Annotated in this window: 52 protein-coding genes and 3 pseudogenes (2 of these 55 only partly in view); 20 read left to right on the top strand and 35 right to left on the bottom strand. The window is 64.1% G+C overall.

Annotation, left to right across the window (positions count from 1 at the left end):
- The 10 genes from CSC76_RS04165 to CSC76_RS04120 all read right to left on the bottom strand — a co-directional run.
- Positions 1-977, bottom strand: partial view of a VWA domain-containing protein gene (locus tag CSC76_RS04165; protein WP_162108778.1) — the 5' portion only. It extends 787 nt beyond the left edge of the window; the window shows 977 of its 1764 coding nt (coding positions 1-977); it begins with the start codon at positions 975-977; its stop codon lies off the left edge, out of view.
- Positions 974-1975 carry a vWA domain-containing protein gene (locus CSC76_RS04160; protein WP_425500833.1) on the bottom strand — a complete coding sequence of 334 codons (1002 nt, stop codon included), beginning with the start codon at positions 1973-1975 and terminating at the stop codon, positions 974-976. Before CSC76_RS04160 ends, CSC76_RS04165 begins: the two co-directional genes overlap by 4 nt.
- Positions 1976-1992: 17 nt before the next feature.
- Positions 1993-2445, bottom strand: coding sequence for a DUF4381 domain-containing protein (locus tag CSC76_RS04155; RefSeq protein WP_162108776.1), 453 nt, complete (start codon positions 2443-2445; stop codon positions 1993-1995).
- Between the two features lie 2 nt (positions 2446-2447).
- Positions 2448-3344, bottom strand: coding sequence for a DUF58 domain-containing protein (locus tag CSC76_RS04150; protein ID WP_162108775.1), 897 nt, complete (start codon positions 3342-3344; stop codon positions 2448-2450).
- 30 nt (positions 3345-3374) lie between these two features.
- Positions 3375-4391: an AAA family ATPase gene (locus CSC76_RS04145; protein WP_162108774.1), complete on the bottom strand. Its 1017-nt coding sequence runs from the start codon at positions 4389-4391 to the stop codon at positions 3375-3377.
- A 153-nt stretch (positions 4392-4544) separates the two neighbouring features.
- Positions 4545-6488, bottom strand: coding sequence for a type IV pilus secretin PilQ (locus CSC76_RS04140; protein ID WP_162108773.1), 1944 nt, complete (start codon positions 6486-6488; stop codon positions 4545-4547).
- A gap of 14 nt (positions 6489-6502) precedes the next feature.
- Positions 6503-7030: a pilus assembly protein PilP gene (locus CSC76_RS04135; RefSeq protein ID WP_162108772.1), complete on the bottom strand. Its 528-nt coding sequence runs from the start codon at positions 7028-7030 to the stop codon at positions 6503-6505.
- Positions 7027-7713, bottom strand: a complete 687-nt coding sequence (locus CSC76_RS04130) for a type IV pilus inner membrane component PilO (protein WP_162108771.1) — start codon at positions 7711-7713, stop codon at positions 7027-7029. The genes CSC76_RS04135 and CSC76_RS04130 overlap by 4 nt, the downstream gene beginning before the upstream one ends.
- On the bottom strand, positions 7710-8474 hold the full coding sequence (locus CSC76_RS04125; RefSeq protein ID WP_162108770.1) for a PilN domain-containing protein: 765 nt from the start codon (positions 8472-8474) through the stop codon (positions 7710-7712). The genes CSC76_RS04130 and CSC76_RS04125 overlap by 4 nt, the downstream gene beginning before the upstream one ends.
- Positions 8474-9532 carry a pilus assembly protein PilM gene (locus CSC76_RS04120; protein WP_162108769.1) on the bottom strand — a complete coding sequence of 353 codons (1059 nt, stop codon included), beginning with the start codon at positions 9530-9532 and terminating at the stop codon, positions 8474-8476. The genes CSC76_RS04125 and CSC76_RS04120 overlap by 1 nt, the downstream gene beginning before the upstream one ends.
- Before the next feature lie 216 nt (positions 9533-9748).
- Between CSC76_RS04120 and CSC76_RS04115 the strand changes: the two genes are divergently transcribed.
- Together CSC76_RS04115 and CSC76_RS04110 are read left to right on the top strand one after the other, a co-directional pair.
- Entirely contained in the window at positions 9749-12172 is a 2424-nt protein-coding gene (locus CSC76_RS04115) for a penicillin-binding protein 1A (RefSeq protein ID WP_162108768.1), read from the top strand.
- 99 nt (positions 12173-12271) lie between these two features.
- Positions 12272-12925, top strand: coding sequence for a hypothetical protein (locus tag CSC76_RS04110; RefSeq protein WP_162108767.1), 654 nt, complete (start codon positions 12272-12274; stop codon positions 12923-12925).
- A 9-nt stretch (positions 12926-12934) separates the two neighbouring features.
- Here the strand turns inward: CSC76_RS04110 and CSC76_RS04105 are convergent, their stop codons facing one another.
- The gene (locus tag CSC76_RS04105; RefSeq protein WP_162108766.1) at positions 12935-13339 is read right to left on the bottom strand and encodes an Lrp/AsnC family transcriptional regulator; all 405 of its coding nucleotides are present in this window, start codon (positions 13337-13339) and stop codon (positions 12935-12937) included.
- Between the two features lie 105 nt (positions 13340-13444).
- Here CSC76_RS04105 and CSC76_RS04100 point away from each other — a divergent pair, with 105 nt between their 5' ends.
- Positions 13445-13945, top strand: coding sequence for a cysteine hydrolase family protein (locus CSC76_RS04100; protein ID WP_162108765.1), 501 nt, complete (start codon positions 13445-13447; stop codon positions 13943-13945).
- 59 nt (positions 13946-14004) lie between these two features.
- Here the strand turns inward: CSC76_RS04100 and CSC76_RS04095 are convergent, their stop codons facing one another.
- The 5 genes and pseudogenes from CSC76_RS04095 to CSC76_RS04075 form a co-directional block, all read right to left on the bottom strand.
- Entirely contained in the window at positions 14005-15294 is a 1290-nt protein-coding gene (locus CSC76_RS04095; RefSeq protein WP_162108764.1) for a citrate synthase, read from the bottom strand.
- 259 nt (positions 15295-15553) lie between these two features.
- A complete protein-coding gene (locus CSC76_RS04090) occupies positions 15554-15796 on the bottom strand; it encodes a type B 50S ribosomal protein L31 (RefSeq protein ID WP_162108763.1) in 243 nt (80 codons plus the stop codon).
- Positions 15797-15870: 74 nt separating this feature from the next.
- Positions 15871-16809: a nucleoside hydrolase gene (locus CSC76_RS04085; RefSeq protein WP_162108762.1), complete on the bottom strand. Its 939-nt coding sequence runs from the start codon at positions 16807-16809 to the stop codon at positions 15871-15873.
- 68 nt (positions 16810-16877) lie between these two features.
- Positions 16878-18068: pseudogene (locus CSC76_RS04080) on the bottom strand (ATP-dependent DNA helicase RecG); the annotation flags it as partial.
- 65 nt (positions 18069-18133) lie between these two features.
- A complete protein-coding gene (locus CSC76_RS04075) occupies positions 18134-18364 on the bottom strand; it encodes a helix-turn-helix domain-containing protein (protein ID WP_056877930.1) in 231 nt (76 codons plus the stop codon).
- Positions 18365-18448: 84 nt separating this feature from the next.
- On the opposite strand from CSC76_RS04075, the gene CSC76_RS04070 reads away from it, so the two are divergent.
- Genes CSC76_RS04070 through CSC76_RS04065 form a run of 3 tightly spaced genes read left to right on the top strand, consistent with a single transcriptional unit; the run spans position 18449 to position 19827 of the window.
- Positions 18449-18775: a hypothetical protein gene (locus CSC76_RS04070; RefSeq protein WP_162108761.1), complete on the top strand. Its 327-nt coding sequence runs from the start codon at positions 18449-18451 to the stop codon at positions 18773-18775.
- Complete coding sequence (locus CSC76_RS19320; protein WP_338014929.1) at positions 18708-19094, top strand: BPSL0761 family protein; 387 nt, start codon at positions 18708-18710, stop codon at positions 19092-19094. The genes CSC76_RS04070 and CSC76_RS19320 overlap by 68 nt, the downstream gene beginning before the upstream one ends.
- Positions 19095-19104: 10 nt before the next feature.
- Positions 19105-19827, top strand: coding sequence for an SseB family protein (locus CSC76_RS04065; RefSeq protein WP_238394868.1), 723 nt, complete (start codon positions 19105-19107; stop codon positions 19825-19827).
- Positions 19828-19885: 58 nt separating this feature from the next.
- Here the strand turns inward: CSC76_RS04065 and CSC76_RS04060 are convergent, their stop codons facing one another.
- From CSC76_RS04060 to CSC76_RS04035, 6 genes are all read right to left on the bottom strand, one after another.
- Positions 19886-20464 (bottom strand): hypothetical protein, encoded by a 579-nt coding sequence (locus CSC76_RS04060; protein WP_162108759.1) that lies wholly within the window; start codon positions 20462-20464, stop codon positions 19886-19888.
- Between the two features lie 218 nt (positions 20465-20682).
- Positions 20683-21042: a DUF4145 domain-containing protein gene (locus tag CSC76_RS04055; protein ID WP_162108758.1), complete on the bottom strand. Its 360-nt coding sequence runs from the start codon at positions 21040-21042 to the stop codon at positions 20683-20685.
- A 614-nt stretch (positions 21043-21656) separates the two neighbouring features.
- On the bottom strand, positions 21657-22235 hold the full coding sequence (locus CSC76_RS04050; protein ID WP_162108757.1) for a cytochrome b: 579 nt from the start codon (positions 22233-22235) through the stop codon (positions 21657-21659).
- Positions 22232-22807, bottom strand: a complete 576-nt coding sequence (locus tag CSC76_RS04045) for a manganese efflux pump MntP (RefSeq protein WP_162108756.1) — start codon at positions 22805-22807, stop codon at positions 22232-22234. The genes CSC76_RS04050 and CSC76_RS04045 overlap by 4 nt, the downstream gene beginning before the upstream one ends.
- 329 nt (positions 22808-23136) lie before the next feature.
- A complete protein-coding gene (locus CSC76_RS04040; RefSeq protein ID WP_162108755.1) occupies positions 23137-23952 on the bottom strand; it encodes a hypothetical protein in 816 nt (271 codons plus the stop codon).
- A gap of 317 nt (positions 23953-24269) precedes the next feature.
- Positions 24270-26057 (bottom strand): reverse transcriptase family protein, encoded by a 1788-nt coding sequence (locus CSC76_RS04035; RefSeq protein ID WP_162108754.1) that lies wholly within the window; start codon positions 26055-26057, stop codon positions 24270-24272.
- Between the two features lie 238 nt (positions 26058-26295).
- Here CSC76_RS04035 and CSC76_RS04030 point away from each other — a divergent pair, with 238 nt between their 5' ends.
- On the top strand, positions 26296-26922 hold the full coding sequence (locus tag CSC76_RS04030; RefSeq protein WP_056881651.1) for a DsbA family protein: 627 nt from the start codon (positions 26296-26298) through the stop codon (positions 26920-26922).
- Between the two features lie 105 nt (positions 26923-27027).
- Here the strand turns inward: CSC76_RS04030 and CSC76_RS04025 are convergent, their stop codons facing one another.
- Both CSC76_RS04025 and CSC76_RS04020 read right to left on the bottom strand, forming a co-directional pair.
- The gene (locus CSC76_RS04025; protein WP_162108753.1) at positions 27028-29520 is read right to left on the bottom strand and encodes a heavy metal translocating P-type ATPase; all 2493 of its coding nucleotides are present in this window, start codon (positions 29518-29520) and stop codon (positions 27028-27030) included.
- A gap of 137 nt (positions 29521-29657) precedes the next feature.
- On the bottom strand, positions 29658-30020 hold the full coding sequence (locus CSC76_RS04020) for a hypothetical protein (RefSeq protein ID WP_056881653.1): 363 nt from the start codon (positions 30018-30020) through the stop codon (positions 29658-29660).
- A gap of 152 nt (positions 30021-30172) precedes the next feature.
- On the opposite strand from CSC76_RS04020, the gene CSC76_RS04015 reads away from it, so the two are divergent.
- The 13 genes from CSC76_RS04015 (at position 30173) to CSC76_RS03955 (ending at position 45018) form a co-directional block, all read left to right on the top strand.
- On the top strand, positions 30173-30577 hold the full coding sequence (locus CSC76_RS04015) for a hypothetical protein (RefSeq protein ID WP_056881654.1): 405 nt from the start codon (positions 30173-30175) through the stop codon (positions 30575-30577).
- A 54-nt stretch (positions 30578-30631) separates the two neighbouring features.
- Positions 30632-31900 carry a TolC family protein gene (locus CSC76_RS04010; protein WP_162108752.1) on the top strand — a complete coding sequence of 423 codons (1269 nt, stop codon included), beginning with the start codon at positions 30632-30634 and terminating at the stop codon, positions 31898-31900.
- A 10-nt stretch (positions 31901-31910) separates the two neighbouring features.
- Positions 31911-32948, top strand: a complete 1038-nt coding sequence (locus CSC76_RS04005) for an efflux RND transporter periplasmic adaptor subunit (protein ID WP_162108751.1) — start codon at positions 31911-31913, stop codon at positions 32946-32948.
- Positions 32949-32959: 11 nt separating this feature from the next.
- On the top strand, positions 32960-36148 hold the full coding sequence (locus tag CSC76_RS04000) for an efflux RND transporter permease subunit (protein WP_162108750.1): 3189 nt from the start codon (positions 32960-32962) through the stop codon (positions 36146-36148).
- Positions 36149-36229: 81 nt separating this feature from the next.
- Positions 36230-37126, top strand: a complete 897-nt coding sequence (locus tag CSC76_RS03995; RefSeq protein ID WP_056881658.1) for a cation diffusion facilitator family transporter — start codon at positions 36230-36232, stop codon at positions 37124-37126.
- Entirely contained in the window at positions 37119-38837 is a 1719-nt protein-coding gene (locus tag CSC76_RS03990) for a phosphoethanolamine transferase (RefSeq protein WP_162108749.1), read from the top strand. The genes CSC76_RS03995 and CSC76_RS03990 overlap by 8 nt, the downstream gene beginning before the upstream one ends.
- 108 nt (positions 38838-38945) lie before the next feature.
- The gene (locus CSC76_RS03985) at positions 38946-39317 is read left to right on the top strand and encodes a diacylglycerol kinase (RefSeq protein WP_056881660.1); all 372 of its coding nucleotides are present in this window, start codon (positions 38946-38948) and stop codon (positions 39315-39317) included.
- A 22-nt stretch (positions 39318-39339) separates the two neighbouring features.
- Positions 39340-40080 carry a hypothetical protein gene (locus tag CSC76_RS03980; RefSeq protein ID WP_162108748.1) on the top strand — a complete coding sequence of 247 codons (741 nt, stop codon included), beginning with the start codon at positions 39340-39342 and terminating at the stop codon, positions 40078-40080.
- Positions 40081-40143: 63 nt separating this feature from the next.
- On the top strand, positions 40144-41847 hold the full coding sequence (locus CSC76_RS03975) for an ArnT family glycosyltransferase (RefSeq protein ID WP_081420486.1): 1704 nt from the start codon (positions 40144-40146) through the stop codon (positions 41845-41847).
- A gap of 63 nt (positions 41848-41910) precedes the next feature.
- The gene (locus CSC76_RS03970; protein ID WP_054663587.1) at positions 41911-43065 is read left to right on the top strand and encodes an IS30 family transposase; all 1155 of its coding nucleotides are present in this window, start codon (positions 41911-41913) and stop codon (positions 43063-43065) included.
- A 75-nt stretch (positions 43066-43140) separates the two neighbouring features.
- Positions 43141-43875, top strand: a complete 735-nt coding sequence (locus CSC76_RS03965) for a glycosyltransferase family 2 protein (protein ID WP_056881663.1) — start codon at positions 43141-43143, stop codon at positions 43873-43875.
- Entirely contained in the window at positions 43872-44255 is a 384-nt protein-coding gene (locus CSC76_RS03960) for a lipid-A-disaccharide synthase N-terminal domain-containing protein (protein WP_056881664.1), read from the top strand. Before CSC76_RS03965 ends, CSC76_RS03960 begins: the two co-directional genes overlap by 4 nt.
- A gap of 127 nt (positions 44256-44382) precedes the next feature.
- Positions 44383-45018, top strand: a complete 636-nt coding sequence (locus tag CSC76_RS03955; protein WP_162108746.1) for a phosphatase PAP2 family protein — start codon at positions 44383-44385, stop codon at positions 45016-45018.
- 108 nt (positions 45019-45126) lie between these two features.
- Here CSC76_RS03955 and CSC76_RS03950 read toward each other — a convergent pair whose 3' ends face one another.
- The 11 genes and pseudogenes from CSC76_RS03950 to CSC76_RS03905 form a co-directional block, all read right to left on the bottom strand.
- Positions 45127-46089, bottom strand: a complete 963-nt coding sequence (locus CSC76_RS03950) for an arsenic resistance protein (RefSeq protein ID WP_056881665.1) — start codon at positions 46087-46089, stop codon at positions 45127-45129.
- Positions 46086-46544: pseudogene (locus CSC76_RS19385) on the bottom strand (FTR1 family protein); the annotation flags it as partial. The pseudogene CSC76_RS19385 and the gene CSC76_RS03950, both read right to left, overlap by 4 nt.
- Before the next feature lie 39 nt (positions 46545-46583).
- Positions 46584-47645, bottom strand: a pseudogene (locus tag CSC76_RS19380) (FTR1 family protein); the annotation flags it as partial.
- Positions 47646-48080: 435 nt separating this feature from the next.
- Entirely contained in the window at positions 48081-48446 is a 366-nt protein-coding gene (locus tag CSC76_RS03940) for an ArsR/SmtB family transcription factor (protein WP_056881667.1), read from the bottom strand.
- 164 nt (positions 48447-48610) lie between these two features.
- Positions 48611-49363 carry a hypothetical protein gene (locus tag CSC76_RS03935; RefSeq protein ID WP_155944764.1) on the bottom strand — a complete coding sequence of 251 codons (753 nt, stop codon included), beginning with the start codon at positions 49361-49363 and terminating at the stop codon, positions 48611-48613.
- A gap of 34 nt (positions 49364-49397) precedes the next feature.
- Positions 49398-50723 (bottom strand): MFS transporter, encoded by a 1326-nt coding sequence (locus CSC76_RS03930; protein ID WP_056881669.1) that lies wholly within the window; start codon positions 50721-50723, stop codon positions 49398-49400.
- Positions 50724-50762: 39 nt separating this feature from the next.
- A complete protein-coding gene (locus tag CSC76_RS03925; protein ID WP_081420488.1) occupies positions 50763-51626 on the bottom strand; it encodes a methyltransferase, TIGR04325 family in 864 nt (287 codons plus the stop codon).
- A gap of 66 nt (positions 51627-51692) precedes the next feature.
- On the bottom strand, positions 51693-51953 hold the full coding sequence (locus CSC76_RS03920) for a hypothetical protein (RefSeq protein WP_056881671.1): 261 nt from the start codon (positions 51951-51953) through the stop codon (positions 51693-51695).
- A 120-nt stretch (positions 51954-52073) separates the two neighbouring features.
- Positions 52074-52718 carry a hypothetical protein gene (locus CSC76_RS03915; RefSeq protein WP_056881672.1) on the bottom strand — a complete coding sequence of 215 codons (645 nt, stop codon included), beginning with the start codon at positions 52716-52718 and terminating at the stop codon, positions 52074-52076.
- A gap of 24 nt (positions 52719-52742) precedes the next feature.
- Positions 52743-53444, bottom strand: a complete 702-nt coding sequence (locus tag CSC76_RS03910) for a HupE/UreJ family protein (protein ID WP_056881673.1) — start codon at positions 53442-53444, stop codon at positions 52743-52745.
- A 106-nt stretch (positions 53445-53550) separates the two neighbouring features.
- Positions 53551-56224: the 3' portion of an efflux RND transporter permease subunit gene (locus CSC76_RS03905; protein ID WP_056881674.1), read on the bottom strand. Its footprint extends 515 nt past the window's final position; only the last 2674 of its 3189 coding nucleotides appear in the window; its start codon lies beyond the right edge, outside the window — the gene reads right to left on this strand; the stop codon is at positions 53551-53553.

Below are 56224 nucleotides of genomic sequence, written 5' to 3'. Positions count from 1 at the left end.
ACCAGCACTAGCGCCGCACCGCGACGGAACCACAGCAATGCGAGCGTCATCAGCGGGATCAGCAGCCAGTAGCCTTCATCGCGCCATGCCTTGCCGCCGCCGTGTGTGGTCGACGTGCCCACCGTCTCCAGCGCGGGCGATGCGACGCCGAGCGCAGCGAGATCGGCGTTGTCGGCTGTGGCAGGCGCATAACGACCGCCGCCGGCCGTGGCCAACGCGCGCAGCGATGACGCGTCCAGCGCCGCATGGCCTATCGTGCCGTCGCTACCGCGATAGGCCGCGCCGGTCGAGGTGCCGATCCCGAGCACGGACACGGCGTAGCCTTTCGCGCGCGCATCCGAGGCCGCCCTGGATGCGTCGCCGTTCGCGCGATCGGTGAACACGAGGATGTCCCCGTTGCGGAAATCCGCCTGCGACAGCAGGCGCGCCGCCCAGGCGATGCCGCGATCGGCCCGCTGGCCATCCACGGGCATGATCTCCGGCGACAACTCGTCGAGATACAGGCGGATGTTGCCCGCATCGTCGGTCAGCGGCGCGACCGTGAACGCATCGTCCGCATACACCACCAGTGCCACCGGACTGCCCGCGCGCGCATCGAGCAGGCGCGCCAGCTTCGCCCGCACCTGCAACAGGCGCGAGGGCGGCAGGTCCGGCGTGGTAATCCGGCTGGACAGATCCAGCACGACCACCAGCGGCCGCTGGGCCTGCCATAGTGGCTGATCGGCCTGTCGCCAGCTGGGGCCCGCCAATGCCAGGACGGCCAGCACGTACGCCAGGATGGCCGCGACCAGGCCGGTGCGGGCCCGCGCGCCGCCACGCACCAGCAGGTGCGGCAGCAGGTGCGCGTCCACATGGTCTCGCCAGGCATTGTCGCGGCGGCGGCGCACGCGCCACCACGCACCCAGCAACGGCAAGGCCAGCAGCGCCCACAACCATTCGGGCCGCAGGAAATGGAAGGCCGGCCAGAAAGCGCTCATGCGCGCCTCCGTGGCAGCAGGAATGCCAGCAGCGCAACCGCCCATGCGGCGACCAATGGCCAGGCGTAACGCTCCACGCGGGGACGCACGGCCTTGCCGGGCTGCTCGACCGGCTCCAGGCGGTCCAGTTCGGCATAGATGCCGGCGAGTTCGTTCGTGTCGCGCGCGCGGTAGAAGCGTCCCCCGGTCTGTGCGGCGACATCGCGCAGGGTCGCTTCGTCGATATCCTCCGGCGAGCTGGCTGGCATCGGCAGGGGAATGCCGAACAGCCTCACTCCGCCATCGCTGCCGAAGGCGATGGTGTGGATGCGCACCCGTTCCTCCTTGGCCAGTTCCGCCGCCTTCTGCGGCGTCAGCACGCCCGCGGAGTTCACCCCATCGGTCAACAGGATAAGGACACGCTGGCCTTCCTGCTGGGTGCGCAGTCGGCGCACCGCCAGTGCAATGGCGTCGCCGATCGCGGTCTCGCGTCCGGCCAGCCCGGCCACCGCATCGCGCAACTGCTCGCGCACCGTCTGCAGGTCGCGCGTCAGCGGGGTCATCGCGTAGGCGCGCTGGCCGAACCCCAGCAGGCCGACACGGTCGCCTTCGCGGCGATCGAGGAAGTCGGCCAGCACGGCCTTCGCCGCCGTCAGCCGGTCCACGACCGCGCCACCCAGTTCCATGTCGGGCTCGGTCATGCTGCCGGACAGGTCGACGGCCAGCATCAGGTCGCGCCCGCTCGCCGGCGGCGTGACGGCGTCGCCGAACTGCTGTGGCCGGGCCACGGCGGCGCACAGCAGGAACCACCCCAGCCAGGCCAGTGCCAAGCCCCGCCCCGCCAGACCACGCCCACCTTGCGCGGCGATCGCCTGCACGGCACGCCCGTAGGGCACTCTCAACGCATCGGACTGCGCGCGACGCGGGGGCCAGGCCCATCGCACCAACCACGGCAACGGGAACGCCAGCCACGCCCACGGCCAGGCGAAGCCGGCGTAGCCGTCCTGCAGCCAATGCAATGCAGGCAGCGACAGGCTCATCGCGTTGCCGCCATCAGCTCGAGGAAACGCGCGCGCGCCACGGCGAGCGCCGCTTCCAGTTCGGACGCATCCACGGTACGTCGATAGCCGCCATCCAGCAGCAGCCGCCCAGGCCCTTCGCTGAAGGCGCGCCCCTGCTCACCGTCGAGGAAACGAAGCCAGGCCTCGCCTTCCAGCCGGTCGGCCCCGGGCGACACGCGGCGCGCGGCACGCCGCAACAGGTCCGACGCGGCGGCCACCTGTTCCGCCGGCGCCCGCCCCTGCGGCACGGTATCGAACCACCGCTGCCACCGTTGAAGGCGGCGACGGCGATGCCAGCGCCAGGCAGCGATGCCCAGCAGCATCAGCACGACGACGCCCGCGAGCAGCCACCATCCTGGTGCCGGCGGCCACCACGAAGGCGCCGGCGGCACATGCACGTCGCGCAACACCAGCGTGTCAGGCGCCATGCTCAGGCCACCTGCGATTGCGCGCGGCCCAGCGCGACCAGCCAGTCATCGCTGGCGGCCTCGGTGGACAGCGTGCGCACCTGTACACCGCGCGACGGCAGGCGGTCCAGCGCGCGTTCCAGTGGCGCGTGGAATTCGCCCTGCCACGCCTCGCGTTGCGCCGCACTGGCGAGGTCGAGTTCGATGCGCCGGTCGCCTGCCGCGAAGGGCAGCTGCCGCGACGGCGGATCGGTTTCCAGCGGGTCCGTCAGCAGCAGCACCACCACGTCATGATGGGCCGCCAGCGCGGTCCAGCGGGTATCCGGGATGCCTGCCACGCTGTGCGGCTCGGCCAGCACCAGCAGGCGCGAACCCGGGCGCAGCAGGCGCGCGGCATGATCGAGCGCGAATGCGAGACCGAGATCGTCCACGGGGGGGTTCGCGTACCAGCGCACCAGCGCATCCAGTACGCGCAGCGCGCCGCGGGTCCCCGATGCCGGCGGGATCGGCGCTTCCGTGGCGCTGCCGCGCAGGATCGCCAGCCGGTCGCCATCGCGCACGGCCTGCCATGCGGCCACCGCACCGGCACGTGCGGCCTGCACCGACTTGAAGCGCACGCGGGTGCCGAAGTACAGCAGCGGCGACGTGTCGGCGACGATCAGCGTCAGCCGCTCGCGTTCGGCCTGGAACAGCTTGGTATGCGTACGTCCGCTGCGGGCGGTCAGGCGCCAGTCGATGTGGCGCACGTCGTCGCCGGCGACGTATTCGCGCGATTCGGCGTATTCCATGCCGCGCCCGCGCAGAGACGATGCCGAAGGTCCGGTGACGGAATGCCGGCCGCGGCGCGCGGGCGGGCGCCGCTGTGCGCTCGCGCGCAACGCGATCAGTTCCTGCAGCGTGGGACGGACGCCGTCGCTCATGCGCGTAGGGTCAGGATGTGGGCTGGCTACTCAAGGCAGGGGCACCACGTCCAGAAGCGCCTTCACCAGGCGGTCGCCGTCCCAGCCTTCTGCCGTGGCTTCGTAGCTCGGCAGCACGCGGTGGCGGAGCACGTCCGGCGCGATGGCGCGGATGTCGTCCGGGGTGACGTAGTCGCGGCCCGCCAGCCACGCGCGCGCGCGCGCGCAGCGCTCCAGCGCGATGGACCCACGTGGACTGGCGCCCCAGGCGATCCGCCGCGCGTGGGTGGCGTCGTAACGCGCCGCGTCGCGCGAGGCGAGCACCAGTTCGATCAGGTAACGCTCCAGCGCCGGGGCCAGGTGCAGGTCCAGCACCTGCGCGCGGGCGCGGAAGACATCCTCCAGCGGCATGCGTTCGACCGCCATTGCGGGGGGTTGCATCTGCTCGCGCGCACGGTCACGCGCCAGTCGCAGGATGTCGGCTTCCGCGGCCGCCTCCGGATAGCCGATCTTCACGTGCATGAGGAAGCGGTCGAGCTGCGCCTCCGGCAACGGAAATGTGCCCTCCTGTTCGATGGGATTCTGCGTGGCCATCACCAGGAACAACGCCGGCAGCGGATACGTGTGCCGGCCCACGGTCACCTGGCGCTCGCCCATCGCTTCGAGCAGCGCCGACTGCACCTTGGCCGGCGCGCGGTTGATCTCGTCGGCCAACAGCAAAGGGTGGAAGATGGGCCCGGCCTGGAACTCGAACCGTCCTTCCTGCGGTCGCCATACCTCAGTGCCCGTGAGATCGGCCGGCAACAGATCCGGCGTGAACTGCACGCGCGCGAAGTCGGCCTGCAGCCGTGAGGCCAAGGCGCGGATGGCGGTGGTCTTGGCCAGGCCGGGCGCTCCTTCGACCAGCAGGTGGCCATCCGCCAGCAGGGCGATCAGCAGGCGTTCGACCAGCGCGGCCTGGCCGACGATGGTCTGCGACAGGTCGTCGCGCAGGCGCGTGAACGCCTCGTGCAGGCGGGCCTGCGCGTCGCCGGATGGCGCGGGGTTGCCGGTGGGGATGGAATCCATGGATGCAGCCGGAATCGACGGGAAGGTGGATTCTGACCTACCTCGGCAGGGAAGGTTCACACCTTGTAGCCGCGTGCATGCCGGATTCAGCTTCGCATGGCGCAAAGAAAAAGGGCCCCGGGGGGCCCTTTTTCGACAACAGTCACGCGTGCCTCAGCGGCGTTCGGCCACACGCAGCACTTTCGGGGTGACGAAGATCAGCAGCTCGGCCTTCTCCTTGCTGCGACCCTTCTTCTTGAACAGGTTGCCCAAGAAGGGGATGTCGCCCAGGAACGGCACCTTGGCCACGCTGGCGCGGTCGCTGAACTCGTACACGCCGCCGATCACCACGGTCTGGCCGTCTTCGATCAGCACGGCGGTGTTGATCTCGCGACGGGCGAGTTCCGGCACCTGACCGAACTGGCCCAGGCTGATGAAGCGCAACACTTCGTCTTTCTTCACGTTGAGGTTCAGGAAGACGCGGTTGTCGTCGGTGATGGTCGGGATGACCTTCAGTTCGAGCAACGCCTCCTTGAACTGCACCGTCGGCACCGCGGCATTGCCGCCGCCACCGGAACCGGTGATGGTCAGGTAACCCACTTCGCGACCCTGCTTGATGACGGCTTCACGCTGGTTCGTGGTCACCAGGCGCGGATTGGAGATCACCTCGCCACGGCCTTCTTCCTGAAGGGCGGAGAGCTCCAGATCCAGATTGAAGTTGCGACCGAGCAAGGTGTAGGCAATGCTGGCAGCGGGATTCGTGGTGAAGGTGCCCGCCGGCAGGTTAAGGTTCAAACCGTCGGTCGCGGTGTCGCCTTCCACGTCCCGCACGAACACGCCGTCGTTGATGATGCTGGTATTGCCGCCCAGCGAGCCACCAATGGCCTGCGTGCGATCACCCTGCCGACGCCCCTGGAGGCCGAACTTCGCACCCAGGTCGCGGGCGAACGAATCGGTGGCAATGACGATGCGCCCTTCGATCAGCACCTGATCGACGGGACGGTCGATCACTGCGATCAGCTCGCGCATCTGCGCGATCTTTTTCGGGATGTCACTGATCATCAGCGTGTTGGTGCGCTCGTCGGCCACCAGGCGACCACGCTGCGACAGGAAGCCGTTCTCGTTCTGGTTGTTGCCCGTGCCACCGCCGCCGCCGCTGTTGCCGCCGCCCTTGGCCTCGGTCAGTGCCTTGAAGATGGCGCTCGCGGAGTGGTAGTTGATCTGCACGTAGTCGGTGACCAAGTCCTCGCGGTTCTCGATCGCGATGCGTGCATCCTCCTTGTCCTGCTCGAACTTGGCGAGTTCGGGCTGAGGCGCGACCCAGATCACCGCGCCATCGCGGCGCTTGTCGAGACCCTTGGCGCGCAGGACGATGTCCAGCGCCTGATCCCACGGCACGTTGACCAGGCGCAGGGTGACGTTGCCCTGCACCGTGTCGGACGCGACGATGTTGAGGTTGGATTCCTCGGCGATCAGCTGCAGTACGGTGCGAACGGGCACGTCTTGGAAGTTGAACGTGACCGGCCGGCCGCTGTAGCGGCGGGCCTCGGGGGCGATCTTCTGCGCGGCGGCCACCACGGCCGACGAGCTGGTGCCCGCCGTGGCGCTCGCGCCGCCCCCGGCCCTCTGGCCGGCACGGGGCACGGTCTCCACGACGTATTCGTTGCCCGACTGGTAAGCCAGGGATTCGAAGTCGCCACGCGTGCTGAGCACCAGCTGCGTGCCGCCGGCCCGAGACTGCGCTTCGACGCGCTGTACGGGCGTGGCGAAGTCGACCACATTCAGCGGCCGCTGCAGGGATGCCGGCAACGTGGCGTTGCCCACATCCACGACGACGGTGTCGCCCTGGTTGCGGAGGTCGGGCGTGGCGCCCTGGCCGTCGAACCGGACGATCAGTCGGCCGGCACCGTCCTCACCGCGACGGAAGTCGATGTTGGAGACCGACACTCCCTGGGCCGCCGTGGCAGCGACCGGAGCGGCGGAGGCCTGCTGGCCCGGGGACGTGGCGCCAGCGGCGCTGGCAGCCGCCAGCAGGCCGATGGCCAATCCCAGAGAGCAGACCCGGAGGGTGGCCAGGCGCCGGGACGGCCGCAGGCGGTAGGCGTTCGAAGCGGTCATCGTGTATCCCCCAATCATTGATCTTCAAGCGCGATCGACGCCGGCCGTTCCAGCCAGCCACCCGCGCCATCCGGCACTAGTTCGACAAGTTCCAAGCCATCTTCGCGGACCGAGGTGACCCGGCCATCGCTCTGCCCCAGGTAGTTCCCCGGACGTACCCGGTAGGTGACCTTGTCGGGCCCCATCACCAGTGCCACCAGCCCCGGGCCCTTGCCGATCGTGCCGACCATGTCCAGGCTGTCCAGCGGGTACTGTTCAAGCGTCTCCTTGCGCCGGTCCGGGTCGGGGCGCAGGCCACCACCCTCGGCGTTGTTCCAGGCATCGCTGAACGGGTCGCGCAGCGTCTGCGCGGCGTACTCGAAGGTCTCGAACTGCTGCATCACGGGCAGCGGGTCCAGCGGTGGCGCGGGGCGTGCCCTCACGTCCGCGACCCAGCTTTCCAGGTTGGGAGCGTCGCCCGGCGTGCTGGTGATGCCGCGGGCGCAGCCGCCCGCCATCACCAGCGCGCACAGGATCAGCCAACGGGCGTCACTGCGGATCATGGTGCTCCCCCTGCGGCGGGTGCCGGCGTCGCCTGACCGTTGGAGGCCGCAGCGGCGGCTTCCTGGTCGGCGACTTCCTTTTCATCCAGATAGCGATAGGTCTTCACCGTGCCCGACAGCTCCAGCGCGCCGCGATTCACGCCGCCCTTGCCTTCCTTCGGCTTCAGCGAGATGTCGTGCATGGTCAGGATGACCACGCGCGGCAGCGAGGCCACGCCGCTGACGAAGGCGCCGAACTGGTGGTAGTTGCCCACCATGCGCAGCTGGATCGGCTTCTCGGCGTAGAACTCCTTCAGCGTCTCCGGCTCGGGCTGGAACAGCTCGTTGGCCAGGCCGCTGGACAGCGCGGTCTGCGAGATGTCGATGATCAGGTCCGGCATCTCGGTCTTGCTGGGCAGCTGGCGCAGCATCTGCTGCAGCACCTGCTCCATCTGCGCCAGCTGCTGCTTCAGCGGTTCGAGGTTCGCGGCCTTGGCCTGCTCCTTCTCGAAGTCCTGGCGCAGGCGCACCTCTTCCCCTTCGAGCGATTCCAGCGTCTCCGCCTTCCCCTTGATGAAAAGGAAGTAGGCGAACGCCAGGATGAACAGCGCGAGGATCACCGAGAAGCCGATCTTCGCGTTCTGCGGCCACGCGCCGATGTTGTTGATGTCCAGGTTCTTGAGCGACGTCTTTTTCTGGCTCATGAGGCGCTCCCGGTGGCCGGGGGAGTGTTAGCGGGCGCCGCGGCGGGTGGCGGTGTCGACGGGGCGGGTGTCGACGGCGTTGCAGGCGCGGGCGTGGCGGGTGCAGCCGGCTGTCCCTCCAGCGGCGCCGCGGGCGCGGTACCGGCGGGGGCGGTGCCGGCGGCGGCCGTTTCCGCTTCCTGCTCGGCGGTCGGGTTCGCCAGGCGGACCGTCAGCTTAAACACGTAGGGCAGCGCGCGGCTGGCACCGGTGTTGGTGAGCGTCTTCACCTCTTCCGGCTTGGACTCGATGATCGACAGCTCGGGCTTGGTCATCCAGCCGGAGGTTTCCAGGTTGCGCATGTAGCTACTGACGCGCGCGTTGGACTGGGCCCGGCCCTCGAGGGTCAGGACTTCGCCCTCCTGCTTGATGTTGCCCAGCATCACCCCGTCAGGGATGGTGCGCACCAGCGAATCGAACAGGTGCACCATCTGCGAGCGGTTGGCCTGCAGCTTCTCGATCACGTCCTTGCGCGCCAGCAGGCGGCGCTTCTGTTCATCGAGGCGCTCGATTTCCTTGTTCTGCGCCTGAACCTTGGCGATCTCGGCCTTGAGGAACTCGTTGCGCTCGGTCTGGCCGGCCACCTGGCGGTCGTAGTGGAACCACAGCAGGAACGACAGCAACAGGCCGGCGACGGCGGCGGCGGCCAGCATGACGTAGAACTCGCGCTGCCGCTGGACGCGACGCTCCGCGCGCCACGGGAGTAGGTTGATTCTTGCCATCAGTCGAAGCTCCTCAAAGCCAGGCCGGTGGCGATCATCAGCGCGGGAGCGTCCTGAGCCAGCGCATGCGCCTGCACGCGCGGGCCCAGGGTCATCTGCGCGAGCGGGTTGGCGACGACGGTGGGCACGCCCAATTGCTCCTCCACCATCTCCGGCAGGCCGGGCAACGCCGCGCAACCGCCCGCCAAGACGATCTGGTCGACGCGGTTGAACTCGCTGCCGGCGTAGAAGAACTGCAGCAGGCGGCTGATCTGCTGGACGGTGGCTTCCTTGAACGGCTCCAGCACTTCGACTTCATAGCTTTCGGGCAGCCCGCCCTGGCGCTTGGCCAGGCCCGCTTCCTCGTAGGTCAGGCCGTACCGGCGCATCACCTCGTCGGTCAGCTGCTTGCCACCGAACACCTGTTCGCGGCTGTAGAGGCTGCGCCCGCGGCGCAGTACGTTCAGCGTGGTCATCGTCGCGCCGATGTCGACCAGCGCCACCACGCCGTCCTGCGGCACCGGCAGGTCGCTGGCCATCAGGGCGAAGGCGTTTTCCACCGCGAAGGCTTCCACGTCCATGACGCGCGCGGTCAGGCCGCCCAGTTCGAGGGCGGACTGGCGCAGTTCGACGTTCTCCGAACGCGACGCCGCCAGCAGCACCTGCACCATCTCCGGGTTGTTGGGCATGGGGCCCAGCACCTCGAAGTCGATGTTTACTTCCTCGATGGGATACGGAATGTAGTTGACGGCTTCCAGTTCGACCTGCGCTTCCAGGTCGTTCTCGTCCAGGTCGGCCGGCATGGGGATGATCTTGGTGATCACCGCGGACCCGGCCACGGCCGCTGCCGCGTACTTGGCCTTGGTGCCTGCGCGGTTCACCGCGCGGCGGATGGCCTCGCCGACGGCCTCGACCTCGACGATGTTCTTCTCGACCACGGCATTGGGCGGCAGCGGCTCGACGGCGTAGTGCTCAACCCTGAAACGGTTGCCCACGCGCGACAGCTGCAGCAGCTTTACCGCAGTCGAACTGATGTCGACGCCGATCAGCGGCGACTGGCTTTTTGGGATTAGCCCCACGGTCTTTCCCCTTCCGACGGGCACAGGGCGCACGACGCGCGCCCACATTAATAACCAAGTTTTTACGCTTGGCAACCGACGTTGACGTGGCTGTGCGGCTTGTCACGTTTCACGAGGGTTGTTCCCCAAGTCCCTGTTCCCCTTGGAATCGCCCGTGGCGATCCCGGCGGTCATCTATACTCTGCCGTTACGAATTCTGCAATCGGAAAGCACTGGATGTCCCGTTTCCGTCGTCTTCTCCGTTGGACCCTCATCACGTTCCTGATACTTGCCCTGGCCGGCGCCGTCGGCCTGGGGGTGCTGTACTACACGGTCTCGTCCAAGGTCCCGGACGTCCAGGCCCTGCGGAACGTTGAGCTGCAGGAACCCCTCTATATCTATGCCAGCGACGGCCGGCTGATGGGCCTGTACGGGGAGATCCGGCGTTATCCGGTGCAGATCGACCAGGTTCCGGCCCAGGTCAAGCAGGCCTTCATCGCCGCCGAGGACAGCAAGTTCTACGAGCACAAGGGCATCGACCCCACCGGCATCGCCCGGGCCGTGTGGCAGATCGTCAGCCGGAAGGAAGGCCGCGTGGCCGGCGGCAGCACGATCACCCAGCAGGTGGCCCGGCAATGGTTCCTTAGCTCGGAGTACAGCTACACCCGCAAGCTGGTGGAGATGATGCTGGCCGTCCGCATCGAGAAGATGCTGACCAAGGACGAGATCCTGGAGCTGTACCTCAACAAGAGCTTCTTCGGCAACCGCTCCTACGGCGTGGCCGCCGCGGCCGAGTACTACTACGGCAAGACCCTGGACCAGCTGACCCTGGCCGAGACCGCCACGCTGGTGAGCGCGCTGAAGTTTCCCTCCAGCGGCAACCCGATCAGCAACCCCGGCCGCAACCAGCAGCGCAGCGCCTATGTGGTGGAGCGGATGCGCGAGGACGGTTACGTCACCGCGGCCGAAGCCGCGCAGGCCAAGGCCGAGCCCATGCATGCCAAACCGCATGAGCGACCGGTGGAGGTGTACGCCCCGTACGTCGCCGAGATGGTGCGCCAGGACATGATCGCGCGCTTCGGACCGGAAGCGCTGACCAAGGGCTACCACGTCACCACCACGCTGGACGCCACCCTGCAGGCGGCCGCCAACGACGCCGTCCGCGACGGCCTGGGCCTTTACGACCACCGTCATGGCTGGAACGGCATCGAGCGGCACTTCGATGTCGCAGCCGACGCCGACGCCGCCGCCCTGGCCAGCCACCTGCGCGGGATTCCTGCGCAGAACGGCCTGATCCCCACGGTGGTGGCGCGCACCCACGACGATGGCAGCGCCACGGTGGTCACGGCCGACGGCCGCGAAATCACCCTGCCCCCGGCCGCCAGCAAGTGGACCGGGCGCACGCCGGCCAAGCTGGTCAAGCGCGGCGACCTGGCCCGCATCAAGGCAGGCAAGGAGCCCGGCAGCTTCCTGGTCGACCAGATCCCGCGCGCACAGGCCGCGCTGGGCTCGCTGGACGCCAACAACGGCGCCGTACGTGCGCTGGTGGGCGGCTACAGCTTCGCCGGCAACAAGTTCAACCGTGCCACCCAGGCGCGGCGCCAGCCCGGCTCCAGCTTCAAGCCGTTCCTGTACGCGGCCTCGTTCGAGAAGGGCTTCAACCCCGCCTCGATCGTGCTGGCCGCTCCGGTCGTATTCCGCGACCGCCGCGGCCACATGTGGCGGCCGCAGAACGACGGCGGCGGGTTCCGCGGCCCGATGCGGCTGCGCGAAGCCCTGGTGCAGTCGCGCAACCTGGTGTCCGTGCGGCTGCTGGATGGCATCGGCGTGCCGTTCGCGCGCACCTACATCAGCCAGTTCGGCTTCGACGAGGCCGAACTTCCGCCCAACCTGTCGATGTCGCTGGGCACAGCGTCGCTGACGCCGCTGTCGGTGGCGCGTGGCTACGCCGTGTTCGCCAATGGCGGATCACGGGTGACGCCCTGGTTCATCGACGAGGTGAAGGACCGCGAAGGCAACGTGGTGTTCAAGGAGAACCCGGCCGTCGCCTGCCGCGGCTGCGGCCAGGGGGCGCAGGGCGGGGGCGCACCGGCCAGCCAGGTGGTGGATGGCTTCAATTTCGGCCCGGCCGCGACCACGTCCGCCGCCAAGCCGGCCGAGGCCAAGCCCAAGGCCGAGGAAAAGCCCGCCGATCCGAACGCTGTCACCGCGCCGCGCGCGATCGACGAGCGTACGGCCTACCAGCTGGTGTCGATGATGCGCGACGTGGTCCAGCGCGGCACGGGCACCGCGGCCAAGGTGCTGGGCCGCGAGGACGTGGGCGGCAAGACCGGCTCGACCAACGACCACCGTGACGCCTGGTTCGGCGGCTTCGGGGCGCAGTACGCCACCGTGGTGTGGGTGGGGCGCGACAACTTCCAGTCGCTGGGCTACCGCGAATACGGCGGCAAGGCGGCCCTGCCCATCTGGATCGACTACATGCGGGTGGCCTTGAAGGACAAGCCGGTGGCGCTGAACGATCCACCGGACGGCATGGTGCAGGCCACACTCAACGGCGTCACCGAATGGGTGAAGGTCGAGGACATGGACCGCATCCAGGACTACGACCTGTATGGTCCGGAAGACGCGGTGCCGGATGAAGAGGCGTTCGACATCTTCTGACGCGGTGGCGTGAAGGCGCCCTGACGGCGCGCATGCGCCGTCATCGACAACGCGGGAGCATGGTGTACATTCGAGTCTGTTTCGACGCGGAGGCCTGTCATGCACCACGCCCGTCAGCACGCCGAAACCCGCACCCGCGAGCGCCGCCAGCGACTGGCGCACGAAGCCGCCCGGCTGATGGCCGAGGGCGGCATCCGCGACTACCACCAGGCCAAACTCAAGGCCGCCAGCCGGCTGGGCATCCACGACGATGCCTCCCTGCCCCGCAACCGCGAAATCGAGGACGCACTGCGCGAGTACCAGCGCCTGTTCGTCGGCGAGGCGCATGTGACGGGCCTGCGGCGGCGGCGCGAGGCCGCGTTGCGCGCGATGGAATTCCTGTCCGCGTTCGCGCCCCGGCTGGTCGGCCCGGTGCTTGAAGGCACCGCCGATGCCAACACGCCCGTGCACGTCCACCTGCACAGCGACGACCCGGATGCCGTCACCCGGTTCCTGGAAGAACACCGCATCCCCGCCGAGCCGCGCGAGCGCCGGCTGCGCATCGACCGGGAACGCGTGGCCGACCTGCCCGTGTGGGTGTTCAGCGCCGAGGAGCTCAGCTTCGACCTGACCGTGCTGCCGCACGACGCCTTGCGTCAGGCGCCGCTTTCCAGCGTGGACGAGAGGCCGATGAAGCGCGCGTCCGCCACCCGGTTGCGCCAGCTGCTTGCCGAAGAGGACATCGCCCGCTACGAGGATGCGGCGCGCCGCTGAAACGATGCGTCAGGGCTTCACGCGCCGCATCTCGCCGGCGACCTTGTAGCGGCCGTAGCGCAGCAACGCCTGGGTGAAGTCATCCAGGCCCGTGTCGCTCTCGCAGGCCAGCGTCACCTGGTAGCAGCCTTCGCCGGCGATCTTGCTGGCGCTCTCCACCTCGGCATGTGCCTGCAGGAACGCTTCGAATGCATCGAACTGCGGCGTATCCATGAACACCGTGATGAAGTAGCGCCGCAGATCGCCTCGCGCCACGGTGAAGCCACGGATCGTGCCGCCCTCCACCATCTGCTGCACGCGCGTGGCGACCGCCTGTCCCGTCAGGTGCACGCGCCGGCCGACGGCCTGCCACGTCATGCGGGCGTCGTGCGCCAGCGCCGCCAGGATGGCCCGATCCATCTTGTCGAGGGGCATGTCTTTCGATCCTCAATGAAAACGGCGCGGCTTCTTGTGAACTGCAATTACCACGCGCAGCACCCATCACTACGATGCCGCAACCCACCCCTTCCAAGGTAACGCATGACCGCCGCCCTGCTCATCATCGACGTCCAGAACGACTATTTCCCCGGCGGCGCGCTCCCGCTATGGAACGCCGAGGCCACGCTCGACGCCGTCGTCAACGCCATCGACCGCGCACGCGCGCGCGGCGAAGCCGTGGTCCTGGTCCAGCATGTGGCCGCGTCCACGGACAGCCCGCTGTTCCAGGCCGGCACAACCGGCGTCGGCACCCAGGCGCGCATCCTGGCCGCTGCCCCCGACGCGCCCGTCATCGTGAAGCAATCCGCGGACAGCTCCCATCAACCCCGCCTTTCCGGCGTGCTGGCCGACCTGGGCGTCACCCGCCTGCGCATCGCGGGGATGATGACGCAGAACTGCGTGGTCTTCACCGCATTGTCGCCGGCGGCGGACCGTTACGAGGTCAGCGTGCTGTCGGACTGCACGACCACCACGGACAGGACGATCCATGGTTTCGCCCTGCACGCCTTGACCACCCGTGTCGCCGTGCGACCGGACGCCTGACCCATGCCGCAAAGAAAAAGGCCCCATCCGGGGCCTTTTTCATCGTGTCGCCAACGGGCTCAGCGCTTGTCGGTGGGCACGTAGTCGCGCGGCGCGTAGCCGGTGTAGATCTGGCGCGGACGGCCGATCTTGGCTTCCGGATCGACCTGCTGCTCCAGCCAGTGCGACACCCAGCCGGCGGTGCGGCCGATGGCGAACATGACGGTGAACATCTCGGTGGGGATCTTCAGCGCCTTGTAGATGATGCCGCTGTAGAAGTCGACGTTCGGGTAGAGCTTGCGCTGGATGAAGTATTCGTCCTTCAGCGCGGCCTCTTCCAGCTTCATCGCCACTTCCAGCAGCGGGTCGTCCACGCCCAGCTCGCCGAGCACCTTGTGGGTCATCTCGCGGATGATCTTCGCGCGCGGGTCGAAGTTCTTGTAGACGCGGTGGCCGAAGCCCATCAGGCGGAAGCCGGACTCCTTGTCCTTGGCCTTGGCCACGGCGCTGTCCACCTTGTCCGGCGTACCGATTTCTTCCAGCATCTTCAGCACGGCTTCGTTGGCGCCACCATGGGCCGGCCCCCACAGGGCGGTGATGCCCGCGGCGACCGAAGCGTAGGGGTTGGCGCCGGTCGAACCGACCAGCCGCACCGTCGAGGTCGAGGCGTTCTGCTCGTGATCGGCGTGCAGGATGAACAGCAGGTCCAGCGCCTTGGCGACCACCGGATTGAGTTCCAGCGGCTCGCTCGGCACCTCGAACATCATGTGCAGGAAGCGGTCGACGTACTCCAGGTTGTTGCGCGGATAGCGGATCGGCCAGCCGATCGAATAACGGTAGGCGGCAGCGGCCAGGGTCGGCATCTTCGCCAGCAGGCGGATCGCGGCCAGACGGCGCTGCTCGGGGTCTTCCAGGTCCAGCGTGTCGTGGTAGAACGCCGACAGCGAGGCGACCGTGCCGGACAGCATGGCCATCGGGTGGGCGTCGTAGTGGAAGCCGTGCAGGAAGTTCTTCAGCGACTCATGCATCATCGTGTGATGCGTGACCTCGTGCTCGAACCTGGCGAATTCTTCCTTGGTCGGCAGCTCGCCGTTCATCAGCAGGTACGAGACTTCCAGGAAGCTGGAATGCTGCGCGAGCTGCTCGATGGGGTAACCGCGGTACAGCAGCACGCCGTTGTCGCCATCGATGTAGGTGATGGCCGACTTGCAGCTGGCGGTGGCGGTGAAACCCGAGTCGTAGGTGAATAGACCGGTTTCCCTGGTCAGCTTGGACACATCGATGCAGTCGTTGCCAAGCGTGGGTTTCAGGACGGGCAGGACGACGGACTTGTCGCCCGCATTCAGCGTGACCTGGTCGAGTTCGGACACAGTGTGCGCTCCTTCGTGGGGATACGCCTGCGGGAAGGCCCGCTCGGCGCGTGACGGGAGTCCAGGGAGTGAACCTTGGATGACCCGAATTATCGCACAGCGGGTCTGGAGCCGTCGCTCGATACCGCACCAAAGTCAGACCAAAGAATGAGGCCGCGGGCGCAACCCTCCGTTCCGGCAGCACGCATGATGCGCCGCGCACAAACGCGAACGGCCGCGCACGAGGCGCGGCCGGACGGGAACAGCGGACGAGGTTCGATCAGCGCGCGTAGCGCTTCTGGAACTTGTCGATGCGGCCGCTGGTATCGATGACCTTGTGCTTGCCCGTGTAGAACGGGTGCGAGGCCGAGGAGATTTCGACCTTGATCAGCGGGTACTCGTTGCCGTCTTCCCACTTCGTCGTTTCCTTGCTGCCCAGCGTGGAGCGGGTCAGGAACTTGAAATCGGAGGTCACGTCGTGGAAGACGACTTCGCGGTAATCGGGATGGATGTCGGCCTTCATGGCGGGCACACCGTGTAGCGGGAATGGAAGAGCGGCATTGTAGCCCGCCCTTCCCTGCCGACGCAACCCGGCCGTCAGCCGGCCGCCAGCGCGGCGCGGATCAGGTCCTGAAACCGGGCCTGGTCGTAGCGCAACAGGATGTTGGCCTGGTCCGGCCCGCCGCCCTCGCGGCGCCAGTCCACCACCGATGCGCCGCGGGCGTGTGTGCCCTGCAGTTCGATCGCCAGTGGCCGCTCGGCCAGCTCCAGCGCACCCTCCGGGGTGAGCACGAAGGCCATCGCCAGCGCGTCGGCCGCGAACCAGTGGTCGCCCCGGCGGTCGGCCGACCACAGCCGGGTCTTCTCGGAGATGCGGGCGTAGAACCGGGCCCGCTCGCTGTCGGCGGCCAACCATGCGTCGACCTCGTGGTGCGGCAGGCCGTGGGCGATGGTGGCTTCCCAGTCGGCCAGATCGTAGCGTCCGAACGCCTGCAGCGTGATGTGGGCCGCTTCGGGGTCGAAGTAGAAGTTGAACTCGGCGGCCGGGGTGATGTTGCCGTGACAGGTGACGGCACCCCCCATCACCACGAAGCGGGCGACGCGCTGCGGCAGCGTGGGGTCCAGCTTGAGCGCCAGCGCGATGTTGGTCAGCGGACCCAGCGCGACCAGCACCAGCTTGCCCGCGTGTTGGTGGGACAGGCGCAGGATGGCGAGGGCTGCGTGTTCTTCCTCGGCCTGGCGCAGGGCCGGCGCGAAGCCGACGTCGCCGAATCCATCCTGTCCAGGCACGTAGCCGGCGCCCGGCGACGGATGCAGCAGCGGCGCCGGCGCCCGGGCGAACACGGGAATGTCTTCACGCCCCGCCACTTCGCACAGCTTCAGCGCATTGCGCACGGTGTACTGCAGGCCCACGTTGCCGGCCGCGATGGTCAGGCCGACGATCTCGTGGCGCGCATCGTTGAAGGCCATCAACAGCGCGAGGGCGTCGTCGACGCCGGGGTCGGTGTCGATCAGCAGGGGAATCTTGTCGGTCATCAGGTTTCGCTTTTTCTATCGGGGGTCGAGTCTCGCACCGATGAATGACCAGCGGAAGTCGCGCCGCATCATGCCGATGCGTAGCGCGCCGCGCCGCCGACCCAGCGATGGATCACCCGATCGGCGATCGACGGATCCTCGGCCAGCAGCCGCTCGGCGAGCGCGTGCACCTGCGGCAGCAGGCCCGCATCGCGGGCGAGATCGGCGACGCGGAATGCCGCAAGGCCCGTCTGCCGCGTACCCAGCAGTTCGCCCGGTCCGCGCAGCTCCAGGTCCTTCTCGGCGATCACGAAGCCATCGTTGGTTTCGCGCATCGTCGCCAGGCGGTGCCTGGCCATCGCCGACAGCGGCGGCTGGTACATCAGCACGCAACTGGATGCGGTGGCACCGCGCCCCACCCGTCCGCGCAACTGATGCAGCTGCGCCAGCCCCAGCCGCTCCGCGTTCTCGATGATCATCAGCGAGGCGTTGGGCACGTCGACGCCGACTTCGATGACGGTGGTGGCCACCAGCAGGTCGGCCTCGCCTTCCTTGAAGCGGCGCATCGTGGCCTGCTTGTCGGCGGCTTTCATGCGTCCGTGGACGAGGGCCACGCGCAGCTCCGGCAGCGAAGCGGACAAGGCTTCGTAGGTGGTCTGCGCGGCCTGCGCCACGACCTCGTCGCTGTCGTCGATCAGCGTGCAGACCCAGTAGGCCTGCCGCCCTTCGGCGCAGGCGGCGCGGATGCGCTCCACCAGCTCTGGCCGGCGCTCCGCGCTCAGGGCCACGGTCTGCACCGGCGTACGGCCCGGCGGCAGTTCGTCGATGGCCGACACGTCCAGGTCGGCATAGGCCGCCATCGCCAGCGTGCGCGGGATCGGCGTGGCGGTCATGACCAGCTGGTGCGGCACGCGGTCCACGCCCGCGCCCTTGTCGCGCAGCGCCAGCCGCTGGTGCACCCCGAAGCGGTGCTGCTCGTCGACGATGGCCAGGCCCAGATCATGGAAGACCACCGTCTCCTGCATCAGCGCATGCGTGCCCACCACCACCTGCGCCTCGCCCGAGGCCACCTGGGCCAGCACCTGCGTGCGCGCCTTGCCCGTCACCTTGCCGGCCAGCCAGGCGACGCGAACGCCCAGCGGTTCCAGCCAGGCCTTGAGATTGGCCAGGTGCTGTTCGGCCAGCAACTCGGTGGGCGCGGCCAGGGCGACCTGCTTGCCGGCTTCCACGGCCAGCATGCCGGCCAGCGCCGCGACCACGGTCTTGCCGCTGCTTATGTTAGCAAGCCCATATCAAGGAAATCGTTCAGACTAGCGGCGCCGGTCCCGACAGGGCAGGTAGCCCACTATTCACTAGCCTCGATTTGCTCGAACAACTGGCTCAGTGGGAGCCCGAGCGCCGTTGAGATCCTGACGATCGTTGAAAGCCGGCAATCCTTGAGCCCTTGCTCGATATGGCCCAGTTGGGTGCGATGCATACCCAATTCATCGGCCAAGGCTTCCTGAGAATAGCCCAAACGCATCCTTGCAGCCTTCACTGCCCTGCCCAGCCTGACCTGAATTCCCGCGCCTGCCATGGCGCGAAGGGTCCGACTCGTAGCATTTTCGGTCTACAGTATTTACGGTAGCATTCTGGGAGCAACGATATCCAGGTGAACCAAATGAACCTGTTCCTTGTCGCGCCGGATCTGGACCTCACTCTAGAGCTCTCCATAGCACCCGACTCTCTCGACGCGGTGTCCCGCTACTTGTCGGCAGTGAAAGACGGCTGGGAACACGAGAACTTCTGCAAGCGCCTTGCGGAGGAGATAAGTCGAGGACTTCCGGAAGTGATCGATTGGAAGTTCAAGCCACCTACCAAAGCCCAGCAAGCTTTCGCTCGAACACTATGCCGCCAGTTGGGAATTTCACTACCCACTGATGCCGCCACGATGCGTGGAGAGATGCATAGATTCATCGAGTTCAACTCGCAGCGGCTTCGCGACTGACTCAACGCTAGGTGCTGCGAATAGGAGAGCGGAGCGCTCAGCTATGACTATGCCAGTGGAACGCACAAGAAACCTCATCCAAGCCGGTGCATTCCTTCGGGATCTTTCCGCCAACCAACATGTACCCAGAGAGATTCGAACAGAAGCATATAGATTGCTCCGTCACTTTCCTTCAGTGTCGGACGTTGCCGCGATCGCCGAAAACGAGGCGCGTCTCCTAGAAGTAGCGAAGTCTCACCTCTTGCAGAACTACCTCGTAGCCGACTTTGACCCTGAATGGGTGCGGGGATACATGTCAGGCCCGCACATTGGAGGCTAGAGACGTGGCAATGGTCAGCGAACAACAGTTGGAGCGCTGTTTCGAGCTCGGGCTCAAGAGCTTCGTCAATGAGGCTCAGTTCTTCACTTGCCTACTGAACGCCATGGTCTACGTACATGCTCCCGTCTCGGATGACTCCAAGAATGTTCGACTAATCCAGTTCCGCCATCCAGACGGATTCGACGCCATTCCCTTCTTTACATCGGCGCATCGATCCGAACGGGCCGCCTCCCGTGCCGTAAGAACAATTCACCTGCCTTGCGCAGAACTTCTCAAGGCAACCCTCGGCGCAACTCTCATGGTCAACCCAAACGATGGTGGCGCAGTGCTATATCCGGAGGAAGTCCGCGTACTGTTGAGAACGGGAACTCTTGACACCTTCGAGAAGGTGGAATCAGAAAATGGCTTTGCTGTTCGTCCAGCAGAGAATTTACCTAGCGCGCTCGTGGAGACGCTCCGTATGGGTGTCGCCCAAAGCCCGTTCATCAAAACCATGTTTGTTTTAGAGAAGCGGCCGATCGATGGAAGCTCCGCACCCATGACGCTACTTCTATACCTAGGCGTAGAGCTTAAGCATATGGAGCGCGGCGCCCGAGCTGTCATCTCGGCGATCCATAACATGAATCCTAGAATCGACCAGATCATTGATGTGGCGGTCTACGATGCAGCTGGTCCGAAGCCTGAGTTTATCAACCAGGTAGGCGCGATCTGCATGCTGTCGCCAAATAGATAAGCAATTATGGACATGGCGAAGTCCTACGAGCTCCAACGTACAAACTCGTCGCGCCTATCTATAGCCGAGTTAGTCCACGCGACATTTCAAGCGTTAGCCTGAGTGCGGAAGACTCCCAAAGCTGCGCATCGTTAAGCTGAGGAAAAACGTCTTGCACGCGTTGAAGGCTGAAGAATGTCGCCTGCCCCCAAGGGAGGTAGTCGCCTCCGCCGTGAGGCCTAAACTTCAACACGTCACCATCCATCTTCACCTGCGCCGCTCTAACCCATGAGCTTGGCTGATCGAACTGTGAGGGTGTTTCCCCCACGAAGATGAAGACCACAAGAGGGTCCCACGTAGAAACTTGCTGGGCCAAAGTCTGCCCAAGCTCATCACGTACCGCATCGCTCCACTGGCGGCGGTACTTAACCTCGACCAGCCAATGAGTTGTCCGCTCCCTATTGGCCGCAAAGAAGTCTGGCAATTTGCGTAGTGCTATAGGTAGGCCCAAACCAACGTACTGATCCATGGGAAGATCCGCCACCTCCCTAACGGTCTCCTCAATGCCAAGGGGCACGACTGTAAGTCCCGCCTGTGCAAACAACGATCGCACAAGAGATTGCGTTACAGCACCTTTGAGTCGGTTCTGGTAGTTCATGCAATCAGCACCCAGGACATGGAGCAAAAAAAGACCGCAGGTGGCGGCACGAGGTCCGCACAGCAACGCATCCTTCAAATTCCATTAGAAACAGTCAATATCCGAACGCCTCGCCCAGCCGATCGCGCCATTGACTGCGCATGAGCCCGGCAAAGTACCCTACCCCAAACCCAGCATTCCACTTGCGCGACCGGCGATGAATTGTTCTATAGAACTCTTCATGGACCCCTTCGCTTGTTGATCCGCTTCGCCAACACTTTCACACGATTAGCGTGAGGATCGAACAAGGAACTTAGCGCACCCTCCAGCAAATCCAGTGCATCAATCACTTCTTGCTGTGTCAAAGCGCCCGAATGGACTCCCGCATTACCTATCCATTTGACAGCCAATAGAAGCTCGCTAGCTTCGGGATTCTTAACCGAGAGAAGCTCAATTCTTCGATGCAGCGTCAGGCGCTGTCGCTTGCCCTTGGCCGTAACAGACTTTTGGATTCTGAGTTGATCCAAGAGTCTTTCGGTTGCTGTACGAATGTGTGCAGAAGAGGAAGTAGGATCTCCCCACGCATGCGCAAATGCCATCTTTAGCTCTGATCTTACTTCAGATTTGCATTGCTCCGGAACGATGATAAGCGCAGGTGATGGATCGAAGTACTCAGGAGTATAGAACTCCTGATAGTCGTAACTCTGCCCTATCGGCTGCAATCCACCCCTACCCTTTATCGTTGCTACCTCAAGGCAGTCGGTGTTATCGCAAACTGCGAGCGCGACAAACCTTAAGGTTGTCCAGTCCGGATCCCACGCAGGATGATCTTGTGCGGCAACTGACTCGGCCGTTGCCTTGGCTGATATGGAGTCTTTGTCAATCCTTAAGTGACCTGCTTTGCATGTTGGGCAGGGCCACGCAGGTGACCTCTGTTTCGTAAAGGAGTCCCGCAAGTTTCTCTGGTTAACTGGCATAGAGGTCTACATGCCCAACAGTTGAGCTCTGGGTCGGTTTACGTCAGCAACTCACAGCCTACCGAACGTTGGATTAGTCACTTCGTGCTGCGCGATCTTAGGGCCAGTCTGGTCGTACTAACAAGCCTAGCTGCAACCGAAGAGGTCAACAGCTACGGAGATGGATGATGTCCACTCTGGATTGGAAGCGAACATTGACGAGACCGGAATACTGTTGCGGTGAGTGAAGGCTGCGCTCAGCTCCTGCCTGTCATCCGCTGCATGACGTTGTCCCTGCCTGCAAGCAGATGGAACAGCGCCGCCAGGATGTGCAGCCCGATGACCCAGTAGAAGGCCTCGCCGATCCAGACGTGGGCCGATTCGAGGAAGGCGGCCAAGGCTTCGTGCGGTCCGAAGAACGACGGGATGACACGCTCGGTGAAAGGCAGTCCGATGCCCTTCCCTTCTGCGAGCCGCGCCACGATGCCGGTCAACGGTTGCACGATCAGGAACGCGTACAGCAGCACGTGGGTCGTCTTCGACAGCAGCGCAGACCACGCGGACGGCGGCGGCACGATCGGCGGCAACGGCGCCTTCATGCGATGGACCAACCGGGGAAGCGTGAGCATCAGGATGACCATGCCGACCAGGAAGTGGGACTCGACGGCCAGGATGCGCTCGTCCGAGCCGCGTTCGAACAGCTTCCTTGCATTGATGCTGGCGTAGGCGATGACCACCAGCGCGAACGTCGTCCAGTGCAGCCGACGGGCGAGGCGCGAGTAGTATGTCGGTGCAGCGGTGATAACGATGGCGTCGCGTGTGGATTCGGTACTCATGGCGCGACTCCGGCGGACAAGTGCTCGTAGAGGATGGTGGCGCCCACCGCGATCAGTACCAGGCCGCCCAGCGCTTCGGCCCACTTGCCGATCAGCGTGCTGAGAACGCGACCGGCCATGATCCCGATGGTGACGAGCGCAAACGTACACAAGCCAATGACCGTGCTGACTACCAGGATGTTCACCTGCACGAAGGCCAGGCCCACGCCGACCGCCATCGCATCGATGCTGGTCGCCAGGCCAGTAAGCGCGATGCTCCACATCGAGCCGGAGGGCGCCGCGTCTTCTTTCTCGTCCTTGGCGAAGAAGGCCTTGTAGAGCATGTGCAGGCCCAGCGCGAACAGCAACGCGAAGGCGACCCAGTGATCCCATTGCTCGATGAATTTCGCCGCCGCCGAGCCCAGCAGCCAGCCGATCATCGGCGTGATGGCTTCGACGACGCCGAAGATGAGGCCGATGCGCAGCGCTTGCGGCCAGGTCGGCTTGACCATGCCGGCGCCTTTGGCCAACGCAGCAGCGAATGCATCGGTGGACATGGCCAGACCGAGCAGAAGGATGGAAACGGGATTCATGGGGGACGAGCACCTGCGGTCGGGACTTTGCGGACGAACGAACATCGCCGCGCCCGACCGGGGTCACGTCGATATCCGTTGGTCTCGCCACCCAATCGGTCCGCGCGCCATGGCCTAGTGAAGCCAATCATGTTGACGTGCGGGCTCCCACGGTCCGTGGTAGCTGGCTACTCCCCAAGGGAATGATCGTTCCTCATGGAGGAAGATCGGGGCGCAGGATATCGAGCCTGCTGCGCTGCCGCAAGCCCGGGGCCGAGCGCTGGGGGCGACCAACGACGCTCGGAAGGCAAATTACAGGACTGAGCTGACCGGAGCCCCGGCCTGAATACTCAGGCTAGACGCCGATCCGCTGATAGAGCCAGATTCTGAAAGAACCTCAAGTTCCCAAAAGTTCTTCCATTGTTTCTTCCATATGAAAGATTCCCCTTTGAGATTTTAAAGTCGTTAATTCTTGTCAGAACGATGTAGTAGACATTAGGGCTACTTGTTCGCGGTTTATGAACAAAGTTCGTAATCTGCGCGTCAACTTCGTAGAGCGCAGCCTTCTTCCCAACATTTGACTCAAATGATTTGGTTCGCTCTTTGCCAAGATCCGAAATGACGAGGCGTTGTTCGCCTGGCGTTATCAAGGGCGACAGCCAAGCTCTCTCCGTTCTAGAGCCGCCAGAGTTCCGCTTGTAGACGAGGTATTGGCTGGGGCTGTCTTGATAGGCATGAAGAAGGTATCTACCGGAAGATGAGTCTGCGCCAGGCGGTGCATCCTGCACCAACATACATAGCCTGAGAACATCCTTTAAGAGCAAGTAAGTTGAGTGAAGCGGCGGTATGTTCGGCTGACCGCTATTTGATAGCCTGAAAAACTTCGCCTCTAGCCAATTGTCTTGGTAGAAGCCATACGACGCAAAGTTCTCATTGAAAATGTTCAACGATGAAAGATTGATGTGAACATCTGCGTGCTTTGATGTGCCGTGATAAAGAACCTCGCTTCGCAGCAGAGATATGGGGTTCTGCACATTGCGGGAGTTCAGTTCTTGAAGAATTGCAAGAGAAAAAGCATTGGCTATAGTCGCCTCGAACTGGTATTCAGAAAATGGAGTTCCCGTTAGAAACTCCGGCATAGCCATGAATGCTTGCTCAAATATCAATGCACTCTCCAGTCTGGCCAAACTACCCGCTCCCGGCTTACCCAAACACATATGTTGGGCGCCCCTCGACACAAATTGATCTTAGGGCTGTGCGATGCGACTAACAAGCCGCGCAATCCCTAGTTTCGCGAACGAGCAAGAATGCAGTTGGGGTCCCCCTCCGGGCTGGACGCGGCGACTGCAGTAAGCGTTACCAGGCCAACTAGGCCCCACAGATGGACCAGTCGGCACCATCGGGAATGGCCATGGCAACCCGGCCGACGGCTTGCTTCTTGGCTCGGTCAATGGGCAAAAATGGAATACTTCAAACGCCGTTCTCACCAACGCTTGAAGGGCGACCGATGGTGATAGATCTTGTTGGCATGTCGGTCGAAGATGACTGAGTAATGGTTACGCAGTCTTTCGAAAAGGGTGACCGCTAGTGAGCCCTCCTTTCCGTCTTTGCGAGAAACCGCATAGCGATGCAGTGCGCCCAATACGGTATCGGGTACACAGCAGCAGGGCGTCGCTCCCTTGGACACGATGTTGACCTCTGGTGCCTGTAACGGTCGACGCTGGTTCTTGGCTTCCAGCTCGGTGTAGGCGCGGGTCACCGCCTCCTGTACGTCCGCCCTCGAAACCTTTGAACGGTTCTCCTCAACATGTATCGCGATCTCTGCGTCATCAGCAATCTTCAGGGCCGTCTCGAGAATCTCGCAAAGCAGGTCGGTGTAGGTCTTGGCGTACTCGCTCGGGCTAGTCAGCGGCGCCAGGGCGACCATGACCCTGACAGGTGAGGCGGCGATAAGCTTGACCACGGCCTCACGCTGGGACCATGTCGCATCACTCCAATGCAACCCCTTCTGGATGATAGACAGCGGATCGGCTGTCCCGAACGCATCTCCGGCCTCTTCGGCGAACAGCGTCCGTAGTTCTGTATCCAACCGGCCAGGCTCCAGAACGTCGGCAAGGCAGAGCGCGAGAAGCCGTGTGCCATCCGGATGGACGATCTCGGCCTCGTCAACGAACCACGAAGCAGGTCGCAGCTGGATGACGGGCCTAGGCTCAAATGATTTGGCGATGTCATTCTCGTCGCATACCTTCTGCCAGGCAGCGCGCAGTCGATGCGCCAGACGCGGTTCGATGCTGGATACATAGTTGACCGTGCCATCCAGACGATTGACGTTGTGCTGTTCGGTGCCCCCCTCGCCGCCCCGCGATAGATGCTCCAGGAAGCCGAACTTCTCGATGTAGTAGAGCTCCTGCCTGAGCTTGTGCTTCATCGCGCGCGGGGCGTGGGGCGCGGCCTTGTCGGCCACGCTCAGGCCGGTGACGTAGTGCTTCTGGCCGAGCTTTGAGGTGCGGAACTTGCTCTTGTTCAGTCGGAAGAAGTGACGCTTGAGTACCGTTTCGATGATCTCTCGTGTGGGCAGTTCGCCATCGCCGGACAACGTAATGTCATCGGCATAGCGTGTGTAGGTGAGCCCCCACTCCTTGGCCAACGCATTCAAATCGTGGTCCAGGGGTGTTGCCACCAGGTTGGCGATCATCGGGCTGGCGTTAAGTCCCAAAGGAAGCGTGCCTTCGATGGTCAGGAAGCGCCCCAAAGCGTTGGTCACTGCCGGCTGCAAGCCTGCCGCTTCCAGGGCGAGCTCGACGCGCGCCAACGTGATGGAGGGAAAGAAGTCCTGAATATCTGCGCTAAGTAGCCGCTTGGCACCCACGTGGCGTCTTGCGTTGTGTCGTGTGGATCGGCCTTTGACGTAGCCAAAGGCGGCCTCATGGGGAAACAGGGAGCCGGGCCGGGAGAGGTAACGCTCCAGTACCCGTGCGGCAGACTTGTGGGCATGCTTGATGACCGGGCTGTGCGCTTCCCACACGACGCGGTACTTGCTCAGATCAAAGCTATCGAGCGAGAGCGTGACGATCCCCCGAGCGTCCTCAACAGGCACCGAGGGCAATGCACGGACGGCCCGCTTGGGGATCAGATGCCGGCGATAGATGCGCTCAGGCTCGCTGTTGTCTGCGATGAACGTGAAGATCTGCGTCGCAACGCCCAGCGCTTTGGCCAGTTGCTCAACGTTGGCCGGTCGAGCCAACTGCGGGATGTAGTCATCAAGGCTCATAGCAGGGGTGGGCGCCGTGCTGGAGAAGCAAGTGATACCGCGATGGCGGACGCGACTCGCGCCCTGAACCACAGGCAGGGACGCCCACCCCTGACTCGATAATATCAGCCGGCGGGGCTCCCGCTAGCTGCATGCATTCGGCTTTGCCGGAAGAGGATCGCAACGGCACTCAGGGCCTGCGCGGCGGCGTTGATGCATCTGCGACAATGCGACTTCCTTGCCCTGGAGATGCCAGCTGATGTCGTTCAAATCCGTCCTGATCGCGCTTGGATTCAGTCTGCTCGTTGCGGTAGGCCCGGTGATGGCTCAAACCCCTACCCGCGCTGCCGCCTTGGCGCCTGCCGGCGCACCGGCTCTGGGACCGGTAACGGCGCCGGTCACGATCGTGGAGTTCTTCGACCCGGCCTGCGAGTCCTGCCGCGCGATGTATCCCCACGTGAAGCAACTGCTGGCCGCCCATCCCAAGGACGTGCGCCTGGTGATCCGCTACGTACCCTTCCATGGGCAGGTATCCAAGGAGGCGATTGGTGTGCTGGAAGCAGCCCGGGAACAGAAGAAGTTTGAGCCGGTGCTGGAGACCTTGATGCGAAACCAGCCTGTGTGGGCCAGCCATGGCGCGTCGGATCCGAAGAAGGTGTGGGAGTTCGCTCTCGCCGCGGGCCTGGACCGCGCACGCGCACAGCGCTATCTGGCGACCGGAGCCGTCGAGACCCTGATCAAACGCGAAGTGGCCGCCGTGGAAGCGGCCGACATTCGCGGCACGCCGACATTCTTCGTCAACGGCAAGCTGCTGTCCGAACTGGGTCCTCAGCAATTGAGCGCGCTCGTGGCAACCGAACTCCAGCGCACCCGTAAGAAGCCCTGATCTTGGCGCGGCCTGCCGAGGTATTCGGCAGGCCGTGACGACGTAGAGAAGGATCACGACGTGGTGCCGCCGCGACCGTGATGTCATCAGCTTGAGGCTGTGGCGTTATGACCTGTCCCTGTAGGCCAGCAGACGCAGCGCGTTGAAGACCACCAACAATGTGGAGCCTTCGTGCACGGCCACCGCCGGACCGATACCGAGACCGAAGATCGTGGCCGGCACGAGGAAGGCGACGATGCCGAGGCTGACGAAGACGTTCTGCCGGATGATGCCGCGCGTGTGACGACTCAAGCCCACGGCGAATGGCAGGTGCTTCAGGTCATCGGCCATCAACGCCACATCGGCCGTTTCCAGGGCAACGTCCGAGCCGGCCGCGCCCATGGCGATGCCGACGGTGGCGTTGGCCATCGCGGGCGCATCGTTGACGCCGTCGCCGACCATGGCGACCTTGTCCTGATCGCGCAGCTTGCGGATCGCCTCGACCTTGTCTTCGGGCATCAGGTCGCCCCACGCCTCATCCAGACCGACCTCCTTGGCCACGGCCTGGGCCACCTTCTGGTGATCGCCAGAGATCATGATCATGCGCTCGATGCCCATGGCCTTCAGGCGCACCAGCGCCTGCTTGGCCGCCTCGCGCGGCGTGTCCATCAAGCCGATCGCGCCGAGCTCCCGATCCCCCAACCGCACGACCATGGTCGTCCTGCCCTGCTCGCGTAACGCGGCGATGGCCGCCGCCGCGGCGGCGCCCAGGGCGGGAACTCCATCCGCGCCGAACATCTCGGCCTTGCCGATCCATACCGGCTGATCGCCCAGACGGGCTTTGACGCCGCGGCCGATCAGGTTTTCCAGATCCGAGGCTGTCGGCAACTTGCCCGCATCCAACCGGCTGCGACCATCACGCGCGATCGCGGCCGCCAGCGGATGATCACTCAGCGACTCCACCGCAACGGCTACCTGCAGCAGCTCGGTCTCCGAGGCGCCGTCCACCGGCACCACATCGATGATGCGCGGGCGCCCTTCGGTCAGGGTGCCGGTCTTGTCGAAGGCCATCGCCTTCAACGAACCCAGATCCTCTAGCGGCGCGCCGCCCTTGATCAGCACGCCCCCACGCGCCGCGCGGGCGATACCGGACAGGACCGCGCTCGGGGTGGCGATGGCCAACGCGCACGGACTGGCGGCCACCAGCACGGCCATGGCGCGATAGAAGCTGTCGCGGAACGGCTCATCCACCACCACCCAGGCAAACAGCAGTAGGAACGCCAGCACCAGTACCGCAGGTACGAAGATCCGCTCGAAGCGATCGGTGAAGCGCTGGGTGGCCGACTTGCGTGTCTCGGCCTCGCTCACCATCTTCACCACCCGCGCCAGCGCGGAATCCTCGGCGCGCTTGGTCACTTCCACTTCGATCGCGCCGGCCCCATTGATGGTGCCTGCGAAGACCCGACTGGCCGCATCGACGCTGTCGGGCCGGCTTCGTGCCAGCGCGGCATCCTCCACCGGCCGCTTGTCCACCGGGATGGACTCGCCGGTCACCGGTGCCTGGTTGATGCTGGAGTTGCCCTTCAGCAGGAACCCATCGGCCGGCAGACGCTCATTGGGACGCACCAGTACCCGATCACCAAGTTGCAGGTCGCCGACCGGAATCTCGGTGGTGGTCTCGCCGCGGATGACGATCGCCGTGTCGGGTGCGAGTTCGGCTAGCGCCTCGATGGCGCGCTTGGCGCGTCCCATCGCGTAGTGCTCCAACGCATGACCCAAGCTGAAAAGGAACAGCAGCAACGCACCTTCGGCCCAGGAGCCTAGCGCGGCGGCGCCGGCGGCGGCGACCAGCATCAAGGTGTCGATTTCAAAGCGCTTGAGCTTGAGGTTGTCGTAGGCCTCGAGCAGCGTGTAGGCACCGCCAAAGACGTACGCACCGATGTAGCAGGCCGTGGACAACCACCCCGGCAATGAGGCGGCGAACTTCTCGATCAGAAAGCCCGCCAGCAGCAATGCACCGCACGTCAGGGCGAAGATCAGCTCGGCGTTGGGGCCGAGCAAGCCGCCGGCGTGGTCGTGGTCGTGCTTCTCCCCCCCGTGCTCGCCCTCTTTGCCGTCATGCGTATGACCGGCGTGATCCTCATGCTGGGACGGCTTGCCCGTCGCCACGCGTGCAACGCCCATGCGCTTCAAGGAGGCTTCCAGTCCGCCCTCGTCGATCTTTTCGCGCTCGAACTCCAGGTACACCGTACCGGCCGAGCTAGCGCGAGCTTCCAGTACGCCAAACACCGAGCTCATCTGTTCGGCCACGTTGCGGGCGCGTCGCTCATGCCCGATGCCGGTGACCGTCCAGGTCACGTGACCGAAGCTTTCCGGGACGCGTGCACCCGCGGCCTGGGCCAGCTCGCGAATGCGAGCCAGCGACATCACCTGCGGATCGAAGTGCACGCACAGTTGGCCCGGCCCCTCCCCCTCGGCAGGTCGAATGTGGACGCGGTCAACGCCGGGCCGCGCGAGCAGTTCGCTCTGCAGGCGCTCGATGCACGCATCGGCGGCATCCCGCACGTGGGGAAGCACAACGGGAATGTCCAGGCGCAACTTGCCAGGGGAGGTATCCATATCGATCTCGTCAGTGCTGCGCAGATGAACCTGAGTGTCCACAGCGCAGGTGAGTGCCACGCGACAGCACGGTCGTTGCGACCGGCGCACGCGATCCCAAAGTAGGGGCTACGCCAAGGCGGCGTGCGCCCGCGCGATCACGCGATGGGTGGGCGTAAGGGGTGCGTAGAGCGCTGGGCCAGCGCCAGGACCGCAGCGATGGGCGTATAGGCCTGACCGGGGATGAGCGGCCCAGGTGCCGGGAAGTCCGGCAGAATCACCGCGTGTGCGCATACGTCCGAATGATGGAACAGGCTGTGTGCGCCTTTGGCGTCTTCACCGGGCACATCGCCGCTGGCGTCGTGCGCGTGCTGAGTGGCGCTGAGATGAGTGGTTTGGTGCTCAAGGCCATGCAACTGCCCGAGCTGGGTCAAGACCGGATGGGCCTGCACTGCCACCGCGACCAGCCACAACACGCCCAAGGCGAGCCAGGTTTTGGCGTTGGCGGTCAGGATGCGCACTCGGTGGCCCCGGCTTGCACGAATGACCCGACGATACCGAACACCCTCGCGTCCGCCAAGCGCTGTTACACCGTAACGCCTTAACAAGAAGCGCTGTTTTCTGAATTACGTGATTGTCTAACGCGCAATGGGCTGACTACCATACCCCCACTATGAAACGCGCCCTGCGCCAACTCAGCCGTCTCCTGCGCCTCCCGGCGCTGGCACTGCTGTTGTTCGCGGTGGTGGCCAATCCGGTGCTGGCGGCCGTGGGCGATATCCACGAGTCGGCCCAGGCCGTGGCCGATCATGCCGATCCGGAGCACTGCGATGTCAGCGATGACGCCACCAGCGCGGTGGTTGATCAGGATGCCGGCGATCAGGACGAGGGTTCGGCCGGCGATCTGCTGCACGCGCTGGTCCATGGCGCCCATGCGTGCGGCCACCCGGTGGCTATTCCCTCGCCCGCCCTTGTGGTCGATCCGCTCGCTCCTCAGGCGATCGCGCCTGTGCACGAGATCCAGCCGCTGGATTCCCTGCAGCCGCTGTCCCTAACCCGTCCCCCGATTACGGCCTAACGCTGCACGCCGGCTTGCCGGTGCATCGTTCTTTCGCCTAATCGGAGATACCTCATGTGGTTGCGACTGGCAGCGTGCGCTGCCTTTTTGGTCGTGCCCGTTGCGTACGCGCAGACGGGGACGGCGCCCTCTTCTACCCTTTCGTTGGACGACGCCATTGCGCGCGTTGCCACGACACACCCTGACCTGCGCATCTTCGACGGACGTCGTCAGGTCCTGGATGCCAACTTGGCATCGGCGGCCCTCAAGCCCCCGATGACCCTCGGCGCAACCATCGAAAACACGCTCGGCACCGGCAACTATCGCGGTTTCAGCGAGGCCGAGCTCACGGTCACCCTGGCTGGGGTGATCGAGCGCGGCGGCAAGCTCAACGCCCGGCAAGCCCTGGCGCTGGCCAACATTGATACGTTGGCGCCGCAGCGTGAGATGGCAAGGCTGGACCTGCTGGCCGAGACGGCGCGGCGTTATCTGGCGGTCACCGCGGCGACCAAGCGCAAGAGCATCGCCGAGTTGGACATTGTTCAACGTAGGCGCGCTGTCGATGCAGCACGTACCCGCCTGACCGCAGGTGCGTCACCTGAGTCCGTCGTGCTCACCGCACAGGCGGCCTTGGCCACGGCCGAGCTGGATCGGGATCGTGCCATTGCCGATGAAGCGGCCACGCGCCAGAACCTGGCGGCCCTGTGGAATGAGCGCACGCCCAGCTTCACCGTGGCCGCGGGCAATCCTTTGGTGCTGCCGGAACTGCAGAGCTTCAATGCACTGAGTGACTACCTGCAGAACACGCCCGAGCTTGCTGAGTTGGCGGGCGTGGAGCGTGTGCGTGAGGCCCAGCTACGTCTGGCTCGTACGCAAGCTACGCCTGATCTGCAGTGGCAGGCCGGTGGACGCTACAACCGATCTACGAGTGATGTGGGGTTCATGGCCGGCATCAGCATTCCGCTGGGGTCGGCACGCCGTGCCGCACCGGGCATCCGGGCGGCTGAAGCCGAACTGGCCATGACGCCGATCGAACGCGAGTCCCTGCGTATCGATCTGTACTCCGCGCTCACCAACGCCTACGGCAATTACTCCACGGCACGGTTGGAAGTCGGTCGCCTGCGTACCGACGTGATCCCGCGCTTGGAGAAGGCTGAGAAGGCCGCCGAGTACGCGTGGAAAGCCGGTGCGATCAGCTATCTGGAGTGGTCGCAGCTGCAGGCGCAACGCGTGGAAGCCAGCGTGCGCCAGCTGCAAGTGGCCGTCGATGCACAAGCTGCCCTGATCGAGATCCAGCGCCTGACCGGGCAGCCGATCGTCGCCAGCGGCACCACCACTCCATAAGGATTTCCACATGAAGAACGTTGCAAAGATTGCAGCTCCGACGTTGCTGCTGGGCGCTGTCCTGATGCTGGCCGCTTGCGGTGGTTCCAAGGACGCCACGGAAGAGAAAACGGCGCCTGCCAAAGAGGCCAGCGCTGAGGGTGACGATCACGGCGCCGAAGGCGAAGCCGGGCACGAGGAAGGGGAAGCTGGCCACGGTGAGGAAGCCGGCGGTCATGAAGAAGAAGGTGCCGAGAAGACCACGATCCCGCAGGAAGAAGCTGACAAGAGTGGCGTGAAAGTGGCCAAAGTCAGTGAGGGTGCCATCAAGAACGAACTGGAAGTCCAAGGCGTGCTGACGCCGATGGAAGGCGGCGTGGCCCAGGTCGCTGCGCGCTACCCCGGCGTGGTGCGTACCCTGCGCGCCAATGTGGGCGATACCGTGCGTCAAGGCCAGGCGCTGGCCGTGGTGCACAGCAATCTGAGCCTCACCACCTACACCATCACCGCACCGATCAGCGGCGTCGTCCTCAGTCGACAAGGAAGTGTCGGTGGCGTAGCCGCCGAAGGCCAGCCGCTGTTTGAGATCGGCGATCTGTCCAAGGTGTGGGTCGACCTGCATGTGTTCGGGGCCGATGCGCAGTACCTGCGTCCGGGCGTGGCCGTCACGGTCAGTCGCCTGTACGACAACGTCAGCGCTACGACGACCATCGAACGCGTGCTGCCCAGCACGTCAACGGCGAGCCAGAGCCTGGTCGCCCGTGCCGCACTGCCCAACGAGGATGGCTTCTGGCGTCCAGGCACCGCGGTCAAGGCGCAAATCACGATGTCCACCAGCGATGCGGGCGTCGTGATTCCGCAGTCGGCCATCCAGAGCATGGACGGCAAGGACGTGGTGTTTGTGCGTGACGGCGATACCTACACGGCGCGGCCGGTGAAGCTGGGTGATCGTGACTCCACGCAAGTGGCCGTGCTGGAAGGCGTGAAGGCCGGCGAGGACATCGTGGTGACCCAGAGCTACCTGGTCAAGGCGGACATCGAAAAGTCCGGCGCGACACACGCGCACTAAAGGAGACCGTCATGCTCGAAAAAATCATAAAAGTCGCGATTAATCATCGCTGGCTGGTCATGACGTTGACGGTGGCCTTGATCGCCATCGGCATCTGGAGTGCCCGTCAGATCCCTATCGATGTCACCCCCGACATCACCAACGTCCAGGTTCAGATCAACACCGAAGCGGCCGGTTACTCGCCACTGGAGGCCGAGCAACGCGTCACGTTCCCCATCGAGACGGCCATGGCCGGTCTGCCGAAGATGGAGTACTTCCGCTCGATCTCCCGCTACGGGCTGTCCCAGGTCACCGTCGTGTTCAAGGACGGGACGGACATTTACTTTGCGCGTCAGCAGGTCTCCGAGCGCGTGGCGCAAGTGAAGGCGCAAATGCCCGAAGGTATCGAACCCACCCTGGGTCCGATTGCCACCGGTATGGGCGAGATCTTCTCCTACACCATCGATGCCGATCCCAAAGCCCGCAAACCCGATGGCACGCCCTACACCGCCACCGATCTGCGTACGCTGCAAGACTGGGTGATTCGTCCGCAACTACGCAACGTTCCGGGTGTGACCGAAGTCAACACCATGGGCGGCTTCAAGCGTGAGGTTCACGTCACGCCTGATCCTGCCAAGCTGCGCTCGCTGGACCTGACCTTTGAAGATGTAGTGACGGCCCTGCAGGCCAACAACCAGAACGTGGGCGCCGGCTACATCGAACGTAACGGCCAGCAGTTCCTGGTGCGTGTGCCGGCACAGGTCTCGGACATTCCTGCCATTCAGAAGATCGTCGTCACCCGTCGTGACGGGGTGCCCATTCGGGTTCGTGATCTGGCCAATGTGGCCGACGGTGAAGAACTGCGTACTGGGGCGGCAACCCAGAACGGCCACGAGGTCGTGCTCGGCTCGGTGGTCATGCTCGTGGGCTCCAACAGCCGTGACGTCTCCCAAGCCGCGGCCGCCAAGCTTCAGGAAGCGGCCAAGAGTCTGCCCAAGGGCGTTACTGCCACGCCGGTGTACGACCGTACCTCGCTGGTGGATCGCACGATTACCACGGTCGCCAAGAACCTGATCGAAGGCGCGTTGCTGGTCATCGTCATCCTGTTCCTGCTGCTAGGCAACTTCCGAGCTGCTCTGATCACGGCTGCGGTGATTCCACTGTCGATGCTGTTCACCTTGACCGGTATGGAGCGCGGTGGCGTGTCGGCCAACCTGATGAGCCTGGGCGCACTGGACTTCGGTCTGATCGTCGACGGCGCGGTCATCATCATCGAGAACTGCCTGCGTCGCTTTGGCGAACGTCAGCATGAACTCGGGCGTGAGATGACGCTGGAAGAGCGTTTTGAAGTGGCCTCCAGCGCATCGGCCGAAGTGATCCGACCGAGCTTGTTCGGTCTGGGCATCATCACCGCCGTCTACCTGCCGATCTTTGCCCTGACCGGTGTGGAAGGAAAGATGTTCCACCCGATGGCCATCACCGTGGTGCTGGCGCTGACGGGCGCGATGATCCTGTCCCTGACCTTCGTGCCCGCTGCCGTGGCGATGTTGCTCGGTGGCAAGGTCGAAGAGAAAGAGAACTGGCTGATGCGCTGGTTCCGTGGGCGCTACGAACCTTTGCTGGATCTGAGCCTGCGTAGCGGCAAGCTGGTGGCCATCGGTGCGATCGCCCTGCTGGTTGGCAGTGGGCTGCTCGCCTCTCGCATGGGTAGCGAGTTTGTTCCCAGCTTGGATGAGGGCGACTTCGCGCTTCAGGCCATGCGTATTCCCGGCACCAGCATGACCCAGTCCTTGGGCATGCAACGCATCGTGGAAGAACGTTTGCTGCAGTTCCCAGAAGTGGAGCGAGTGTGGTCGAAGATTGGTACGGCTGAGGTCGCCTCCGACCCGATGCCGCCGTCGGTGGCTGACACCTTCGTGATGGTCAAGCCGCGTGATCAGTGGCCCAACCCGCGCAAGCTCAAGGCGGACCTGGTGGCGGAAGTTGAGGCGGAGATGAAGAAGATCCCCGGCAACAACTACGAGTTCACCCAGCCGATCCAAATGCGTACCAACGAGCTGATTTCGGGCGTGCGCGCGGACGTGGCGATCAACCTGTACGGCGATGACCTGGATACGTTGCTGGAAGTGGGCCAGAAGATCGAGGCCGCCGCCCGCAAGGTACCCGGTGCAGCTGACGTTCGCCTGGAACAGGCTGCTGGCCTGCCCATGCTCTCGGTGCTGCCCGATCGGGATGCCTTGGCACGCTATGGCCTGAATCCGGCTGACGTGCAGCGCAACGTGGCCACGGCCATCGGTGGTGAGGTGGCGGGCCAGCTGTTTGAAGGCGATCGACGCTTCGACATTGTCGTGCGTCTGCCGGAACAGCAGCGCCTGGATCCCACCGCGCTCTCGGCATTGCCCATCTCGCTGACGGCGGCCATCGCGGCCAACCAGGCTGATGAGTCGGTGGGTACGCAGGCCAACGCCGCGCAGGCGCAGGTCGTCCCGCTGAGTTCAGGGGCGCGCGGAGAGATCTCCGAGGGCGCCAACCAGATCAACCGCGAAAACGGCAAGCGACGCATCATCGTGACCGCCAACGTTCGCGATCGAGACCTGGGTAGCTTCGTCTCGGAACTGCAGTCGACTATCGACAAGCAGGTCACGGTACCGACCGGGTACTGGATCGAGTACGGCGGCAGCTTCGAGCAGTTGATCTCGGCCAGTAAGCGTCTGTCCATCGTCGTGCCGGTGACCCTGGTGCTGATCTTCGCCTTGCTGTTCATGGCCTTTGGTTCGGCCAAGGACGCGCTCATCGTCTTCAGCGGGGTCCCGCTGGCCTTGACCGGTGGCGTACTGGCGCTGGCACTGCGCGGAATTCCGCTGTCGATCTCGGCAGGCGTGGGCTTTATCGCCCTGTCCGGTGTGGCGGTGCTCAACGGCCTAGTGATGATCAGCTTCATCCGAAGCTTGCGCGAGAGCGGACAACCCATGGCCGAAGCCATTCGGGAAGGTGCGCTCACACGTCTGCGCCCCGTCCTGATGACGGCATTGGTCGCATCGTTGGGCTTCGTCCCGATGGCGCTCAATGTCGGTGCGGGTTCGGAAGTGCAGCGTCCGCTGGCCACCGTGGTCATTGGCGGAATCATCTCCTCCACGTTGCTGACGCTGGTGGTACTGCCGGTGTTCTACCGGTGGGTGCACACCCGCTTCAATCGCACCCCGGCGCACATGAAATCGTGACAGGGCACGGCGGCGGTGTACGCACCGCCGCCATACCCCGTTCCTAGCCGCTCTTTTGCATCTGTTCTTAGGAGAACACGCATGAGCACAGGGCATGATCATGGAACGTCCGAGATCCGGTACGAGAAGCCCCTATGGTGGGCGCTCGGCCTGACTTCCACGTTCCTCATCGCCGAGATCATCGGCGGTCTGGTAACAAATAGCTTGGCGCTGCTATCCGATGCGGCGCACATGATGACCGATGTCATCGCCCTCACCGTGTCGCTGATCGCGGTGCGTATGAGTCGACGTCCGGCTGATGCTCGCCGCACCTATGGCTATGCCCGTATGGAAGCCATCGGCGCGATCATCAACGGCGGTCTGTTGTTCGTGGTTGCCGGTTACATCCTGTGGGAGGCGGTCGGGCGCTTTCGTGAGCCGCCTGAAGTTGCGTCCACGGGCATGTTGGTCATCGCCACCCTGGGTCTGATCGTCAACCTGATCTCTATGCGTCTGCTACGGGCCGGCAGTGGCACCAGCCTGAATGTGAAGGGTGCCTACCTGGAGGTCTGGAGCGACATGCTCGGATCGGTGGGTGTGATCATTGGTGCGATTGTCATCAAGGTCACGGGCTGGACGCTGGTCGATCCGATCATTGCGGTGTTGATCGGCCTGTGGGTGCTACCCCGTACCTGGACCCTGCTCAAGCAGGCCGGCCATATCCTGATGCAGGGTGTGCCGGAAGGCATGGACGTAGCGGCCATCCGTAAGCGGCTTATCGAGATGCCGGCCGTGCAGGAGGTCCATGATCTGCACGTGTGGTCGCTGGGGACTGGGCAGGTCGTGCTGACGGCTCACATCGTTCTGGCGGCGGGAGTGCCCGATCCGGACACGATCCAAGTCGAACTCTCCCGGGTGATCGAGCAGCAGTTCGATATCCATGATGTGACTTTGCAGGTGGAACGCACTTCGTGCAGAAGCGAGGTGGGCCATGCCTGACCGGAATCGAGCGAGTTTCCGCAAGGTGTTCGCCCGATTCCAAGACACATCGCTCCGAGGTTCAACAAGCGCACACCGTCCGCGTTGGCGGGTGGCGCTGAGCCTGGAGCTGGTCATCCTGATGGTTGCCGTCTTCTTTGCGTTCACCGCAAACGGCGCCTTCTGGGCCAGTGTCAAAGAATCAGGCGTCCTGAGCGGCGCGAGAGAACTGCGTTTCTACATCGGGGTGACCGCCGCCCTGGTCGGCTTGCATGCGTTGCTGTTCGGCTTGGTGCTCAACCGTTGGATTGCCCGACCTGTTCTGGCGGTCCTGCTGGTGGCCACCGCTTCGGCGGCCTACTTCGCTAGCACGTATGCGGTCTATCTGGATCCGAGCATGGTCCGGAACGTGATCAGAACCGATACGCAGGAGGCGCGCGAGTTACTGACGTGGGACATGCTGGGAACCGTCCTGTTGATGGGCGTGCTGCCTGCTGCCGCGTTGTGGCTGGTGCACTTTCCTCGGGTGTCGATCAAGCGAGCGTTGTTGCGGCGGACGTTGTTCCTGGGCGCGATGTTTCTGATTGCATGCGTCGGGGTGATGGCGACGTTCCAGGATCTGTCATCGCTGATGCGCAATGACAAAGCGCTGCGCTACCTGATCGCGCCGGGCAACTACCTGGCGTCCATCACGCGCGTGCTCAGCCAAGAGGCCGGGAGCCCAAAGCTGCCGCGCCAGGTCGTGGCGGCCGATGCCCGGCAGCAGGCGCACGCGCCCTCGACCAAGTCCCACCTGTTGGTGGTCGTGGTTGGCGAGACCGTGCGCGCCCAGAACTGGGGCTTAAACGGCTACGAACGGCAGACCACGCCTCAGCTGTCGAAGTTGAACGTCATCAACTTCAGCGACGTCACTGCGTGCGGGTCCAACACGGAAGTCTCCGTGCCCTGCATGTTCTCCCTTGCTGGCCGGCGCAACTACGACCGCGAGAACATCGTGGGTTCCGAGTCGCTGCTACACGTGCTGGAGCGGGCCGGCGTCAAGACGTTGTGGCGGGACAACCAGACCGGCTGCAAGGGCGTCTGCGATGGTTTGTCCTTCGAGTCCTACCGCAAGCCGCCGGAGAGCTCGCTGTGCGATGACCAGGCCTGCCGTGATGCGGTGATGCTGCAAGGTTTGCACGATGTGATCGATGACAACCCCGGCGACACGGTGGTGGTTCTGCATCAACTGGGCAATCACGGGCCGGCGTACTTCAAACGCTATCCGGAAGCACTCCGTCAGTTTCGGCCTGACTGTCGTTCCTCGGATCTGGGCAGCTGCACGCGGCAAGAGATCGTCAACGCCTACGACAACGCCATCCTGGAAACGGATGACTTCCTGTCCAAGACGATCCAGATGCTCTCGCAAGACACCACGCACGACACGGCGATGATCTATGTCTCCGATCACGGCGAGTCGCTGGGCGAAGGCAACGTCTATCTGCACGGCTTGCCCTACTCCATTGCGCCGGACACCCAGATCAAGGTGCCGATGGTGGCCTGGCTTTCACCGGGCATGGCCAGCGGTAAAGGCGTCAACACCGCGTGCGTGCGTAGTCGGGCAAGCCAGCCGATCAGTCACGACAACCTGTTCCATTCCGTGCTCGGTCTGATGCAGGTCAGCACTACGGCTTACGACCCGAAGCTCGATGTGTTTTCGGGATGCCAGACCACGGCAGGAGCCTCGCCATGAGGCTCCCGTATTGCCCCTCACCTCTCGCCCGGCACCTGTTGCCAGGCCTTCGGCCGCTTCGAACCACGCGCTTGAAGCAGTCACTCACTTCTTCTCAAGGAGTCTCCCATGGCTGACGGTTATGGCCACCTGCCGCGTGGCCCCAAGCGTTTGATGATGGCGGCACGTTGGTCTGCTCAAGGACTGCGTGCGGCTTGGCTGCATGAGTCTTCTTTTCGTCTCGAGGTAGTGCTCGCCCTGGTGCTTGCGCCTTTGGGCCTGCTGCTGGGCGAGACCGGTGTAGAGCGTGCACTGCTGGCCACCACGGTCTTGCTGGTGCTACCGGTCGAACTACTTAACTCAGCGATCGAAGCAGTCATCGAGCGCTACGGCCCCGAGCACCACGAACTGGCCGGCCGCGCCAAAGACATGGGCTCGGCTGCGGTTTTCATGACGTTGGCGGTTACCGCCCTGACATGGCTGGCCATCTTGGCCAGCTGATGTCACCGGGCTGGAGGTTGATATGGCGTACATACTTTTTGGAGCACTGCTCTTTGCTGTGGGCTGGGGCCTGAAATCGGCGATGTCGGTTCCACACCCTGATGGCCTGACCGTCATCCTCAGCAGCACCGTCGTGCTGGTGGGCTCGCTGTTCTGGGTAGTAGTGACGCTGCACGCGCTGGATCTGCTGGTGGCGTTCAGACGCGACGATCGCCGGTACCTGTCTGAGTTCGCTGCGGCGATGCGGCCACGACTGCGTGAGTTGCTGGTGGCAACGCCGGTGATGTTGCTCGGCTTGCTCATCGCCTATCGATCCGTGGGCACCGCCGGCACCGTGGTCGCCGCTTTGGAGGCGCCGTTCTACGCGCTCGCCATCGCGTCGGCGCTGATGGCCAGACCCCTGCAGGCCACGCCCGTGCGTCGGCGACGCACGGGCATCGTGCTGAGCGTGATTTACGGCGCCCTGTTCGCGATCACGGCTGTCTTGCAATCAGTCGTGGCCACCCGTACGGGCATGCAGGGCGCCGCGCCGTGGCTGGGGGTGACGTCGGCCCTGGCCGCGATCGCGGCCTTTGTGTCGGCGGCCAAGTTCAGATCCTCGATCGAGCAGGCACGCGCTCTGTCATCGCCGGTGATCGAGAGCCTCGGCAATCCCTTTCCCAGTCATCAGAACGGGCCGTCCTCTCCCGACAGCCCATCGTCGCGTTTGCGCAAAGGTCCGCCCCCGCCGCATGGCGGGCGAAAGCGTCGACGCCGCTTCTAGATCGCGCGATCCCGCACTGAAGTTCTTGAGTCCTTTTCATCTGTTTGCACGAGCGATACGCCGATGCGTCATTCCCTTAGCGACCTTTCTCCCGGCCAAACCTGGCTCTTGATCCTGCTGGTCATCACGGCGCTGTTGGCGGGCCTGGGGCTACGCGAGCCGATGCCCGCGGATGAGCCCCGCTTTGTGCTGGCGGCCAAGACCATGGTGGAAACCGGCCAATGGCTGTTCCCCTACCGAGGTATTGAGCTCTACGCCGAGAAGCCGCCCACCTTCATGTGGCTGCAGGCGGCCAGTTATGTCTTGGTGCGCAGCTGGGATGTGGCGTTCCTGCTGCCCTCCCTGCTGGCGGCGCTGCTGACGTTGTGGCTGACGGGCGACATTGCCCGGCGCCTGTGGGGCAAGCGCACGACCGACTACACCGTGTTGGGCCTGTTCGTCTGCCTGCAGTTCGTGCTGCAAGCCAAGCGCGCGCAGATCGACATGGTGCTGGTGGGCATGACCACGCTCTCGCTATGGGCGCTGGTGCGCTACCTGCTTGAAAAGCCCAGCCCCTGGCTGCTGATGGTGGGCACCTTCGCCGCTGGCTTGGGCACGGTCACCAAGGGCGTGGGCTTTCTGCCGTTGTTGGTGTTCGTGCCTTGGCTGTGGGTGCGGTGGAAGTCGCCCCACCTCCTGCCCTCGCACCGAGGGGTGCATGTGCTGGCCGGCATTGCGGGTTTTGTGCTGGGCGCGGGTGTGTGGCTGGTACCGATGCTGGCCACGGTGGCGGCCTCATCGGATCCGGCCCTGCACACCTACGCGCGGGAAATGCTGTTCAAGCAGACCGGCACCCGCTACGCCAATGCCTGGCACCACGTAAAACCCGCTTGGTACTACCTACAGACCATGCTCACGCTGTGGCTGCCAGGCGTGCTGCTCGCGCCGTGGTTGCTGCCGGCGTGGTGGCGGCGTGTGCGTCGCGTGGACCCGCGTTACGCGCTACTGCTCGGTTGGGCGCTGCTGGTGCTGGTCTTCTTCAGTGCCAGCCCGGGCAAGCGCGAGGTCTACATCTTCCCGATGCTGCCCGCCCTGGCCATCGCGGCCGCTCCCTTGTTGGCGGGTTTGCTGCGTCGTCGCGGCGTTCGCGCCGTGCTGTGGTCCTACTTGTCGGTAGTGGTCACCGTTACCGCTGCCCTGGGGCTGTGGTTGCTGACCGCCTCACCCGAGCGCGTGCATGGCCTGCTCGACGGCCGCGGCATGGACATGGGCACGGTCAAGCAGGTCAGTGGATGGCTGCTGGGCTTCACCGTCGTGAGCCTGGTTGTGATGCTCGCCGCACGCCGGTGCGTGGTGCTTGCGCTGGTGGCCGTCACCGCCTCGCTGTGGATCACCTATGGCGTGGGGCTCATGCCGGCGCTCAGTCCGGACAGTTCTGCCAAAGCACTGATGCAGCGCGTGGAAACGACCATCGATCTGGATGCCGAGCTGGCCATGCTCGGCTGGCGCGAACAGCACCTGCTCCAGGCCGAGCGATCGGTTACCGAGTTCGGCTTCAAGAAGCCCTGGGTGGAGCAGTGGCAGCAGGCGCACGCCTGGCTCCTGCAGGACCCCACACGACGCTGGCTGTTCCTGCGCAAGGAAGCCATCGGGCCTTGCCTGGATCCAACGCAGGTCATCGACATCGGCGCCTCCAATCGACGCGCCTGGATTCTGGCACCGGGTACGGCCTGGATCCCGGACTGCGAGGTTCCGGCCACGTGGTCAGCCGATGTCAGTGAAGACTGAGTCCGGTGAGTTCAACCCGTCAATGCAACATGATCAACAGTTGCACTGATAGGAGCGAACGATATGGCAAGGATGGGACGGCCCGGCATGTCTCGAGCCCAGAAGCGAGATCTATGGCGACGATGGAAGGGCGGCCAGTCGCTCAGCGACATTGCCCGCTTCTTTGACAAGAATCCGGGTTCGATTTTCGGGGTTCTGGCCGCGCAAGGCGGGATCGCGCCGAGGGAACGTCGCCGATCCGCCCGGTCGCTGAGCTTAATGGACCGCGAAGAGATATCTCGATGCCTAGCTTCTGGCCAGTCGTTTCGCCAGATTGCGCTCAGCCTAGGGCGGCCTACCTCGACGATTAGCCGGGAAGTGGCACGGCATGGTGGCCGTGACCGATATCGGGCCGCACATGCCGATGAGGCCGCTTGGGAGGCAGCCCGGAGGCCACAGTCTTGCCGGTTGGCCGATAACCCTCGTCTGCGCTGGTTGGTGGCTTGCAAGCTGGGCCAGCAGTGGTCGCCGGAACAGATCGCCGGCTGGCTTAAGCTGAGGTTCCCGCTCAACCAGGCACTGCAGGTGTCGCACGAAACGATCTACCGGAGCTTGTTCATCCAGGCGCGCGGCCTGCTCAAGAAGGAACTCCTGGCGCACCTGCGCACGCGTCGCCGTATGCGCCACTCAAAGCTGGCCACCGCGACGCCTCGCGGCGGGATTATCGACGCGGTATCGATTCGGGAGCGTCCGGCGGAGGTCGAAGATCGCGCCGTGCCAGGGCATTGGGAGGGTGATCTGATCACGGGCAGCAACAATTCCCACATCGCGACGCTTGTGGAACGGCACTCGCGCTTCGTGATGCTGGTGAAAGTGAAGGGTAAGGACACCAGCAGCGTCGTCTCGGCGCTGAGCCGGCAAGTGAAAACACTGCCAACCGCGCTGCGAAAATCGCTGACGTGGGATCGAGGCGGTGAGATGGCCAGCCACAAGAACTTCACCGTGGCGACCGACACGCAGGTCTACTTCTGCGATCCGCAAAGCCCTTGGCAGCGCGGTTCGAACGAAAACACCAATGGCCTTCTGCGGCAGTACTTCCCCGACGGCACGGATCTATCCCGCCATTCGCAGGCATTCTTGAACAAGATCGCCAGACGTCTCAACGAAAGACCTCGTAAGACCTTGGGCTTCCAGACGCCAGCCGCTAAGCTGAGCCAAGCCGTTGCGTCGACGGGTTGAACTCACCCCTCCTTCTCCTTTCCCGCACGCCCTTCTACTGAGTCCTTCGCCATGCAAAGCCCGTCGCTGCCCCGGATGCCCAGTCTGTCGGTCGTCATTCCCGTCTTCAATGAACGCGGCAACATCGGCCCGCTCGTGCAGGAGGTGGTGCACCACCTGCGCGGCAAGATCGCCTTCGACATCATCTGTGTGGACGATCGCTCCGACGATGACACACGCGAGGTGCTCGGCTGGCTAAAAGCCGAGGTGCCCGAACTGCGGGTGTTGCTGCACCATCAACGCAGTGGGCAAAGCACCGCCATCCGCAATGGCGTCAAGCACGCGTTCTCGCCCTGGATCGCCACGCTCGATGGCGATGGCCAGAACGATCCAGCCGATATCCTCAAACTGCTAGCGGCTCGCCAAGCCGCGTCACCGCAGGTGCGGCTGTTCGCCGGCTGGCGCACCGAGCGCAAGGACACGGCCAGCAAGCGCTGGGCTTCGCGATGGGCTAATCGCATCCGGCAATCGCTGCTGCGGGATGACACGCCCGATACCGGCTGTGGCATCAAGCTGTTCGACCGCGCTGCCTTCTTGGACCTGCCCTACTTCGACCACATGCACCGCTACCTGCCGGCACTGATGCAGCGCGCCGGCTGGAAGACCCTCAGTGTGCCGGTCTCCCACCGATCGCGGGGATCGGGCCAGTCCAAGTACACCAACCTAGGCCGTGCCCTGGTGGGCATCCGTGACCTGATGGGCGTGGCTTGGCTGATCCAGCGCAGCCACGTGACCGCCACCAGCGAGCTCAGTGCCGGCTCCAAGTCATGAGCGTCATGGACCAGGAAATCCTGTGGCTGAGCTGGACGGGCTTGCACACCACGCCCTGGAAGCTCATTGGCCTGACTGGCGCGGCCTTGTTCGGCGTGCGCTGGCTGGTCCAGTTCGTGGCGTCCAGACGCGCCGGCCGGCCGGTGATCCCGCGCTTGTTCTGGTACATGAGCTTGTGCGGCAGCCTGATGGCCTTGAGCTACTTCCTGTTCTCTTCCAAGCAAGATGCCGTGGGCGTCGTGCAGAACCTGCTGCCCGCCTTTACCGCCGCCTACAGCCTGTATTTGGATATCCGCGTGCACCGAAGGCACGACCGGGCTGGTCGCCAGGGCCAGCAAGCACCGGGTGAAGCGGGCGCGCTGGATCGCCTCAATGACTGAGGAGGTCTCCGCATTCGACACGCGCCCTAGGCCTGTCCCAGAGGCGGCAAGTCCGCCCAACACTCCCATCTCTCTGCCCGCTCACTTCAACGTCTGGTGGGGCCTACTGTTACCGGCCGCCACCCTGATGACGCTCACCGTCGTCCTGACTGGTGAGTGGGACATGCGCGTGGCCTCTTGGGTCTACGCCTGGGGCGACAACGCGTGGAGCTACAAGAACGGGTTCTGGACGGAGCAGATCATCCACAAGGCCGGACGAGCTGTTACCACTGTCGGTGTGCTGACGGTCCTTGTCCTGATCGCCATGACCTACCTTCGCCCGCGCCTTCGGGGCTGGCGAGGACCGGCGATCAGGCTGTTCACCGCGATCGCGATTTCTACGGCGCTGGTGTCCATCCTGAAGCGATACTCGGGGTTGGACTGTCCGTGGAGCATTGCAGGCTTGGGGGGAAGCAACCCCTATCTCACCCTCTTCGACTTCAGGCCATTGAAGAGCGGCTGTTTCCCCTCCGGACACGCTAGCAGTGGATACGCGTGGCTTGCCTTGTACTTCTTCTTTGCCGAGGTCCGCGTCAAGCATAGATGGACAGGGCTGGCGGTGGGCATGACTGTAGGACTTCTGTTTGGCATTGGTCAGCAACTACGGGGAGCGCACTTTCTCTCGCACGATGTCGTGACCGCGCTGATCTGCTGGGTCGTGCCTGCGAGTCTATTCATGCTGCGAGCGCGTCATCGTCAGCCACCACGGGGTGCAGCGGGCTGAGTGCACGACTTTTTCGACGTTATGTCAGCCAATTCCGGATAAAGAATATCGACTCTCAATGAATGTCAACTCTCGTCCAGAAGCGGGGATATCGATACCGATACGAGTCTAGTTCTTGGCTAGGAGGGGTATCGCACGGATATACAGAAGCATCGCGGCCAGTTCGACAATGGTTTGGGTCACGATGACGGCTGGGATGATCGGTAAGGCGTCGGGCACGGCGAGCGCCAACGGCAAAACTACCAACGAGTTGCGAGTTGCTGCTGCAAAGCCGACCGCTCGGCCTGCTGGTGCTGGCAGCTTGAATGCGCGTGCCACGACCAGTCCCAAGATGGGCGCGATGATCGCGAAGGCTAGATAGAAAGGTAGCGCGTCCATAGCAGCGCTTACTGCTAAGCTCAGTTGGGGCGTCACAGCCGCAATGACGATCAGTAGCACAAGTGCCGTGGCTGGCACAGGAAGAAGCCCACCTACACGTGTGAGCGTCGCAATGCCGCTGAACTTTGGAGATAGCGCTTGCAGGGTGGCAGCCAGCGCCATCGGCATGACGATCAAGATGACGAACGCGTGCAGGAACGGTCCTGGTTTTACCAAGCTCGAGGACTCAGCCCCTAGCAGCAGATTCAGATACACCGGCAACAGCAGCATCTGCACAATCAACAGCACGGGTGTGGCGGCCAGCAGTAACGAGGAATCAGACTTCCCAAGGTGCGAGAACGTCACGACATAGTCGATGCACGGACAAAGCAGCACGAACAGCATCGCGATGCGGATCAGAGGATCCCCAGGGAACAACGGCAAGGCCAAGGCCACCAACATCGGTATCACGATGAAGTTGGCCACCAGCAAGGCGCCCATGAAGCGTACGTTCCGCAGCGAGTCCCGGATGCGCGACAGGGGAACCTGGAGGAAGGTCACGAAGAGCATGACGCCCAGTGCAGGGTTGATCGCCGACTCAAGCGCCTCTGTGCCAGGCACCAGCATCGCCAGTACGAATCCGAGCACCAGCGCCACAAAGTAGATGGGCGTCTGGACGTGCTCAAGCCGCTCGCGCGTCAGCTCCCGATTCATGGGGCAGCTACCTCGGATTTGGCGGGCCGATTAGCCAGCCAGAAGCCGACAGCCAGAATCAACGCGGTGGTGATCTGCGCGCCGATGCCCTCAACTGTCGGATACAAGCCCAGCAACTCGACCCGCGGACCACCGTCGAGCCAAGAGATGGGCAAGTAGCCTGCTTCCTGCAGCGCCGAGACGGCCTTGCCGATGAGCACTACAGCCAGCACGGCAATCAGCAGCGAGCTGTACCGGAAGAACTGGCCGATCGGCAAGCGCCGGCTGTATCGCATCATCAACCAGGCAATGACGACCAGAACGATGGATGCCGAAAGGCCGCCAGCGATAACGCTGCTGGCATTGCCTTGGCTCCAGATGGCGGCATAGAACAAGATGGTCTCAAACACTTCCCGATAGACCACCACGAAGATCAGACCCAGCAGGAACAGACCCGACTTCCGGCTCAGCGCCTGACCCAACTTATCGCGTACGTAGCGTTGCCAGTTCTCCGCATGGCTCTTGCCGTGCATCCAAATGCCCACCCACACCAGCACCACCGCCGCCAGCAACGATCCGAACCCCTCGGACAGTTCTCGGCTGGCCCCGCTGATGGAGATGACCCAAGTGGCCAGCACCCACGTCACGATGCCGGCCCCTAATGCCGACACCCAGCCTGCATGGACCCATGGCAGCATTTCGGTCCGCTCGGCTTTGCGCAGCAGTGCGATCATCGCGATAACAATCAGCAACGCCTCCAGCCCTTCGCGGAGCAGGATGGTGAAAGCCGCCACGAAGCTGGCTACGGCCGATGTCTGGCCCTGATCTAGCACCTGTTCGGCTAGGGCGAAGAGATCGTCCAGGGCCGTGACCTGGCCTTGGAGTTCATCGGCAGCCACATTGGCCGCAATACCCGATCGCACGCGCGCCATGGCCGCTTCGATCTTCACCATCAAGGCGTTGTCGCGTGCCGCCAGCAGCGGCTCCACTGGCTCAAATCCGTCCAGATACGCAGACAGTGCCAAATCCTTGGCCTGTGTAGGTTGTCCGGCGCGGTAGGCCGTCATCGCCTCCTCAAGCAATTTGCGCGAGGTCGCCAACGCCGAGCTGACATCCTGTGCCTGTGAGGCGTCCGGATGACGACGCAAGTACGCCACGATGGCTGAGGCCTGTTCTGCCGATCCCACCGTTGTGCCCAATGCGGCGGGCGTAGTGCTGACGTAGGCATCGAAGTTGAGCTTGGCGCGCAGCGCCGCATCGCCTTCAATCAGCTTCTTTCCGGCATCGACCTGATCTTCCGGATACGCCATGGCCCCTACGTAGGTCGCCAGTGCCCAGCGATCCTCGACCGGCAAGCTCGCGTAGCTCACCATCGAGGTGCCTTCCAGGCCTTGGTCGATGACCTGGTAAAGGGCAAAGACGCTGCGCTCCTCGGCGCGCGCGCGATCGGTGAAATCAATCGGTGGGGGATCCAAGCCTGCACCGGCGGGTCCATCACCTGCACCCGAGGGGCCATGGCAGGCCGCACACAGCTGCGCGTAGAGAACCTTGCCACGTCCGTAATTGGGCGATTGCATTGGAAGCAGGGGAATCGGATAGGCCTTCACCAGGAGCGCAGCCAGCGCACGCGCTTGCTCTGCGATCTGCTCAGGCGCAGCTTTTGCCTGGATTGCCCCCTGCAGTGCAGTCGCATCTTGCTTCAACTGCGCGGATTCGGCTTTAGCGGGCAGCTGACCGATGGCCTCGGCAGCGGTCGCCGAGAATTCCTTCATCTCGGCGTACTCAACCTCGTTGACCACCTCGCCCTCGCGGACGGCCTCCCGATAGTCGACGGCGATGTAGTCCAGTAGCCGCCACGTCGTGGGCACGTTCTTCTCGGACGCAAAGGAGACATTGCTATGCAGGAGCGCCGCCAGGCCTGCAAGCACGAGGACGATCGATCGAAAGGTCATGTAGGTATCAACAGTAGGGAGAGGGGCCGGCTGGCGGCTATGCGTGATGGCGGCGGCTGATCACGGCAGTTCGTCAGGTCCCGTGGGACGTCCAGTGCATTGCGCGAACAACTTGATCGCCTTGTCGCAGTAGATGCAGTGCCCATGGCAACAGTCGTGCATCAAGAACGCGACAAGATCCGAGAGCGCGGGGAAGTCCGCGCTGTAGATGATCGATTTGCCCTCTCGGCGAGCCAGCGTTAACCCAGCCTGCTCCAGTTCCTTGAGGTGAAATGACACCCGGGAGGGTTGTGCGCCATCGAGCGCGGCGGCGATCGCGCCTGCAGACATGCCGTCCGCGCCGGCCACGACGAGCATGCGAACGATGCGCAGACGATCCGCATGGGCGATGGCCCCGAATCCCCGTAGCGCCGCGGTCTCGTTCATTTCAATATTTCAACATATGATGAAATATTAGGATGACGGCCACAGCCGCAAACGTCAACTGAGACTCATTCTTGATTGGGGCCGGGCCTACTTGGCTGGCCCTTTCCTCGTAGTGATGCAAGGTGCTCTGGCGAGGCGGCAGCACGCTGGAGCGTGGATGCGGCCTATCGGTTGCGCGATCGTCGCGGTCGTTTGTTCGGCCGCTTCCTGAAGGTTGGCAACGCGTCCTGCGTGACCCGCTTGCCCTTGGGATCGGGCGTGGCGATATCGCCCATGCCCACCGCGGACAGCTCCTTGAGCATCAGCATCACGGTGGGAGATCGCCGAATCTCACCGGTGGCCATCGCCACTTGATAGTTGGAGGCAGCGATGTAACAGCACAGCGCGCTCACCAGCTGCAGAGCGATCACCCAGGCCTGCGCCAGCACCGGTACATCGCCGGCGACGACCAGCCAAATCATGTACAGGCTGCCCACGCTCATCAGCAGCAGCGCGGCACACAAAACAAGGGCCCGTGTCTTGGGCGCCGCCACATGGGGGCGTCCGAGCTTGGTCGCGATCCGCGCCACGGCCAGCAGATACACCGGCAGACCCGACACGGCGATCTGCAGCAGCGAGAGCGAGGTGGCTGTACCTGCCAGCCAGAGGCCGGCGATTGTCAGGACCCCCGCTAATAGCATGTCGGCTAGCGAAGGACGCAGCGCGTGCCAGAAGCGTTTCAGGGAGGCCAGATCCCCCTGCGTGGCCGCGAGCCTGACGTCCCATCCGTGCAGCGCGAGCAAGGTAAGGAAGACCGCCCCGATCACCGATCCCAGCCACGCCAGCGCGAAGTGCATCCCGCTCCAGGGCATCACGAAGGCACCGACCGTGCCCAGGCCCACGCCCAGCATGAAGATGGCCGACAGCGCGTAGATCACGTCGCGGTTCCTGACAGGACGCGTGCGTACGCCTTCACTGCGGCCACCGCGAATGCAGGTCGTCGATGACATAGCGGTGGGCATGCTGCTTTCCGCCCTGCCCCAGATGGGCGTGACCCTCGGGCAGCTCCTCGTGGGTATGTGTGATCTGTTCGGGATCACGAGAGCTCCACACCCAGCGGGCCAGCACTGCGCTCAGCAAGGCCACCATGGACAAAATCCCCAACGCTGCTGCAAATCCCAGCTTGGCGCCCAGGAAACCTGCGATCGGGTACGCCAGCAGCCAACACACGTGCGAGAGGGAAAACTGTGCGGCGAACAGGAACGGCAGATCCTCTTCGGCGCCGGAACGACGGATGAGTCGGCCACCGGGCGTTACCAGGCCCGCGTACGACATGCCCAGCAGCAGCCAGATGCCCGCCACGACCGGCCAGGCAGGCTTGCCGCCGACACTGAACCAGTACACGGTGGCCGCGCTCAGCACCACCGTCATCGCCGTGGCGGCCGAGAGCATGATGCGGCGATCGGCGATGCGATCGAGCAGGCGCGGCAGGCACAGAGCCACCAGCATCGAGCCCACGCCGAAGGCGGCCAACAGCCAGGCCACCTCCCGCTCGCCGCCTTGCAACACCGTGCGCGCGACCACGACCGTGTTGACGAACACCATCGCCCCGCCGGCGGCGGCGCAGAGATTGAGCAGCAGCAAGCCGCGCAGGCGTGGCGTGCGCAGGTAGATCTTCATGCCGCGGATGGCCCGCGCGTAGGGACCACCGGCGCTGGCGCTGCGCGTACCGACAGGGAACGTCGTCCACATCACCAGCAGCGCCGACAGCAGGAAGCCGGCCGAGGTGCCCACGAACAATCCTTGGAACGCGATTACCGTCAGCAGCGCGGCGGCCAGGGCCGGACTGAGCAGACTCTCCAGGTCGTAGGCCAGCCGCGAGAGCGACAAGGCCCGGGTGTACTTGGCCTCATCGGGCAGGATCTGCGGGATGACCGACTGGAACAGGGGCGTAAAGCACGCCGAGGCCGACTGCAGCACGGCGATCAGCACGTAGATCTGCCAGATCTCGGTGACGAACGGCAGCGCCAGTGCGACCAGGGCCCGGATCACGTCCAGCCCGATCAGCACGATCTTGCGCCGGTGCGGCGGCACCACCGCACCGGAGACCGGCGAGAGCAGCACGTACACGATCATCTTGATGGCCAGGGCCAGGCCGAGCACCTGCCCGGCCTGATCGCCGGCCAGGTCGTAGGCCAGCAAGGCCAGCGCCACGGTCGCCAAGCCCGTGCCCAGCAAGGCGATGACCTGGGCGGCAAAGAGCTTACGGAAAGTGAGGTTGGTCAGGACATCCAACATGGGAAGACCTCAGCAGTGGTGGCGGCAGTACGGGTATCGCTACAGCCTCTGACGTTCGAAATAGATGCCGGAGTAGGCATTCACTTCGTAGTCCGGCTCGAAGGGCACGCGCAGATGGCGCTCGGGTAGCTCCCAGCGATCGCGTATCTGATAGCCGCGTTCGGCCATCTGTTGCACCAGCGCGGCATCGGACTGGACCCGATACGGACACACCGCCACACCCAGGTTCTGCAAGGTGAAGAACTCGCGGGTGGCATGCAGCGGCGTGAGGTTGAACAGGACATGGCGCGGCGGCGCGATCAGCCGGTCCAGCAACTCGGGCAGGCTGTACTCCAGGTACTGCAGTGCGCCGGTACTGATCAGGACATCGCAGCCGTCGGCGACCTCAGGAATGTGGACGAAGCGCAACTGACCCGACCGATCCCGTCGCGCGGACAACAGCCGACCAGCCTGCAGCACCTTGTCCAGGTCATGGACGTTCCAGATCAGTCCGGCCGGATAGTCGATGTAGCGACCAAAGCCGTAGTAGGCCAAGCCTACGTGTCCGCCCAGATCGAAGATGCGCCTGGCGCCATCAGCAATGAGCTGATGGATCCAGTACAGCGCCGGGTAGTCGCAGGCACGCAGCCGGTTGAGCTGCTGGCGGTACATGATCGTGACCTGATCCAGGTCGTAGCTGGCGGGCAAGACCTCCGAGGACAGGCGCTCGGCATCGAGCAGCGCGTCCTCGTAGCTGCGGTAGATGCCGTAGTACAGATTGCCGTGCTCGTAGGGCTTGGAGAAATACCGTCGATACATCGGTTTGCCGACACGCCGGAGTCCGGGCAGCTCCATCACCTCGCGTGCCAGGCGAACCACGGCGTGCTTGATGCGCCCTTGGTCTGCGCTAGATTGAGCGGACATACCTCACCTCGACAGAGAAGGTGTCCCAAGGCGATCGGGAAGCCGACCGCCTGGGACGGCGAACGATCAGTTGGTCTTCTTGGCTTCCGGGGCCGGCTTCTTGGCGCCGTCGGCCTTGGCCGGCTTTTCCGGCACGCCGCACTTCTGCTTGAGCGCCTTGACTTCAGGGAAGGCGGAGTCGTCGGTGAAACGCTTGGTGTCCTTCAGATCCTCACAGGTCTTGGGGATTTCCTTCTCTTCGTCGTGCGCGCCCGGATGGGCCAGGGCCGACAGCGAGACCAGCGACAGCGCAACCAGGCCGGCAATGGACAGTGAACGAGCTTTCATCTTCAGTTCCTTCGTGATCGGCGCGTGGCCGAGGATGGGTAGGTGTCGCGAGGACCCAGGCTCGCGACGGTGGGTCGAGGCGATGCCACGACCCGCTTAAGGCGCCTGGCCGCCACGGGGTTACATCACGCGCTTGATCTGGGCGTAGTCGCCGGCCGTACGCAGGGTGATCGTCACCGTGGCCTCGCTGCGGTTACGCCAGAACCAGCCGTGGCTGCCGTTGAAGGCCGCTTCCAGCACGCCTTCGTCGGCGGCCACGCCGCGTCCTTTTTCGTAGCTGGTGGATTCGCCGCCGGTACCGCCATCGCCATGGGTGTCGAAGTTCACGACACCGCCCTGCGCGGTCCAGGTGAAGTTCGCCTTTTGACCGGCTGTCATCGCCAACTTGACCTCCGCGCCTTCTCCTGGCGCCAGAACGACCTGCATCTGATCGCGCCATTGCGTGGTGTCCACGGCCGGTGCTGCCGCCGCTGCCGGTGCTGCGGGGCTGGCGGATGAGGCGGCCGATGAGATCGGCGCGCCTGCCGCGGCCGCGGCCGCATCACGTGCGGCATCGGCGGCGGCTTCTTCAGCCAACTGACCCTTGATCTCACCCATCTCGGTTAGCCCGAGCATGCGGCCGACACCGGTGGGGTCGATGGCGTACTCGGACGGCAGCACGACGGTGACCAACAGGACGACGGCCACGATGAAGGCGATGATGGTCGAGCGCAGCAACTGGCGCGAGGACGGCAGATCGGTGTTGAGAGGCTTGCTGTTGTACATGGTGTGTTCTCGCAATGTCTTGAATTAGGAAACGAAGTAGCCAGTGAGCTGCATGCCGATCAGGATGAAACCGGCGCACATCATCGCGACGTTGGCGGTATAGGCGTGCTTCCAGAAGCCGCGCGAGCGGCGCCAGTAGCCCATCACAATCAGGATTGCGCCCAAGGCCAGCAGCTGGCCGATTTCCACGCCGACGTTGAAGGCCAACAGGTTGGGCACCAGACCATCGGGAGAGATGTCGTACTCGATGATCTTGGTCGACAGGCCAAAGCCGTGGAACAGACCGAAGATCAACGTGGCCGCCTTGGTGTTGGGTTGAAAACCCAGCCAGCGTTGGTAGGCGCCCATGTTGTCCAGCGCCTTGTAGACCACCGACAGGCCGATGATCGCGTCGATCAGGAAGCTGTTGATGCCCACGTTGAAGTACACGCCCAACAGCATCGTGGTGGAGTGACCCACCGCGAACAGCGTGACGTACAAGGCGATCTGCTTCATGCGGTACAGGAAGAAGATCACGCCCAGCAGGAACAGGATGTGGTCGTACCCGGTGGCCATGTGCTTGGCGCCCAGGTAGGCAAACGACAGCAGGTGCACCCCGCTGATTTCCTGGATGTAGCCCTTATCACCTTCGGCTACGGCATGGGCCAGCGCGCCGTTGGCGGTGAACAACAACAGCAGCAGGCCCGCCAACAGAACCAGCGTGCGCGTGGTGGAGGCGGAGATCATGCCGCCCCATCCGGAGGGTTTGTAGAGAAGTGAGTTCATTCGCATCTATAGGTATGTGGAAGGGATCAGGAGGGGGTGGAGCGCACGCGCGCCCCACCCCACTGGATTACGGGGCGCTCGGAACGTGCTCGACTTTCGGCGGCGCCTCGGCGCGCGGCTCTTCCTTGCGATGGACCATGCGGTACAACGCCGGCAGGACCAGCAAGGTGAGCAAGGTGGAGGAGATGATGCCGCCGATGACCACCGTGGCCAGCGGACGCTGCACCTCGGCACCGGTGCCGACGTTGAGCGCCATCGGCACGAAGCCCAGGCTGGCCACCAGCGCAGTCATCAACACCGGCCGCAGGCGCGTCAACGCTCCTTCGACCACCGCCTCGTGCAAGGACTTGCCGTCCTCACGCAACTTGCGGATGAAGGTGATCATCACCAGGCCGTTGAGCACCGCCACACCGGACAGGGCGATAAAGCCCACGCCTGCCGAGATGGAGAACGGGATGCCGCGTAGCACCAATGCCATCACACCGCCGGTCAGCGCCAGTGGCACACCGCTGAAGACGATCGCCGAGTCCTTGGCCGATCCAAAGGCCATGAACAGCAGGCCGAAGATCATGACCAGCACCACGGGTACCACGACCGTCAAACGCTCACTGGCCGAGATCAACTGCTCGAACGTACCGCCGTACTCGATCCAATAACCGTCAGGCAGCTCCACTTCGCTGGCTACCTTGCCGCGCAGCTCTTCGACAAAGGAGCCCAGATCGCGACCCCGCACATTGGAGGTGATCACTACGCGGCGCTTGCCGTTCTCGCGACTGACCTGGTTGGGCCCCAGCTCAATGGCGATCTTGGCTACCGCACCCAACGGGACCGAGGATGGCAACGCCATGCCTTGAGTACTGGCATCACGCTGTGCCGGCACCATGATCGGCAGTGCAGCGAGCACCTTCAGATCCTGGCGCTTGCCTTCGGGCAGTCGCACGACGATGTCAAAGCGTCGATCACCCTGGAACAGCTGGCCCGCGTTGGCGCCGCCCAGGGCGGCAGCCACCGTGTCCTGGATGTCGGCCACGGCCAAGCCGTAGCGCGCCAAGGCGGCACGGTCCGGGTCGATGACCAACAGCGGCAGGCCGGTGACCTGCTCCAGCTTCACGTCGGCATTGCCTTCGATTCGACTGGCCACGTCTTCGACCTGCGAGCCCAGGGCTTCCAGCTGCGCCATGTCATCGCCGAAGACCTTGACCGCCACTTCCGCGCGCACGCCGGCGATGAGCTCGTTCATGCGCATCTGCACCGGCTGGGTGAACTCATAGTTGTTGCCGGGGATGGCGCGAACGGCCTTCTCCAGCTCGGCTACCAGCTCGGCCTTGGGCTTGCGCGGATTGGGCCACTCATCCCGATCCTTGAGCATGATGAAGGTGTCGGCCACCGAGGGTGGCATCGGATCGGTGGCCACCTCGGCCGTACCGAGCTTGGCCACGACCTTGTCGACCTCCGGGAAGGCCTTGATGACCGTCTCCAACTGCTCCTGCATGCCCACGGCCTGGGTCAGGCTGGTGCCGGGAATGCGCAAGGCGTGCAAGGCGATATCACCCTCGTCCAGGTTCGGAATGAACTCCGTGCCCAGTCGCGTGGCCAGCACACCGCACAGCACCACCAACACTGCTGCCGCCGAGACCACCGCCACCCGCATAGCCAATGCCTTTTCCAGCAATGGGCCGTACAGGCGCGACATACCGCGCATGATCTTGGTTTCCTTCTCCTCGACCTTGCCGGTGACGAACTGGGCCACCGCGGCCGGAACGAAGGTCAGCGACAAGGCCATCGCCGCGGTCAGCGCCATCACCACGGTAATCGCCATCGGGTGGAACGTCTTACCTTCCACACCGGTCAGGGCGAAGATCGGCAGATACACCGCCGCGATGATGAACAAGCCGAACAGGCTGGGCTTGATGACCTCGGCACTGGCCACGGCGGCCAGATCGAATCGCTCCTCACGGGTGAGCAGACGGCCCAACTGGTGCTGCCGTTCGCCGAAGCGACGCAGGCAGTTCTCCACGATGATCACCGCACCGTCCACGATCAGACCGAAGTCCAGTGCACCCAGGCTCATCAGGTTGGCCGAGACCCGGTTCTGCACCATGCCGGTGATGGTCAGCAGCATCGCCACCGGAATGACCGCCGCGGTGATCAGCGCCGCGCGGATATTGCCCAACAGCAGGAACAGCACCGCGATGACCAGCAGCGCGCCCTCGAGCAGGTTCTTCTGCACGGTGGCGATACTGCGATCGACCAGGTTGGTGCGATCGTAGATCGCCTTGGCAGTCACGCCCTTGGGCAGGCCGGCTTCGATCTGCTTGAGCTTCTCGCCAGCGCGCTGGGCCACTTCGCGACTGTTCTCGCCTACCAGCATGAATACCGTACCCAGCACGACCTCATGGCCGTCCTTGGTCGCCGCACCGGTGCGCAGTTCCGAGCCGATATGCACATCGGCCACGTCCTGCACCTTGAGCGGCAGTCCTTCGCGGGTCGCCACCACCACCTGACGCAGGCCGGCCTCATCGCCGATCTGACCGGGGATGCGGATCAGGTTCTGCTCACCGCCCCGCTCGATATAGCCGGCGCCGGTACTGGCGTTGTTGCGCTCCACCGCCGTGAGCAGGTCATCGATACTCAAATCGAAGGCCAGCAACTTGGCAGGATCCGGCGTGATGTGGAACTGCTGGACATTGCCGCCGATGGTGTTGACCTCGGTGACGCCTTTCAGATTACGCAGCTGCGGG

Origin of the sequence: Pseudoxanthomonas mexicana (genome assembly GCF_010093385.1) — a bacterium.
GTDB lineage: Bacteria > Pseudomonadota > Gammaproteobacteria > Xanthomonadales > Xanthomonadaceae > Pseudoxanthomonas_A > Pseudoxanthomonas_A mexicana.
This window is presented reverse-complemented; position numbering and strand designations above follow the sequence as displayed.

What these genes read in the sequence shown, in the direction of transcription:
- CSC76_RS04155 (WP_162108776.1), bottom strand. Translation starts at nt 2,445, where the DNA reads ATGGCGCCTGACACGCTGGTGTTGCGCGACGTGCATGTGCCGCCGGCG.
- CSC76_RS04150 (WP_162108775.1), bottom strand. Translation starts at nt 3,344, where the DNA reads ATGAGCGACGGCGTCCGTCCCACGCTGCAGGAACTGATCGCGTTGCGC.
- CSC76_RS04145 (WP_162108774.1), bottom strand. Translation starts at nt 4,391, where the DNA reads ATGGATTCCATCCCCACCGGCAACCCCGCGCCATCCGGCGACGCGCAG.
- CSC76_RS04140 (WP_162108773.1), bottom strand. Translation starts at nt 6,488, where the DNA reads ATGACCGCTTCGAACGCCTACCGCCTGCGGCCGTCCCGGCGCCTGGCC.
- CSC76_RS04135 (WP_162108772.1), bottom strand. Translation starts at nt 7,030, where the DNA reads ATGATCCGCAGTGACGCCCGTTGGCTGATCCTGTGCGCGCTGGTGATG.
- CSC76_RS04130 (WP_162108771.1), bottom strand. Translation starts at nt 7,713, where the DNA reads ATGAGCCAGAAAAAGACGTCGCTCAAGAACCTGGACATCAACAACATC.
- CSC76_RS04125 (WP_162108770.1), bottom strand. Translation starts at nt 8,474, where the DNA reads ATGGCAAGAATCAACCTACTCCCGTGGCGCGCGGAGCGTCGCGTCCAG.
- CSC76_RS04115 (WP_162108768.1), top strand. Translation starts at nt 9,749, where the DNA reads ATGTCCCGTTTCCGTCGTCTTCTCCGTTGGACCCTCATCACGTTCCTG.
- CSC76_RS04110 (WP_162108767.1), top strand. Translation starts at nt 12,272, where the DNA reads ATGCACCACGCCCGTCAGCACGCCGAAACCCGCACCCGCGAGCGCCGC.
- CSC76_RS04105 (WP_162108766.1), bottom strand. Translation starts at nt 13,339, where the DNA reads ATGCCCCTCGACAAGATGGATCGGGCCATCCTGGCGGCGCTGGCGCAC.
- CSC76_RS04100 (WP_162108765.1), top strand. Translation starts at nt 13,445, where the DNA reads ATGACCGCCGCCCTGCTCATCATCGACGTCCAGAACGACTATTTCCCC.
- CSC76_RS04090 (WP_162108763.1), bottom strand. Translation starts at nt 15,796, where the DNA reads ATGAAGGCCGACATCCATCCCGATTACCGCGAAGTCGTCTTCCACGAC.
- CSC76_RS04085 (WP_162108762.1), bottom strand. Translation starts at nt 16,809, where the DNA reads ATGACCGACAAGATTCCCCTGCTGATCGACACCGACCCCGGCGTCGAC.
- CSC76_RS04075 (WP_056877930.1), bottom strand. Translation starts at nt 18,364, where the DNA reads ATGGCAGGCGCGGGAATTCAGGTCAGGCTGGGCAGGGCAGTGAAGGCT.
- CSC76_RS04070 (WP_162108761.1), top strand. Translation starts at nt 18,449, where the DNA reads ATGAACCTGTTCCTTGTCGCGCCGGATCTGGACCTCACTCTAGAGCTC.
- CSC76_RS19320 (WP_338014929.1), top strand. Translation starts at nt 18,708, where the DNA reads ATGCCGCCACGATGCGTGGAGAGATGCATAGATTCATCGAGTTCAACT.
- CSC76_RS04065 (WP_238394868.1), top strand. Translation starts at nt 19,105, where the DNA reads ATGGTCAGCGAACAACAGTTGGAGCGCTGTTTCGAGCTCGGGCTCAAG.
- CSC76_RS04060 (WP_162108759.1), bottom strand. Translation starts at nt 20,464, where the DNA reads ATGAACTACCAGAACCGACTCAAAGGTGCTGTAACGCAATCTCTTGTG.
- CSC76_RS04055 (WP_162108758.1), bottom strand. Translation starts at nt 21,042, where the DNA reads ATGGCATTTGCGCATGCGTGGGGAGATCCTACTTCCTCTTCTGCACAC.
- CSC76_RS04050 (WP_162108757.1), bottom strand. Translation starts at nt 22,235, where the DNA reads ATGAGTACCGAATCCACACGCGACGCCATCGTTATCACCGCTGCACCG.
- CSC76_RS04045 (WP_162108756.1), bottom strand. Translation starts at nt 22,807, where the DNA reads ATGAATCCCGTTTCCATCCTTCTGCTCGGTCTGGCCATGTCCACCGAT.
- CSC76_RS04035 (WP_162108754.1), bottom strand. Translation starts at nt 26,057, where the DNA reads ATGAGCCTTGATGACTACATCCCGCAGTTGGCTCGACCGGCCAACGTT.
- CSC76_RS04030 (WP_056881651.1), top strand. Translation starts at nt 26,296, where the DNA reads ATGTCGTTCAAATCCGTCCTGATCGCGCTTGGATTCAGTCTGCTCGTT.
- CSC76_RS04025 (WP_162108753.1), bottom strand. Translation starts at nt 29,520, where the DNA reads ATGGATACCTCCCCTGGCAAGTTGCGCCTGGACATTCCCGTTGTGCTT.
- CSC76_RS04015 (WP_056881654.1), top strand. Translation starts at nt 30,173, where the DNA reads ATGAAACGCGCCCTGCGCCAACTCAGCCGTCTCCTGCGCCTCCCGGCG.
- CSC76_RS04010 (WP_162108752.1), top strand. Translation starts at nt 30,632, where the DNA reads ATGTGGTTGCGACTGGCAGCGTGCGCTGCCTTTTTGGTCGTGCCCGTT.
- CSC76_RS04005 (WP_162108751.1), top strand. Translation starts at nt 31,911, where the DNA reads ATGAAGAACGTTGCAAAGATTGCAGCTCCGACGTTGCTGCTGGGCGCT.
- CSC76_RS04000 (WP_162108750.1), top strand. Translation starts at nt 32,960, where the DNA reads ATGCTCGAAAAAATCATAAAAGTCGCGATTAATCATCGCTGGCTGGTC.
- CSC76_RS03995 (WP_056881658.1), top strand. Translation starts at nt 36,230, where the DNA reads ATGAGCACAGGGCATGATCATGGAACGTCCGAGATCCGGTACGAGAAG.
- CSC76_RS03990 (WP_162108749.1), top strand. Translation starts at nt 37,119, where the DNA reads ATGCCTGACCGGAATCGAGCGAGTTTCCGCAAGGTGTTCGCCCGATTC.
- CSC76_RS03985 (WP_056881660.1), top strand. Translation starts at nt 38,946, where the DNA reads ATGGCTGACGGTTATGGCCACCTGCCGCGTGGCCCCAAGCGTTTGATG.
- CSC76_RS03980 (WP_162108748.1), top strand. Translation starts at nt 39,340, where the DNA reads ATGGCGTACATACTTTTTGGAGCACTGCTCTTTGCTGTGGGCTGGGGC.
- CSC76_RS03975 (WP_081420486.1), top strand. Translation starts at nt 40,144, where the DNA reads ATGCGTCATTCCCTTAGCGACCTTTCTCCCGGCCAAACCTGGCTCTTG.
- CSC76_RS03970 (WP_054663587.1), top strand. Translation starts at nt 41,911, where the DNA reads ATGGCAAGGATGGGACGGCCCGGCATGTCTCGAGCCCAGAAGCGAGAT.
- CSC76_RS03965 (WP_056881663.1), top strand. Translation starts at nt 43,141, where the DNA reads ATGCCCAGTCTGTCGGTCGTCATTCCCGTCTTCAATGAACGCGGCAAC.
- CSC76_RS03960 (WP_056881664.1), top strand. Translation starts at nt 43,872, where the DNA reads ATGAGCGTCATGGACCAGGAAATCCTGTGGCTGAGCTGGACGGGCTTG.
- CSC76_RS03955 (WP_162108746.1), top strand. Translation starts at nt 44,383, where the DNA reads ATGACGCTCACCGTCGTCCTGACTGGTGAGTGGGACATGCGCGTGGCC.
- CSC76_RS03950 (WP_056881665.1), bottom strand. Translation starts at nt 46,089, where the DNA reads ATGAATCGGGAGCTGACGCGCGAGCGGCTTGAGCACGTCCAGACGCCC.
- CSC76_RS03940 (WP_056881667.1), bottom strand. Translation starts at nt 48,446, where the DNA reads ATGAACGAGACCGCGGCGCTACGGGGATTCGGGGCCATCGCCCATGCG.
- CSC76_RS03930 (WP_056881669.1), bottom strand. Translation starts at nt 50,723, where the DNA reads ATGTTGGATGTCCTGACCAACCTCACTTTCCGTAAGCTCTTTGCCGCC.
- CSC76_RS03925 (WP_081420488.1), bottom strand. Translation starts at nt 51,626, where the DNA reads ATGTCCGCTCAATCTAGCGCAGACCAAGGGCGCATCAAGCACGCCGTG.
- CSC76_RS03920 (WP_056881671.1), bottom strand. Translation starts at nt 51,953, where the DNA reads ATGAAAGCTCGTTCACTGTCCATTGCCGGCCTGGTTGCGCTGTCGCTG.
- CSC76_RS03915 (WP_056881672.1), bottom strand. Translation starts at nt 52,718, where the DNA reads ATGTACAACAGCAAGCCTCTCAACACCGATCTGCCGTCCTCGCGCCAG.
- CSC76_RS03910 (WP_056881673.1), bottom strand. Translation starts at nt 53,444, where the DNA reads ATGATCTCCGCCTCCACCACGCGCACGCTGGTTCTGTTGGCGGGCCTG.